58 protein-coding genes, 1 other RNA gene and 1 pseudogene (1 of these 60 running past the window's edge) are annotated in these 54,848 nt (G+C 62.7%); 21 read left to right on the forward strand and 39 right to left on the reverse strand.

Features of this window, described 5'->3' with window-relative positions:
- The first annotated feature begins 264 nt into the window (after positions 1-264).
- Both NKH17_RS17230 and NKH17_RS17235 read left to right on the forward strand, forming a co-directional pair.
- Positions 265-1,749, forward strand: coding sequence for a carboxypeptidase M32 (locus tag NKH17_RS17230; RefSeq protein WP_352900677.1), 1,485 nt, complete (start codon positions 265-267; stop codon positions 1,747-1,749).
- 206 nt (positions 1,750-1,955) lie between these two features.
- Positions 1,956-3,983, forward strand: a complete 2,028-nt coding sequence (locus tag NKH17_RS17235) for a DUF3857 domain-containing protein (protein ID WP_352900680.1) — start codon at positions 1,956-1,958, stop codon at positions 3,981-3,983.
- Between the two features lie 25 nt (positions 3,984-4,008).
- Here NKH17_RS17235 and NKH17_RS17240 read toward each other — a convergent pair whose 3' ends face one another.
- Positions 4,009-5,811, reverse strand: a complete 1,803-nt coding sequence (locus tag NKH17_RS17240; protein ID WP_352900682.1) for an ABC transporter transmembrane domain-containing protein — start codon at positions 5,809-5,811, stop codon at positions 4,009-4,011.
- A gap of 204 nt (positions 5,812-6,015) precedes the next feature.
- Here NKH17_RS17240 and rpmE point away from each other — a divergent pair, with 204 nt between their 5' ends.
- Positions 6,016-6,237, forward strand: a complete 222-nt coding sequence (rpmE, locus tag NKH17_RS17245) for a 50S ribosomal protein L31 (RefSeq protein ID WP_006327661.1) — start codon at positions 6,016-6,018, stop codon at positions 6,235-6,237.
- Positions 6,238-6,502: 265 nt separating this feature from the next.
- On the opposite strand, the gene NKH17_RS17250 is transcribed toward rpmE, so the two are convergent.
- Positions 6,503-7,144 (reverse strand): TetR/AcrR family transcriptional regulator, encoded by a 642-nt coding sequence (locus NKH17_RS17250; RefSeq protein WP_352479630.1) that lies wholly within the window; start codon positions 7,142-7,144, stop codon positions 6,503-6,505.
- Between the two features lie 111 nt (positions 7,145-7,255).
- On the opposite strand from NKH17_RS17250, the pseudogene NKH17_RS17255 reads away from it, so the two are divergent.
- Together NKH17_RS17255 and NKH17_RS17260 are read left to right on the forward strand one after the other, a co-directional pair.
- A pseudogene (locus NKH17_RS17255) lies at positions 7,256-8,090 on the forward strand (NAD(P)H-binding protein).
- Between the two features lies 1 nt (position 8,091).
- A complete protein-coding gene (locus NKH17_RS17260) occupies positions 8,092-8,571 on the forward strand; it encodes an anthrone oxygenase family protein (protein WP_254816440.1) in 480 nt (159 codons plus the stop codon).
- A gap of 25 nt (positions 8,572-8,596) precedes the next feature.
- Here the strand turns inward: NKH17_RS17260 and NKH17_RS17265 are convergent, their stop codons facing one another.
- The 4 genes from NKH17_RS17265 to NKH17_RS17280 form a co-directional block, all read right to left on the reverse strand.
- A complete protein-coding gene (locus NKH17_RS17265) occupies positions 8,597-8,908 on the reverse strand; it encodes an Rdx family protein (protein ID WP_352479629.1) in 312 nt (103 codons plus the stop codon).
- Positions 8,905-9,699, reverse strand: a complete 795-nt coding sequence (locus tag NKH17_RS17270; protein WP_352900687.1) for an RDD family protein — start codon at positions 9,697-9,699, stop codon at positions 8,905-8,907. The genes NKH17_RS17265 and NKH17_RS17270 overlap by 4 nt, the downstream gene beginning before the upstream one ends.
- 66 nt (positions 9,700-9,765) lie before the next feature.
- Entirely contained in the window at positions 9,766-10,515 is a 750-nt protein-coding gene (locus NKH17_RS17275) for a YebC/PmpR family DNA-binding transcriptional regulator (protein WP_254816437.1), read from the reverse strand.
- Positions 10,516-10,749: 234 nt separating this feature from the next.
- Complete coding sequence (locus NKH17_RS17280) at positions 10,750-11,073, reverse strand: ArsR/SmtB family transcription factor (protein ID WP_352479627.1); 324 nt, start codon at positions 11,071-11,073, stop codon at positions 10,750-10,752.
- A 51-nt stretch (positions 11,074-11,124) separates the two neighbouring features.
- Between NKH17_RS17280 and NKH17_RS17285 the strand changes: the two genes are divergently transcribed.
- Genes NKH17_RS17285 through NKH17_RS17295 form a run of 3 tightly spaced genes read left to right on the forward strand, consistent with a single transcriptional unit; the run spans position 11,125 to position 12,484 of the window.
- Positions 11,125-11,607, forward strand: coding sequence for an SRPBCC domain-containing protein (locus NKH17_RS17285; RefSeq protein ID WP_254816435.1), 483 nt, complete (start codon positions 11,125-11,127; stop codon positions 11,605-11,607).
- 17 nt (positions 11,608-11,624) lie between these two features.
- Positions 11,625-11,987, forward strand: coding sequence for a VOC family protein (locus tag NKH17_RS17290; protein ID WP_352479626.1), 363 nt, complete (start codon positions 11,625-11,627; stop codon positions 11,985-11,987).
- Positions 11,988-12,016: 29 nt separating this feature from the next.
- A complete protein-coding gene (locus NKH17_RS17295) occupies positions 12,017-12,484 on the forward strand; it encodes an SRPBCC family protein (protein WP_352479625.1) in 468 nt (155 codons plus the stop codon).
- A 21-nt stretch (positions 12,485-12,505) separates the two neighbouring features.
- Here the strand turns inward: NKH17_RS17295 and NKH17_RS17300 are convergent, their stop codons facing one another.
- From NKH17_RS17300 to ssrS, 4 genes are all read right to left on the reverse strand, one after another.
- Positions 12,506-13,270, reverse strand: coding sequence for a TerC family protein (locus tag NKH17_RS17300; protein ID WP_254816433.1), 765 nt, complete (start codon positions 13,268-13,270; stop codon positions 12,506-12,508).
- A gap of 70 nt (positions 13,271-13,340) precedes the next feature.
- Positions 13,341-14,165, reverse strand: coding sequence for a TIGR00282 family metallophosphoesterase (locus NKH17_RS17305; protein ID WP_023678036.1), 825 nt, complete (start codon positions 14,163-14,165; stop codon positions 13,341-13,343).
- Positions 14,166-14,245: 80 nt separating this feature from the next.
- A complete protein-coding gene (locus NKH17_RS17310) occupies positions 14,246-14,833 on the reverse strand; it encodes a 5-formyltetrahydrofolate cyclo-ligase (protein ID WP_254816432.1) in 588 nt (195 codons plus the stop codon).
- A 137-nt stretch (positions 14,834-14,970) separates the two neighbouring features.
- A non-coding RNA gene (gene ssrS / locus NKH17_RS17315) (6S RNA) lies at positions 14,971-15,126 on the reverse strand.
- A gap of 175 nt (positions 15,127-15,301) precedes the next feature.
- On the opposite strand from ssrS, the gene NKH17_RS17320 reads away from it, so the two are divergent.
- The 7 genes from NKH17_RS17320 (at position 15,302) to msrB (ending at position 19,900) form a co-directional block, all read left to right on the forward strand.
- Positions 15,302-16,141 carry an AAA family ATPase gene (locus NKH17_RS17320; protein ID WP_352900694.1) on the forward strand — a complete coding sequence of 280 codons (840 nt, stop codon included), beginning with the start codon at positions 15,302-15,304 and terminating at the stop codon, positions 16,139-16,141.
- 106 nt (positions 16,142-16,247) lie between these two features.
- Positions 16,248-16,694, forward strand: coding sequence for a GNAT family N-acetyltransferase (locus tag NKH17_RS17325; protein ID WP_352900697.1), 447 nt, complete (start codon positions 16,248-16,250; stop codon positions 16,692-16,694).
- A gap of 61 nt (positions 16,695-16,755) precedes the next feature.
- Positions 16,756-16,950 (forward strand): type II toxin-antitoxin system HicA family toxin, encoded by a 195-nt coding sequence (locus NKH17_RS17330; protein ID WP_126104508.1) that lies wholly within the window; start codon positions 16,756-16,758, stop codon positions 16,948-16,950.
- 9 nt (positions 16,951-16,959) lie between these two features.
- Positions 16,960-17,364: a type II toxin-antitoxin system HicB family antitoxin gene (locus tag NKH17_RS17335; RefSeq protein WP_254816428.1), complete on the forward strand. Its 405-nt coding sequence runs from the start codon at positions 16,960-16,962 to the stop codon at positions 17,362-17,364.
- Positions 17,365-17,373: 9 nt separating this feature from the next.
- Positions 17,374-18,564, forward strand: a complete 1,191-nt coding sequence (locus tag NKH17_RS17340) for a vWA domain-containing protein (protein WP_352900700.1) — start codon at positions 17,374-17,376, stop codon at positions 18,562-18,564.
- The gene (locus NKH17_RS17345) at positions 18,565-19,386 is read left to right on the forward strand and encodes an MBL fold metallo-hydrolase (RefSeq protein WP_352900703.1); all 822 of its coding nucleotides are present in this window, start codon (positions 18,565-18,567) and stop codon (positions 19,384-19,386) included. It abuts the gene before it with no gap.
- Between the two features lie 109 nt (positions 19,387-19,495).
- Positions 19,496-19,900 (forward strand): peptide-methionine (R)-S-oxide reductase MsrB, encoded by a 405-nt coding sequence (gene msrB, locus NKH17_RS17350; protein ID WP_352900706.1) that lies wholly within the window; start codon positions 19,496-19,498, stop codon positions 19,898-19,900.
- Positions 19,901-19,903: 3 nt separating this feature from the next.
- On the opposite strand, the gene NKH17_RS17355 is transcribed toward msrB, so the two are convergent.
- The 13 genes from NKH17_RS17355 to NKH17_RS17415 all read right to left on the reverse strand — a co-directional run bounded on the left by NKH17_RS17355 (position 19,904) and on the right by NKH17_RS17415 (position 34,744).
- Positions 19,904-20,218, reverse strand: a complete 315-nt coding sequence (locus NKH17_RS17355; RefSeq protein WP_254816425.1) for a hypothetical protein — start codon at positions 20,216-20,218, stop codon at positions 19,904-19,906.
- A 66-nt stretch (positions 20,219-20,284) separates the two neighbouring features.
- Complete coding sequence (locus NKH17_RS17360) at positions 20,285-20,725, reverse strand: DUF4268 domain-containing protein (RefSeq protein WP_254816424.1); 441 nt, start codon at positions 20,723-20,725, stop codon at positions 20,285-20,287.
- A gap of 182 nt (positions 20,726-20,907) precedes the next feature.
- Positions 20,908-21,168 carry a DUF2312 domain-containing protein gene (locus NKH17_RS17365; RefSeq protein ID WP_023719653.1) on the reverse strand — a complete coding sequence of 87 codons (261 nt, stop codon included), beginning with the start codon at positions 21,166-21,168 and terminating at the stop codon, positions 20,908-20,910.
- Between the two features lie 273 nt (positions 21,169-21,441).
- Positions 21,442-24,900: a pyruvate carboxylase gene (gene pyc / locus NKH17_RS17370; RefSeq protein WP_352900710.1), complete on the reverse strand. Its 3,459-nt coding sequence runs from the start codon at positions 24,898-24,900 to the stop codon at positions 21,442-21,444.
- A gap of 236 nt (positions 24,901-25,136) precedes the next feature.
- Entirely contained in the window at positions 25,137-26,267 is a 1,131-nt protein-coding gene (locus NKH17_RS17375) for a branched-chain amino acid ABC transporter substrate-binding protein (RefSeq protein ID WP_254816422.1), read from the reverse strand.
- 138 nt (positions 26,268-26,405) lie between these two features.
- Positions 26,406-26,753 (reverse strand): DUF6867 family protein, encoded by a 348-nt coding sequence (locus NKH17_RS17380; protein ID WP_254816421.1) that lies wholly within the window; start codon positions 26,751-26,753, stop codon positions 26,406-26,408.
- Between the two features lie 18 nt (positions 26,754-26,771).
- Positions 26,772-27,500 (reverse strand): ABC transporter ATP-binding protein, encoded by a 729-nt coding sequence (locus NKH17_RS17385; RefSeq protein ID WP_352504920.1) that lies wholly within the window; start codon positions 27,498-27,500, stop codon positions 26,772-26,774.
- Complete coding sequence (locus NKH17_RS17390) at positions 27,500-28,651, reverse strand: ABC transporter ATP-binding protein (protein WP_352751237.1); 1,152 nt, start codon at positions 28,649-28,651, stop codon at positions 27,500-27,502. The genes NKH17_RS17385 and NKH17_RS17390 overlap by 1 nt, the downstream gene beginning before the upstream one ends.
- The gene (gene livM, locus NKH17_RS17395) at positions 28,651-30,279 is read right to left on the reverse strand and encodes a high-affinity branched-chain amino acid ABC transporter permease LivM (protein WP_254816419.1); all 1,629 of its coding nucleotides are present in this window, start codon (positions 30,277-30,279) and stop codon (positions 28,651-28,653) included. Before livM ends, NKH17_RS17390 begins: the two co-directional genes overlap by 1 nt.
- A gap of 4 nt (positions 30,280-30,283) precedes the next feature.
- The gene (locus NKH17_RS17400; RefSeq protein ID WP_254816418.1) at positions 30,284-31,186 is read right to left on the reverse strand and encodes a branched-chain amino acid ABC transporter permease; all 903 of its coding nucleotides are present in this window, start codon (positions 31,184-31,186) and stop codon (positions 30,284-30,286) included.
- 335 nt (positions 31,187-31,521) lie between these two features.
- Positions 31,522-32,523, reverse strand: coding sequence for a 4-hydroxyproline epimerase (locus NKH17_RS17405; protein WP_352900715.1), 1,002 nt, complete (start codon positions 32,521-32,523; stop codon positions 31,522-31,524).
- Positions 32,524-32,551: 28 nt separating this feature from the next.
- Positions 32,552-33,802 (reverse strand): NAD(P)/FAD-dependent oxidoreductase, encoded by a 1,251-nt coding sequence (locus NKH17_RS17410; RefSeq protein WP_352801636.1) that lies wholly within the window; start codon positions 33,800-33,802, stop codon positions 32,552-32,554.
- A 48-nt stretch (positions 33,803-33,850) separates the two neighbouring features.
- Positions 33,851-34,744, reverse strand: a complete 894-nt coding sequence (locus tag NKH17_RS17415; RefSeq protein ID WP_352801634.1) for a dihydrodipicolinate synthase family protein — start codon at positions 34,742-34,744, stop codon at positions 33,851-33,853.
- 166 nt (positions 34,745-34,910) lie between these two features.
- On the opposite strand from NKH17_RS17415, the gene NKH17_RS17420 reads away from it, so the two are divergent.
- Entirely contained in the window at positions 34,911-35,501 is a 591-nt protein-coding gene (locus NKH17_RS17420; RefSeq protein WP_502895519.1) for a GntR family transcriptional regulator, read from the forward strand.
- A gap of 13 nt (positions 35,502-35,514) precedes the next feature.
- Here the strand turns inward: NKH17_RS17420 and NKH17_RS17425 are convergent, their stop codons facing one another.
- On the reverse strand, positions 35,515-35,847 hold the full coding sequence (locus NKH17_RS17425; protein ID WP_352801632.1) for a hypothetical protein: 333 nt from the start codon (positions 35,845-35,847) through the stop codon (positions 35,515-35,517).
- Positions 35,848-36,138: 291 nt separating this feature from the next.
- A complete protein-coding gene (locus tag NKH17_RS17430) occupies positions 36,139-36,435 on the reverse strand; it encodes a hypothetical protein (protein WP_352801630.1) in 297 nt (98 codons plus the stop codon).
- Between the two features lie 137 nt (positions 36,436-36,572).
- On the opposite strand from NKH17_RS17430, the gene NKH17_RS17435 reads away from it, so the two are divergent.
- Positions 36,573-36,761: a hypothetical protein gene (locus NKH17_RS17435; protein WP_352801628.1), complete on the forward strand. Its 189-nt coding sequence runs from the start codon at positions 36,573-36,575 to the stop codon at positions 36,759-36,761.
- Positions 36,762-36,935: 174 nt separating this feature from the next.
- Here the strand turns inward: NKH17_RS17435 and NKH17_RS17440 are convergent, their stop codons facing one another.
- Positions 36,936-38,432, reverse strand: a complete 1,497-nt coding sequence (locus NKH17_RS17440; protein ID WP_352900721.1) for a CoA-acylating methylmalonate-semialdehyde dehydrogenase — start codon at positions 38,430-38,432, stop codon at positions 36,936-36,938.
- Positions 38,433-38,652: 220 nt separating this feature from the next.
- Between NKH17_RS17440 and NKH17_RS17445 the strand changes: the two genes are divergently transcribed.
- Positions 38,653-39,534, forward strand: a complete 882-nt coding sequence (locus tag NKH17_RS17445) for a LysR family transcriptional regulator (RefSeq protein WP_254816411.1) — start codon at positions 38,653-38,655, stop codon at positions 39,532-39,534.
- A 39-nt stretch (positions 39,535-39,573) separates the two neighbouring features.
- On the opposite strand, the gene NKH17_RS17450 is transcribed toward NKH17_RS17445, so the two are convergent.
- The 8 genes from NKH17_RS17450 to rsfS all read right to left on the reverse strand — a co-directional run bounded on the left by NKH17_RS17450 (position 39,574) and on the right by rsfS (position 47,834).
- On the reverse strand, positions 39,574-40,830 hold the full coding sequence (locus NKH17_RS17450) for a D-amino acid dehydrogenase (protein ID WP_502910598.1): 1,257 nt from the start codon (positions 40,828-40,830) through the stop codon (positions 39,574-39,576).
- Positions 40,831-40,968: 138 nt separating this feature from the next.
- Positions 40,969-42,138, reverse strand: coding sequence for an alanine racemase (gene alr, locus NKH17_RS17455; protein ID WP_352900724.1), 1,170 nt, complete (start codon positions 42,136-42,138; stop codon positions 40,969-40,971).
- A gap of 29 nt (positions 42,139-42,167) precedes the next feature.
- Positions 42,168-42,689, reverse strand: coding sequence for an RNA pyrophosphohydrolase (locus NKH17_RS17460; RefSeq protein ID WP_352900725.1), 522 nt, complete (start codon positions 42,687-42,689; stop codon positions 42,168-42,170).
- A 1-nt stretch (position 42,690) separates the two neighbouring features.
- Entirely contained in the window at positions 42,691-43,890 is a 1,200-nt protein-coding gene (locus NKH17_RS17465) for a divergent polysaccharide deacetylase family protein (RefSeq protein ID WP_352900728.1), read from the reverse strand.
- Between the two features lie 202 nt (positions 43,891-44,092).
- On the reverse strand, positions 44,093-45,418 hold the full coding sequence (locus tag NKH17_RS17470) for a S41 family peptidase (protein WP_023719673.1): 1,326 nt from the start codon (positions 45,416-45,418) through the stop codon (positions 44,093-44,095).
- Positions 45,419-46,762: a murein hydrolase activator EnvC family protein gene (locus NKH17_RS17475; RefSeq protein WP_352900730.1), complete on the reverse strand. Its 1,344-nt coding sequence runs from the start codon at positions 46,760-46,762 to the stop codon at positions 45,419-45,421. It abuts the gene before it with no gap.
- Positions 46,763-46,912: 150 nt separating this feature from the next.
- The gene (rlmH, locus tag NKH17_RS17480; RefSeq protein WP_352900732.1) at positions 46,913-47,395 is read right to left on the reverse strand and encodes a 23S rRNA (pseudouridine(1915)-N(3))-methyltransferase RlmH; all 483 of its coding nucleotides are present in this window, start codon (positions 47,393-47,395) and stop codon (positions 46,913-46,915) included.
- Between the two features lie 61 nt (positions 47,396-47,456).
- Positions 47,457-47,834: a ribosome silencing factor gene (rsfS, locus tag NKH17_RS17485; RefSeq protein WP_023678068.1), complete on the reverse strand. Its 378-nt coding sequence runs from the start codon at positions 47,832-47,834 to the stop codon at positions 47,457-47,459.
- Between the two features lie 239 nt (positions 47,835-48,073).
- Here rsfS and NKH17_RS17490 point away from each other — a divergent pair, with 239 nt between their 5' ends.
- Positions 48,074-48,931 carry a mechanosensitive ion channel family protein gene (locus tag NKH17_RS17490; protein WP_352900735.1) on the forward strand — a complete coding sequence of 286 codons (858 nt, stop codon included), beginning with the start codon at positions 48,074-48,076 and terminating at the stop codon, positions 48,929-48,931.
- A gap of 26 nt (positions 48,932-48,957) precedes the next feature.
- Here NKH17_RS17490 and NKH17_RS17495 read toward each other — a convergent pair whose 3' ends face one another.
- From NKH17_RS17495 to NKH17_RS17505, 3 genes are all read right to left on the reverse strand, one after another.
- On the reverse strand, positions 48,958-50,247 hold the full coding sequence (locus NKH17_RS17495) for an MFS transporter (protein WP_352801613.1): 1,290 nt from the start codon (positions 50,245-50,247) through the stop codon (positions 48,958-48,960).
- A gap of 74 nt (positions 50,248-50,321) precedes the next feature.
- A complete protein-coding gene (locus NKH17_RS17500) occupies positions 50,322-50,909 on the reverse strand; it encodes a nicotinate-nucleotide adenylyltransferase (RefSeq protein ID WP_352479636.1) in 588 nt (195 codons plus the stop codon).
- A 135-nt stretch (positions 50,910-51,044) separates the two neighbouring features.
- A complete protein-coding gene (locus NKH17_RS17505; protein ID WP_352479602.1) occupies positions 51,045-52,325 on the reverse strand; it encodes a glutamate-5-semialdehyde dehydrogenase in 1,281 nt (426 codons plus the stop codon).
- Between the two features lie 77 nt (positions 52,326-52,402).
- Between NKH17_RS17505 and NKH17_RS17510 the strand changes: the two genes are divergently transcribed.
- Both NKH17_RS17510 and NKH17_RS17515 read left to right on the forward strand, forming a co-directional pair.
- Complete coding sequence (locus tag NKH17_RS17510; RefSeq protein ID WP_352479601.1) at positions 52,403-52,687, forward strand: hypothetical protein; 285 nt, start codon at positions 52,403-52,405, stop codon at positions 52,685-52,687.
- Positions 52,684-52,878: a hypothetical protein gene (locus NKH17_RS17515; RefSeq protein WP_352479600.1), complete on the forward strand. Its 195-nt coding sequence runs from the start codon at positions 52,684-52,686 to the stop codon at positions 52,876-52,878. The genes NKH17_RS17510 and NKH17_RS17515 overlap by 4 nt, the downstream gene beginning before the upstream one ends.
- Before the next feature lie 7 nt (positions 52,879-52,885).
- Here the strand turns inward: NKH17_RS17515 and proB are convergent, their stop codons facing one another.
- Positions 52,886-54,031, reverse strand: coding sequence for a glutamate 5-kinase (gene proB / locus NKH17_RS17520; protein ID WP_352479599.1), 1,146 nt, complete (start codon positions 54,029-54,031; stop codon positions 52,886-52,888).
- Positions 54,032-54,033: 2 nt separating this feature from the next.
- A protein-coding gene (gene obgE, locus NKH17_RS17525) for a GTPase ObgE (RefSeq protein ID WP_352900742.1) crosses the window boundary here: on the reverse strand, positions 54,034-54,848 show its 3' portion. It continues 217 nt past the right edge of the window; only the last 815 of its 1,032 coding nucleotides appear in the window; its start codon lies beyond the right edge, outside the window; it ends in the stop codon at positions 54,034-54,036.

Below are 54,848 nucleotides of genomic sequence, written 5' to 3' on the forward strand. Positions count from 1 at the left end.
CGGCGCTAGGGGACACCGGCCCCCCCCCCCCCCAGCGCAATCACCCCCCCCCCGCGCGGGGCGGGTGGTAAAAACTGCAATACCCCCCGCCGCGCCCCCCCCTAAAAATCGCGGGGCGCCCGCGACGCAGACCCGGACGAAGGCTTTGAACTGGAAACCGGCCGTTGCGGCCGGCATTCAACGCGTCGGTCGCGGGCGGCTTTCGGGGTTGCCAACAGTTTTGCATTGATATCTTTTCTCGCCGTCAAATCAGCGGAACCCACAATGTCCTTTCAAAAACTCGACGACCTCGGCCACAAGCTCGAAGCACTGGAACACGCCCTCGCCATCCTCGGCGCCGATGAAGCGACCCATATGGCGGTCGGCGGCGGCGAGAAGCGCGCGGAGGCAATGTCGGCGCTTGCCGGCATGCACCATGCCCGGGCGACTGCGCCGGAGATTGCCGATTGGATCGCGGCGGCCGAGCAGGAAGCGCTGAACGAAGAGCAGCAGGCCGCGGTCAGGGAATTCCGCCGGCAATACACCAACCTGACCTGCCTGCCGGTCGAGTTCGTCGAGCGCCAGACGACCGCGCGCATGCGCTCCGAGCAGCTCTGGCGCGACCTGCGCGCCAAGAACGACTGGGCCGGGTTCCTGCCGGCGCTGGAAGGCGTCGTGGCGCTGGTCCGCGAGGAGGCGGCACTTCGCGCCGAGGTACTCGGGCTCGAGCCTTACGACGCGCTGATGGAGCAATATGACCCGGGCAATCGCACCGCCGACATCACGCCTATGTTTGCCGAGTTGAAGGCCTTCCTGAAAGGCTTCGTACCGGAGGCACTGGCCGTGCAGGAAGAGCGGCTGGCGAAACATCCGCTGCAGCCGCTTTCCGGCAGCTACCCCTTGGACAAGCAGCGCGAGCTCGGCCTCGCCATGATGGCGGCAGTCGGCTTCAACCTCACCCACGGCTCGCTGTCGGTTTCGCACCATCCGTTCTGCGGCGGGGTGCCGAGCGACGTGCGCATCACCACCCGCTACAAGACCTCGGATTTCCTGTCGGCGCTGATGGGCGTGCTGCACGAGACCGGCCATGCGCTGTACGAGCAGAACCTGCCGAAGGCCTGGGCGCACTGGCCGCTCGGCAAAGCGCGCGGCATGGCGATGCATGAAAGCCAGAGCCTGTTCGTAGAAAAGCAGATCGGCCGCAATCCAGAATTCTGGCGCTGGGCGCTGCCGGTGGTCGAAAGACACCTTGGTGAGAGGTGGACGATCGACGACATCCTGCCGCATGTGCACCGGGTCGAGCGCGGCCTGATCCGCGTCGATGCCGACGAGGTCACCTATCCGCTGCATGTCATCCTGCGCTACGAACTGGAGCAGGAGCTTGTCTCGGGACGGCTGGAAGCAGCAGACCTGCCCGAGGCCTGGGATGCCAAAATGCGCGATTATCTCGGCCTGTCGACATCAGACAATCCGGCTGATGGTCCGATGCAGGACGTCCACTGGCCGGGTGCCGCCTTCGGCTATTTCCCCTCCTACACGCTCGGCGCCATGATGGCGGCGCAGCAATGGGCGGCGCTGACCAGAGATCATCCTTCAGCCGACGAAGACCTCGCCAAGGGCGATTTCGCCGCGATCAACGACTGGCGCCGCAAAAGGATCTGGTCGCAAGGCTCGCGCTGGTCGACGCCGGAACTGCTCGAACGCGCCACCGGCGAAAAGCTCAATGCCGCGCATTTCACCGATCACCTGAAGAAGCGGTACGGGAACTGAGCCGCTTCATCTATTCCAGGTTCTTGCCGCGGTGACCGCGGAAATCCGCGAAACTGGCCTTTACTTTGGTGGGAAAGCCTCTGAAAAAGGAGTTCTTCCAAGTTGGGCGAGCGTAGATGTCTGCCTGTTACAGTTTTCATAGGGTGAAGTCTTTCTGGCCCCGCTTGGTATTTTTCATCTTATTGATCGGTCTGAGTTCTCCGGCCATGTCCGACGACATGGTTTTCAAGGGTCCGGCAGAAAGCTGGGTAAAGCAGCTTGATATTCCGGCTGCCGATCCCGCCCGATCGGATCAAATCAAGAATGGCGTTTCATGGCTGCTCTCGGACGACCAGATCAAGCATCGCGCCGGCGGCTATGTCGAGTACTCGCGCACCGTCTATAAAATCGTCGACCGTCCCGGCCTGGACCGTGGCGCGAGTATCGATCTGCAGTTCGATCCGTCCCGGCACAAGGTCACGCTCAACCATCTTCACATCATCCGCGATGGCGCCGTTCTGGACCGGCTGGAAGGCGTCGAATTCGACATCTTCCGCAGGGAAAGAGACGCCGAGAAAGGCGTCTTCGACGGCTGGCTGACTGCACATGTCAACATCGATGACGTGCGTGCCGGCGACATCGTCGATTACGGGTCGACCTACGAAGTAACACCGCTGGTCGGCAAGGACCTTTTCTTCAAGAATTTCTCCACCGAATGGGAAGAGCCGGTAGCGCTTCTCCGCACAAGCATCATTTGGCCTTCGGGCCAGCCGCTCCAGATCAAGACAAGGGGAACCCGACTTAAGCCCTCAATCTCCCCGACTGGGCCGGACACCACCTATCTATGGGAGATTCCAAACCCGAAACCGGTCAATGTCGAGGATAACCTGCCCGTGACCTATCCAGGCTGGGGCTCCATCGATGTCGCGTCTACCGCGAATTGGCAAAGCGTGGTCGATGCCGTTGCGCCCTATTACAAGCCAGCGACCACTTTTCCCCCGGCTTTTGCCGCAAAGCTCGACGACATCGCTCTGCGACATCCGGTGCCGGAGGACCGAATGGTCGAGGCAATGCGGTTGGTGCAGGACCAGATCCGCTATGTAAGCCTGTCGATGGGTGCCGGTTCCTACGTTCCGCGTGATCCAGCGACGGTCATCCTGAGCGGGTTCGGTGACTGCAAGGACAAGGCCCTGCTGCTGGTCTCGTCGCTTGTGCGGCTTGGCATTGCTGCCGAGGTCGCCTTGGCCGATCTCGACGAGGGACGGGCCCTGGAGCAGCATCTGCCGGCGCTTCGCGATTTCGACCATGCCATAGTCAAGGCAAGGATCGGAGCAAAGACATATTGGCTGGACGCCACGAACTATCTTCAGGGCGGCAGGGCGCACAATCTCGCACAGCCGGACTACGGCTTCGCGCTGCCGCTTTCCAGCACCGGCGGGTTGGAGAAGATGCCGAGCCCTGTGCTCACCAGCCCATCGATCCAGATCGTCGAGGAATTCGACTTTCCGCGCAAACCGGGCGATCCTCTGGTACTGACGGTCTTCTCGACATATGAGGACGCCGATGCCGATTGGATGCGCGGCAATTTCGCCAGCCGGTCGCTGAGCGAGGTGTCGGACGCCTACCTGAAATACTACAACAAGCAATATCCCGGCATCCAAACCATCGCCAAGCCGGAAATCGTGGATCGCCGCGACGGCAACATAGTGAGTGTGAAGGAAAGTTATCGCTTGCCGGCGGAGGCGCTGGCGGCCAACGATCTGGCAAAGAATTTCCCGATCCGCGCGGCCGATCTCGGCAACAACTCTCTTCCAACCCCGACAATCGTCGACCGAACCGGGCCCGTCTCCCTCGGCTCCCAGTTCTACCGCCGCCACAAGGTGACCGTGCGCAACCTCAAGGCGAGGTTTTCCGGCGAATCGATGAAAAACGTCGTGACTCCCTACCTGTCTCTCAAGGCGTCCTGGTCCAACACGCCCACCGAATTTCAACTTGAATGGAACTTTCAGACGCTGGCAAGTGAAGTGCCGGCCAAGGCGATTGCCGATTATCTGAAAACCGTCGATGAGGTCGCAGACCAAATTCGCTGGCAGTACGATTTTACCTATGAAGAGCCGCCTGCCGATGTGCAGCTCAGCGATCCGGCAAAGGAGCAGCGACAGACCGTCGCCAGCATGCTTTTGTTGTCGTTGCTTGTCGGCGTTCCCCTCTTCATCGTCTATCGACGCGGCAAACGCCGAGCTTTCGGTAGCTGAAGAATCCCGGCCGTCGCGGGCAGACCTACTCGGCCGCGCCCCTGAAAGCATTCGCACCGGTATCGAACTGCAGCTTGGCCAGCCGCGCATAGATGCCGCCCTTGGCGACCAGGCTCTGATGTGTGCCTTCCTCGACGATGCGGCCGCCATCCATGACCAGGATGCGATCGGCCTTCAGCACGGTTGCCAGCCGATGGGCGATGACGATCGTGGTGCGGCCCTGCATCAGCCGGTCCAGCGCCGTCTGCACCAGCGTCTCGCTTTCGGCATCGAGTGCCGAGGTCGCCTCGTCGAGCAGAAGGATCGGCGCATCGCGCAGAATGGCGCGGGCGATCGCCACGCGCTGGCGCTGGCCGCCCGACAGCGTCACGCCGCGCTCGCCGACCTGGCTGTCATAGCCTTTTTCGAGCTTCAGGATGAACTCGTCGGCAAGCGCGTCCTTCGCCGCCGCCTCGATCTCGGCCTGGCTGGCACCGGGCCGGCCAAAGCCGATATTGTCGCGCGCGCTCGCCGCAAAAATGGTGACGTCCTGCGGCACGATGGCGATGCGCGCGCGGATCGCGGCCGGATCGGCCTCGCGCAGATCGATCCCGTCGATGACGATCCTGCCGGCCTCCGGATCGTAGAAGCGCAGAAGCAGCGAAAACACCGTGCTCTTGCCGGCGCCGGATGGCCCGACGATCGCCACCGTCTCACCGGGTTTGACCTGAAAGCTCAGGCCATGGACGGCGGCGCGGTCGGGTCGGGCCGGATAGGAGAAGGAGACATCGTCGAAGCTGACCGCGCCTCTCGCCTTTGCCGGCAGCGGCTTCGGATCGGCGGGCGCCTGGATCCCGGGTTTCTCGGCCAGGATCTCGGTCAGCCGTTCGGCGGCGCCCGCTGCCTGGGACAGTTCGCCCCAGACTTCCGACAGGGCGCCGAGGGCGCCGGCGGCGAACACCGAATAGAGCAGGAATTGGCCAAGCGTGCCCGGCGACAGCGTCCCGTCGAGCACGTCGCGCGAACCGAACCATAGCACCGCCACGACCGACGAAAAGATCATGAAGATGGCGAAGAAGGTGAGAAAGGAGCGGGCAAAGATCGAGGCCCGCGCCGCTTCGAACGCTGCTTCCACGGCGGATGAAAAATACCCGGTTACAAGCTTCTCGTTGGTGAAGGCCTGCAGGGTGCGCACCGCGCCGATCTGCTCGCTGGCGTAGGCGGTGGCATTGGCCAGAGTATCCTGCGCCAGCCGTGACTTGCGCCGCACCGAGCGGCCGAAGGCGACTAGCGGCAGCACGATTAGCGGAATGGCCGCGATGACCAGGCCGGACAGTTTTGGGCTGGTGAAGACCATCATCGCCACGGCGCCGAGGCCAAGAATGACGTTGCGCAAAGCCACCGAGGCGGTAGCACCGACGGCCGATTTGACCTGCGTCGTGTCGGCGGAGAGCCGCGAGACGATCTCGCCCGACTGGGCGGTATCGAAGAAGGATGGAGACAACGTGGTGACATGGGCAAAGACATCGCGGCGGATATCGGCAACGACGCGCTCGCCGAGCGTGATGACGAAATAGTAGCGGCTGGCGGACGCCGCCGCCAGCACGGCGGCCATCACCACCAGCATGGCGAAATATTCGGCAATGAAGCTGGAATCGGAAGCGGAAAAGCCGTGATCTATCATCCGCCGCACGGCCAGCGGCAGCGCCAGCGTCGTCGCCGCCGCCACGGCCAGCGAAACGATCGCGCCGATGACCATTTTGCGGTAATGCATGATATAGGGAAACAGGCGCTGCAGCGGCCTCAGCGAGCGCCTGCGCTCGTCTGCATCGCCGCTGATGTTCGCCATGACCCGTTTCCTTTGGCCCTTTGAGGTTTGCGCCATCAATATGCGCTTGCCGCGGCCTTGTGATTCAATTCCGGCTGATGTATAGGCTCGCCGACCGTTTTAGAAGCCGTGGCTCCTTATTAGCTGCGGCTTCGAGTTTTAAAAAGGGGCGCTTCGACGCAGGCTTCAGCCCGTCGGCAGCATCCGGCAGCCAGGAACAGAACCATGAAGACCGACATCCATCCCGACTATCACACCATCAAGGTCGTCATGACCGACGGCACCGAATACATGACCCGTTCGACCTGGGGCAAGGAAGGCGATACGATGAACCTCGATATCGACCCGACCACTCATCCGGCCTGGACCGGCGGCCAGCAGACCCTGCTCGACCGCGGTGGCCGCCTGTCGAAGTTCAAGAAGCGTTTCGAAGGTTTCGGCCTCTAAGCACTGGCGTTTCGCTGATCGAGAAACCCGCCCTCGTGGCGGGTTTTTTATTGATTGGGCCTCAGCGGCAATCATCTCAGGTTTGGTGTTGCCCCTCACCCTTACCCTCTCCCCGTGAAGAACGGGAAGTGGGGTCGCCGGCGCTGGAGTTCCCCCTCTCCCGTCACTAACGGGGAGAAGGTGCCGGCAGGCAGATGAAGGGGCAGCGCCCCGCTTCCGCAGTTGATCGCCACCACCTAACGGCCTGTCCTACGAGGACGGCGGCCTACCCGTCCACCAGCTCGCGCAGCGCCATTCGCTTGTAAGCGGCAACCAGCCTGTCGCCTTCTTCTCGCCCGACCGAGATCGCCAGCCGCATGGCCGCTTCGCCCATCTGCCAGATGAGAAACGCCGTCGCTTCCAGTGCCGCCGGATCGGCAGACGGCCGCAGTCTTTTCAGCACCGCAGTGAGGAATTCGGCGTTGGCCCGGCTGTCGGCAAGCTCAAGCTCGCGCAATGCTTTGTCGGCCTGTGTCCCCGACCAGATGTCGCGCATCACCGGCTCGGCCAGGAACATTCCGTAGTAGATATCCACCAGTTCCGAAAATGCCCGGCGCAGGCCTTCGGCGTCATTGACCTCCGCCAGTGCCGCGGCAATGCAGGCCTGGCTTTCCGCGGTGTAGCGCTCGGCCAGTGCCCAGATGATCGCCCGCTTGTCCGGGAAGAACTGGTAGAGCGAGCCGATCGACACGCCGGCCCTCTCGGCCACCTCTCCCATGCGCATGGCGTCGCTGCCTTGCTCGGCGATCAGCGCCGAGGCGGCGGCCAGCATCCGCTCGACCCGCTCGCGGCTGCGCTGCTGGCTCGGTGCCCGGCGCGGCGATGCGATCTGGCCGTCCTGTGAATCCGATACGGCAGAGCCTTCCATCACTGTCTCCCGACGAACAATCAACAAATTGGCTTGACTCGCAAAATACGAGGGTTTATCACGTTCTGCAAATGTGAGGATTACTCACATTTCAAACTGAGGAAAATGGGCATGAACCCTACTGTAACGAGACCAACTTTGATCCTCGGCGGCACCGGCAAGACCGGCCGTCGCCTCGCCGAGCGGCTGACGGCGCGGGGCCTGCAGGTACGGATAGGCTCGCGCTCGGGCACGCCACCCTTCGACTGGGAAAATAAAACCACTTGTGAACCCGTGCTTGATGGTGTCGGCGCCGTCTACATCAGCTACTATCCTGATCTTGCGGTGCCCGGCGCGGCCGACACGGTCGGCGCCTTCTCTCGCCTTGCCGTGCAGTGTGGTGTGCACCGGCTGGTGCTGCTGTCGGGGCGCGGCGAACCGGAAGCGCAACGTGCCGAAGAGATGCTGAAAGCCTCAGGCGCCGATTGGGACGATCCTGCGCTGCGCCTGGTTTTCCCAGAACTTCAGTGAGGGGTTTCTCGTGGATGCCCTGCGCGAGGGCGAGGTGGCGTTGCCGGTCGGCAATGTCGGTGAGCCATTCGTCGATGCCGACGATATCGCGGACGCCGCCTTTGCCGTACTAACCCGGCAGGGCCATATCGGCCAGCTCTACGAGTTGGCCGGGCCGCGGCTGCTGAGCTTCGCCGACGCGGTCGCCGAGATCGGCAGGGCCGTCGGCCGCGACATTCGTTTCAAGCGGATTTCACACGCCGAGTTCACCGCCGCCATCGCCGAGCATGAGTTGCCGGCCGAGTTCGCGTGGCTGCTCAACGAGCTGTTCACCGAAGTCCTCGACGGCCGCAACGAGTCGCTGACAGACGGCGTCGAGCGCGTGCTCGGCCGTGCCCCAAAGGACTTTTCCGCCTACGCAACCGAAACCGCCTCAACCGGCATCTGGAGCAACTGACATGATCATGAAACTGCTTCCCACCCTCACTTTCGTCGCTGCCATTGGCTCAGGCGTTGTCGGCGGCGTTTTCTTCGCCTTCTCCAACTTTATCATGCCGGCGCTCGGCCGCTTGCCTGCCGGAGGCGGCATCGCCGCCATGAATTCGATCAACATCACCGTGATTACGCCGGCATTCATGACCGCGCTTTTCGGCACCGGGCTGGTCTGTCTTGTCCTTGCCGCCGGCGCTCTTATCGGCTGGAGCCAACCGGGTGCATTCTGGCTCCTCGCCGGCGCCCTGATCTACCTCGTCGGCAACCCGATCGTGACGATGATGTTCAACGTGCCGCTCAACAACGCCCTGGCCGCCGTCGATCCGACAAGCGCCAACGGCGCTGCAGTATGGGCCACTTATCTCAGGGACTGGGTGATGTGGAACCATGTCCGCACCATCACCGCCATCGTGGCGCTGGGCTGCTTCATCTTCGCCTGGCGGTGAATGCAGGACGGAAGTGTAAAAGGCCTCAGGCAGGGTCTTTTGACTTATCGCCCTTGCGGTCGGCATGGCCCAGATCGCGATCCGGATCGATGACGTCGCGAACCAGTTGCTTGAGCTTTGCGGCGTCGGGGAAACCGCCGTCCCGCTTGCGGTCCCAGACCAGCGTGTCATTGCAGGAAATGGTGAAGATGCCGCCGGTGCCGGGCACCAGCGTCACTTCGCCCAGATCGGTGCCGAAGGTCGACAGCAGCTCCTGCGCCATCCAGCTGGCCCTGAGCAGCCACAGGCACTGGGTGCAATAGGTGATGCGGACGCGGGCTCTGTCTGACACGTTCATGTCTCGGTCTCATCTGCGCGAACTGTGGTTACGGCAAATCGATCGTGTATCGGGTCGTTGCCAAGAGTTATGGATATTGCGATCCAGATCGGCCAGACCATAACCAAGACCAACGCGGCGTATGCACCGACAATCTCCAGCCGGGAGAAGTCCTGCGCGACCCCAGGAGCGCTGCCCCAAGCCTGAACAGTGTACCACCCTCCCATGAACATTATGGGCAAAGCGCCGAGAAATTTCATTCCCTGCCGCCGAACAGCCTTTCGTACGGGTAGTCCGATTCTATTTTTGTCATCCTGGTCATGCACTATGAGCGCCGCGAACCGCTTGCCGATTGGCTGGCCAGAGGTCAACTCCATGACAAAGAGATAAGACGCGAGAACGACCAGTTCGAGGAAACCCAGATCCAATGCTGCCGGTCGGATATTGCCCTGCGAATCCAAATCAAATGAGATGGAGGGATTTCCTTCAGACTGTGAGCCCGAAGCCGTTCCCAGGGCCCATTCGGCGACCGTCATACCGAACAGCGACGTTCTGCATATCTGCCAATCGTAACGGGCAAATGATGGATCACTTGCTCCGTTTAACGTAGCCGCCTGACATAGTCTCCAGTTCAACCAAAAGCTGCCTTTGACTCCGCCGTCAGTTAGCAGAAACAAACCCGCTACAAGTGCGTAAAGAGGTATCAGGACGATAAGATAGTCGATGATCGAAGCGAACAGCCGGCGCCATATGCCACCCCGGCGAGGCCAGGACATCGCGTCAGAAAAACGAGCCTCGTCAGTGTCAGTCATCCGTCCCCCATCAGTAACTGACAGCTCTAGAAGAAAGATACGTGGTCGATGCGCGGCGTTCTCAACTTACGCCGCGCTGAGCTTCGCCAAGGTCTCCTCGTCGACCTCGAAATTGGCGTAGACGCTCTGCACGTCGTCGTCGTCTTCGAGCGTCGCGACCAGCTTCATCAGCGATTGTGCCCGCTCCTCGTCGACCGCGATATTGGTCTGCGGCTTCCAGATCGGCTTCACCGATTCAGCCTCGCCGAGTGCGCCTTCCAGCGCCTTCGACACTTCGCCGAGATTCTCGAAGGCGCAATAGATCGTGTGGCCTTCCTCGTCCGACTGGACATCGTCGGCGCCGGCCTCGATCGCTGCGTCCATCACCTTTTCGGCGCTGCCGGCCGATGCCGGATAGTAGATCTCGCCGACGCGGTCCCACATGAACGAAACCGAGCCGGTCTCGCCCATCGCCCCGCCGGCTTTGGTGAAGGCAGCGCGCACATTCGACGCCGAGCGGTTGCGGTTGTCGGTCAGCACCTCGACGATCAGCGCGACGCCGCCTGGCCCGTAACCCTCGTAGCGAACGGCTTCGTAGGTCTCGGCATCGCCCATCGACGCCTTGTTGATGGCCCGCTGGATGTTGTCCTTCGGCATCGACACCGCCTTGGCGTTCTGCACCGCAAGGCGCAGGCGCGGGTTCATCGATGGATCAGGCGTGCCGCTCTTGGCGGCGACGGTGATTTCGCGCGCCAGCTTGGAAAACATTTTCGATCGCACCGCATCCTGGCGGCCCTTGCGATGCATGATGTTCTTGAACTGTGAATGGCCAGCCATGGCACCCCTGTCGTTTTCTCGGCTAGAGCATCTGCGGCCTGGTGAACCACCCGGCGCCTTGCAAAATGCTCGAATTCAAAATTTCAGAACGTCCTGCTGCGTCCGGACGGACGTACGGCGCTCTCTGTCGGAATGGCCGGCTTATAGATAAATCGGCTCAATTCGTCCAGCCGCGCCATTGCGTCGGACACGCAAGGGGCTCAAGGCCCGAAAGTGGCAGGCTTCGGCAACCTTTCATCCCTCAAGATCGGATTTCAGCCGGTCGAGGATGCTGATCGCCTGCGTGGCATATTGACTGATCCAGCGGTCGTGGATGTGCTTGATCGGCAGCGCGTTGAGATGGTTCCAGCGTTCGCGCCCCTCGCGGCGCACCACGACCAGGTCGGCCTCCTCCAGCACCTTCAGATGCAGCATGACCGTGCAGCGGTCCATGTCTGGGAAGGCATCGCACAGCATGCCGGTGGTCTGCGGCGCATCCTTCAGCCGGTCCAGCAACGCACGCCGGCGCGGATGCGCCAGCGCCTTGAAAACATTGTCGTCCTGCGCCGTGCTTGACATGTTATGTTTTTATAACATAATGCCGTTGCATTCAAGGAAGGAGCTGTGGATATGTCTCTTGGATTCAGGGTTTCTGGCCGCATCGGCAAACCCGTCGCAGAAGTCTTCGATGCGGTCGTCAATCCGAAGAAGCTCAGCGGCTACTTCACCACGATCGGCGGCGCCAGCGCACCGCTGCTGGCGGGCGCCACCGTCATCTGGTGGGGCAAGGTTCCCGTGGAGGTCGACAAGGTGGAGAAAGACAGCCGCATCGTGCTGCGCTGGGATGCGACCGACGCCGACGGCGAGCCCGCCTACAAGACCCGCATCGAGATGAATTTCGAGCCGCTCGACGACGGCGGTACCTTCGTCACCATCGCCGAAACCGGCTGGCACGAGGACGCGGTCGGCCTGAAGAAATCCTACCTCAATTGCGAGGGCTGGTCGCAGATGCTGGCCTGCATGAAGGCCTATGTCGAATACGGCATCAATCTGCGCGACGGCTATTACCGCAGCGAGATGAAGGGCGAGCCGGCCAACGAGAACAACATCTGAGAGCAAATGGAGTAAGAATGACCGCGAAGATCACCGGCGGCATCAACATCGCGATGAAAGTCCCGCCGCATCAATACCAGGCAACGATCGCCTTCTATCGCGACGTCATCGGCCTGAAGCCATTCACGGCCAAACCGCCGGCCGTCGGCTTCGAACTCGGTCCCAATCGACTGTGGATCGACGAGGCGCCGATGATGAGCCAGGCCGAGATCTGGCTGGAACTGTTCACCGATGATTTTCCGGCCGCAGCGGAGCATCTCGCCAAGGCCGGTGTCGTGCGCTGCGACGCCATCGAGGCACTGGGTGAAGGCTTTCGCGGCGGCTGGATCACCAACCCGGCCGACATCATTCACCTGGTGCGCGAACCCGATGCCTGGTGAACAGGCGGCACCGTGGAAAGGAGGACGATATGGAAATCCGCGAAACACCGACCGCCGAAGCCGGCATGCTGATAAGGCGGCCGGTCGCCGACGTATTCGAAGCCTTCGTCGATCCGGCGATCACGACGAAGTTCTGGTTCACCCATGGCAGCGACAGGTTGGACAGCGGCAAGGAAATCCATTGGGAATGGCGCATGTATGGCGTCTCGACGACGGTCAATGTCCGTGAAATCGTCGAAAACAAGAAGATCTTGATGCAATGGAGCGATCCGCCGACCACGGTGGTGTGGACCTTTACCGAGATGCCGGGCGCCACGACCTTTGTCGAGGTCCGCAATTTCGGCTTTGCCGGCAGCCTCGATGAGCAGGTCAAGCAGGCGATCGATTCGACCGGCGGTTTTGCGCTGGTGCTCGCCGGCGCCAAGGCGTGGCTGGAGCAAGGCGTGATGCTAGGCCTGATCGGCGACCGCCATCCGAAAGGCGTGCCGGGGCATTAGGTCAGCCGCGGTGGGTCATCCTCAGTGCCCGCCGCCCTTTGCCTTCTTCCGCCGCCGCGCCAGCATGTTGAGCCCTTCGACCAGGGCCGAAAAACCCATGGCGGCGTAGATATAGCCTTTCGGCACATGATAACCCATGCCGTCGGCGATCAGGGTCATGCCGATCATCAGCAGGAAGCCCAGCGCTAGCATGACGATGCTGGGGTTCTTGGCGATGAAATCGGCCAGCGGCCCGGCCGCCAGCATCATCACGCTCACCGCCACGATCACCGCGATGTACATGATCGCGATTTCGTCGGTCATGCCGACGGCGGTGATGATCGAGTCGATCGAAAAGACGAGGTCGAGCAGCAATATCTGGAAAATCGCGCCGGCCAGCGAAAGCTGCAGCGTCTCGCCCATCATGGTGTCCTGGTGATCATCGAGATCGACCGTGTGGTGGATCTCCTTGGTCGCCTTCCAGACGAGAAACAGGCCGCCGGCGATCAGGATCAGGTCGCGCCATGAAAACCCGTGGCCGAAGGCGGTGAATATAGGCGTCGTCAGTTGGACGATGATCGAGATGGTGGCCAGCAGGATCAGCCGCATCACCAGCGCGGCGGAGATGCCGAGCCGCCGGGCGCGGGCTCGCTGCGCTACCGGCAATTTGTTGGTCAGGATCGAGATGAAGATCAGATTGTCGATGCCGAGCACGACCTCCAGCACGATCAGCGTCAGCAGCGCGACCCACGCAGTCGGGTCGGAGACAAAGGCGAAATGCGGCGCCAGGAATTCGACTAGCTGCATGGAGGTCGTCCCCTCTACGATCTAGAGCAGTTTCGCCGGCAATTGGGTATTGCAAGCGTCTATATCAATGTCACGACCAGAAGGATGGAGCCGTTTCCTCGAGCCGCGGGCCGCGGCGAAACGGCGCGATCCGTTCGGTCAGGCCGCTACGGTCGGAAATGTCGACGCCGACACCGCACAATGTCGCAGGTCCCGTCGACGCCTCGAAGCGTCCCTTCGGCACTTTGGACAAGAACCGGTTGAGCGGCTCCTCCTTGTCCATGCCGAGCGAGGAATCGTAATCGCCGCACATGCCGGCATCGGAAATATAACCGGTGCCGCCATTGAGAATCTGGTGATCGCCGGTCGGCTGATGGGTGTGGGTGCCGACAACAAGACTGGCACGGCCGTCGACGAAATGAGCGAAGCACATTTTTTCCGAGGTCGCCTCGGCATGGAAATCGATGACGATTGCATCGGCCTGCTCGCCAAGCGGACAAGCGGCAAGTTCGCGCTCGCCGGCCTGGAACGGATCGTCTAGCTCGGGATGCATGAACACCCGACCCATGATGTTGGCGACCAGCACGCGCGCGCCGTTCCTGGCGATATAGACGCCTGAGCCGCGCCCCGGCGTACCCTTGGGGAAATTGGACGGACGCAGGAAGCGTTCTTCGCGCGGCGCGAAAATCAGCGCATCGCGCTGGTCCCAGACATGGTTGCCGGTGGTGACGACATCGGCGCCGGCCGAGATCGTCTCGCGAAAAATCTCCTCGGTGATGCCGAAGCCTCCGGCGGCGTTCTCGCCATTGACGATGACGAAGTCGAGTTTGAAATCCGAGATCAGGCCGGGCAGTTGTTCCCACACCGCCGTACGTCCTGTCTTGCCGACCATGTCGCCGAGGAAGAGAAGTCTCATATAAGCGCGATCCCGAACCGAAGGTCAGCGAAGCAAAAGCTGCATGACTTTCGGAAAAGACCATGCGTCCAGGAACTTATCTACAATTTCGGCGCGAACCGGCGCAACCCGCTCTCGGTGAGTATTTCGGGAATGATCACGTCATGCGGCTCGTCCGGCACCAGGGCCACCTCCTGGCAGTCGAAGGCAATGCCGATCAGCCGCGGCTGCTGGCCCTTGTCGGCCAGCCGCCCGATCGCCCGATCGTAATAGCCTGCGCCGTACCCGATTCGGTGCCCGCGCGCATCGAAGGCGGCAAGCGGCACCAGCATAAGCTGCGGATCGAGCACCTCGGCTTCCTCATGCGGCCCGACTGTGCCGAAACCCATGTCGATCATCGGCGCGCCGCGCACCAGTTCGCGAAAAACGATGGTGGTCTTGTCGAGGATGGCCGGTAGGCAGAGCCTTGCGCCCTTCTCGCGCAGGGCAAACATCAGCGGCCGGACGTCGACTTCCGAGCGCATCGGCCAGAAACCGGAGACGATCTGGCCCGGCTCGACCGTGATCCGGTCGCGCGCCGTCTCGGCCATTTCGAGTGCTGCCTCCACACGCCAGAAAGGATCGAGCGCATCGCGGCGCCCGAGGGCTTGGTTGCGGAGATTTTTTTTCAGGTCTTTTGGGGATGCCATGCGCCGACGGTAGAAAAGGTCAGATTTGGATGGAGTGTTACGAGCGACGTTTTGGAGGAGCGGGGCGAACTTGTCGTTCGTGAGCACCGCACAAAGCGGCGCGACGACAAGATCCGCCAGATGGCCTTTTCGATAGGTGACGATCCACACAACCGGTGGAGAGAGCGATCCCGGGAACCTACAAAGTAGGTGGGCGCCGTATGAGAAAACCCACGGGTCTTCCCAGGGACAGCTCCCTAGGGATCATTAAGGCCCCGGGGAAAATGTTCTCCTGCCGGGAAGCGCAGACCGTCATCCCCAATATAGGCTGACGCCAGACCAAGCGCCAGAGAGGCGACATGTTTCGAGGCGTAATTCGACGCAGAACCCCTCGGCGAGGGCCGCGCCGGTAGATCCCCGCTTCGCCAGCGACGCCTTGCACAGCGAAGGCCGCGTCCTTAGGGTCGCGCGATGAACTCGGGAGCAAAAATGCGTTTCGAAGGCACGGCGGCCTATGTTGCCGACAAGGATCTGATGGTGGCGGTCAACGCGGCGATCGCGCTTGAGCGGCCATTGCTGGTCAAGGGCGAGCCCGGCACCGGCAAGACCGAACTTGCCCGTCAGGTGGCGGCAGCGCTCGGCCTGGATTTGATCGAATGGCACGTCAAATCGACCACCCGGGCGCAGCAGGGCCTCTATGAATATGATGCCGTCTCGCGGCTGCGCGACAGTCAGCTCGGCGACGAGCGCTTCAACGACATCCGCAATTACATCAAGCGCGGCAAGCTGTGGGACGCCTTCGCCGCCGGCAAGAAGGTGGTGCTTCTGATCGACGAGATCGACAAGGCCGATATCGAATTCCCCAACGATCTGTTGCAGGAACTGGATAGGATGGAGTTCTTTGTCTACGAGACCGGCCAGACCATCCGCGCCACCGTCCGGCCGATCGTCATCATCACCTCCAACAACGAAAAAGAGCTGCCGGACGCCTTCCTGCGCCGCTGCTTCTTCCACTACATCCGCTTTCCCGACGTCGAGACGCTGCACAAAATTGTCGACGTGCACTATCCCGGCATCAAGCAGAACCTGGTGCGCGCCGCACTCACGCAATTCTATGAAATCCGCGATGTGCCGGGCCTCAAGAAGAAGCCGTCGACCTCCGAGGCACTCGACTGGATCCGCCTGCTGGTCGCCGACGACATCGCGCCCGAGGACCTGCGCGCCGACCCGAAGAACGCGTTGCCCAAGCTGCACGGCGCGTTGCTGAAGAATGAACAGGACGTACATCTGTTCGAGCGCCTGGCCTTCATGGCGAGACGGCAGGGGTGAGGGGAGGTCGACGAAAGCCGCCGGACAACGCTTTCCCGTCGCTGGACCGTTGCCGCCGGCGAGGCGTGAAGGCAGCTTCGGGCTGCCGAGTTCAGAGGGAAATGAAATGACCGAGATCACCGTCCGCCCGCTTGCGCAATCCGACCATGCCGACTGGCGGCGCCTGTGGACCGCCTATCTCACCTTCTACGAAACCAAGCTGCCGGAAGCGGTTTACGCCGTCACCTGGAAACGGCTGTTCACGGCGGGCGAGTTCGAGCCGAAAGGCTTCATCGCTACCCTCGAAGGCAAGGCCGTCGGCCTGACGCACTATCTCTACCATCGCTCCTGCTGGTCGCAGATAAATAACTGTTACCTGCAGGACCTGTTCGCCGACCCCGATGTGCGCGGCAAGGGCGTCGGCGCCGCCCTGATCGAAGCGGTCAAGCAGGAAGCCGGCAAGATCGGCGTCAAGAACGTCTACTGGATGACGCACGAAACCAACACCACCGCACGCAAGCTCTACGACCACGTGGCGCGCAGGACCGGCTTTATCGAATATGATCTGCTATGATGAAGCCAACGATTGAAATAATCACCTGTGCGCAATATATTGCGCATGATCAGGGGCGACAGTGCCGCTGATCGAGACCAACACGCGCAAGATTGTCACGAGGCTTTTACGTGACGGCTGGGTGAACGTAGGCGGCGGCAAACACGAGAAGTACGAGCATCCGGAAAGGCCGGAGATCATGATCATTGTGCCGCGGCATCGCGAACAATCTCTGGGTGTTGCGCGGTCGATCGCCCGGCTTGCTGGATGGATTTAAGGACGAATCATGACGCACTATGTCGGAATTCTTGACGGCGCAGATGAAGTCTGGGGAGTGCGGGTGCCTGATCTTCCCGGATGTCACGGCGGTGGCGCAAGTCCCGAAGAGGCGATAGCCGATGCGACTTCTGCCGTTCGCGAATGGGCAGAGACACGAATGGCGAAGAACTTGCCCTTGCCCGCCGCGCGCACTGTGGCAGATCTGCTCCGACTGGGCGAAGTCGATAGCGCTGCCGGTGAATCCGCCGTGATGATCCCTGTGCTGATCGATTCCGGACGGCCTGTCCGGGCCAATCTGTCGCTCGACGCAGGTCTTTTGGCGGCAATCGACGAAGAAGCGGGTCGGCGTGGTCTGACGCGTTCCGCCTTTATCGCCAGCGCCGCACGGGAGAAGATCGAGGGACACAGATAAAGTTGGACCATGTTCCTCCCCTTCTTCCTTGAACTGAAAGCCGCGCGCGTTCCGGTCTCCCTCCGGGAATATCTGTCGCTGCTGGAAGGGCTGGAGGCCGGGCTGGTCGACTATGATGTCGAGGGCTTTTACTATCTCGCCCGCGCCGCGCTGGTGAAGGACGAGCGACACATCGACCGCTTCGACCAGGTCTTTTCGCACGTCTTCAGAGGTGTCGAGGCGCTGGCTGGCGAAAAGCCGGTCGATGTCGCAAACATCCCGGAGGAATGGCTGCGGAGGCTCGCCGAAAAGCACCTGACCGATGAGGAGAAGAAGCTGGTCGTGGCGCTGGGTGGCTTTGAAAAGCTGATGGAAACGCTGAAAAAGCGGCTGGAGGAACAGAAGGGCCGCCACCAGGGTGGTTCGAAATGGATCGGCACCGCCGGCACCTCGCCCTTCGGCGCCTATGGCTACAATCCCGAAGGCGTGCGCATCGGCCAGCATGAAAGTCGCAACCGCCGCGCGGCAAAAGTCTGGGACAAACGCGAGTTCAGGAATTTCGATGACGCCGTCGAACTCGGCACCCGCAACATCAAGGTCGCGCTGAAGCGCTTGCGCCGCTGGGTGCGCGAAGGCGCCGAAGAGGAATTCGACCTGCCTGGCACCATCCACGCCACCGCCGAGCACGGTTATCTTGACGTTAAGACACAACCCGAACGTCGCAATACCGTGAAGCTGCTGATGTTCTTCGATGTCGGCGGCTCAATGGACGACCATATTAGGAGTGTCGAGGAGCTGTTTTCGGCCGCCCGCGCCGAGTTCCGCCAGCTCGAATATTTCTACTTCCACAACTGCCTCTACGAAGGCGTGTGGAAGGATAATCGCCGCCGCCACACCGAGGTGATTCCGACCTTCGACCTCATCCATAAATATGGCCCCGACTACAAGGTGATCGTCGTCGGCGACGCCTCGATGAGCCCCTATGAGATCGCCCATCCCGGCGGCTCGGTCGAGCATTGGAACAAGGAGGCCGGCGCCGTCTGGCTCGGCAGGCTGCTGCAGCAATGGCCGAACGCCATTTGGCTCAATCCGGAAGACGCGAAGAACTGGGGGTATACCCATTCCATTGCCATGATCCGCGATATCTTTGGCGGCCGCATGTTTCCGCTGACGCTCGCCGGCCTCGAAGCCGCGACGAAGCAACTTTCAAGGAAGCACTGAATGGGCCCACGCAAAACAGGACGGTCGACCTGTTTCCTTTGCCTGCAATGCGGTGTCCAGTTCGCGGCGACAGCGACGCCGCCGCAACATTGCCCGATCTGCGAAGACGAGCGGCAATATGTGCGCTGGGAGGGCCAGGCCTGGATCACGCCGGAAGAGCTCGCGGCCGGCCATCGGATCGTGATGAGGGACGACGCCGGCGTGCTCGCCTTCGGCATAGAGCCGCGCTTCGCCATTGGCCAGCGGGCGTTGCTGGCGCAAACGCCGCACGGCAATGTGCTGTGGGACTGCATCTCGATGGTCAGCGACGAGGCGGTGGCCGAGATCAACCGCCGGGGCGGCCTGGCCGCCATCGCCATCTCGCATTGCCATTATTATTCGGCAATGGTCGAGTGGAGCGAGGCGTTTGGCGGCGTGCCGATTTATCTGCATGCCGATGATCGTCAGTGGATCATGCGGCCGCATCCGGCGATCATCAGCTGGGAAGGCGAAACGCGCGCCATCAACCCGTCGCTGACGCTCATCCGCTGCGGCGGCCACTTTGCCGGTGGCCAGGTGCTGCACTGGAAGCGCGACGGCGGCAATGCCATGCTGGCCGGCGACATCCTGCAGGTGACGCCTACGCGCCGTCATGTCAGCTTTATGTACAGCTATCCGAACTATATCCCGCTCAACGCGACGAAAGTGCTCGGCATCAAGGCCGCGCTGGAGCCTTTCACGTTCGACCATATCTACGGCGCATGGTGGAACCAGAATGTCATCGGAGACGCAAAGGCGGCATTTTCAGCATCGGTTGCACGCTATCTCGCGGCCATCGCCTGAGGAATTTGTCGCAGGAGGATAGGAAATACGAGCAAACGCCGTAACAAATGCCTATTTCAGGCGAAGTTGGGAAGGCAACCCAAATAGCGACATAAGCTAAGAGGAAAAAATGGACAGCCACACCTACCCCGTTACCCGCACCGATGCCGAATGGCGCGCCCGGCTGACGCCCGAGCAATATGCGGTGATGCGCAACCATGGCACCGAGCGGCCGGGAAGCTGCGCCCTGCTGCACGAGAAGCGCGCCGGCACCTTCTCCTGCGTCGGCTGCGACCAGCCCTTGTTTGAATCCAACCTGAAATTCGAGAGCGGCACCGGCTGGCCGAGCTTCAACGATCCCGTGCCGGGCTCGGCCGAGACCACCGTCGACCGCAGCTACGGCATGGTCCGTACCGAGTGCCATTGCGCCCGCTGCGGCAGCCACCTCGGCCATGTCTTCGAGGACGGCCCGCCGCCGACCGGCCTGCGCTATTGCATCAACGGCGTGGCGCTCAAATTTGAGCCGGCCGCCTGACCGTCAGGCCACAACCACCAGGATCAGCCACAACGTGGCGCCAAGCGTCATCAGCGAGGCCTTGGCGCCACTCGATTTTCCGGCAGTTCGCCAAACGGCAAAGGTCAGGAAGATATTATAGGGCACCGGCGCGAAATGCACCGCCAGGACTAGCGCAAGCGGCAGCTTCAGCCCAAGCAGAATGAGCGCCGCCACCGACAACGCGACGTTGATCGCTGTGCCGACAACGACCATGTCGCGCCAGAACAGCCGATCGAGCGGCACGCCGCCCAGCCAGCGTGAGCGGAAGAAGGCGGCAACGCGCGACATGATCGTCATCGATCGACCGGCTCCCTCGCTCTGCTCACCAGAGCGGTTCTAAGGATTGCGTCTGGAAATCCTGCTTTATTCCTGACCCAGAACTTCGGCAATCGCGCGCTCGAAACGTGAGGCTTCCGTCACCAGCCAGTCGGTCATCGCCGGCCAATTGTCTTCGGCAAAACAATTCACCCGCCACATCGAATTGATGCCGAGGCCGTCGCAACTTTGTTCTGGCCTGAGCTTCAGCCTGTCTTCGATGGCCGGCTGGAACGGCTTCAACCGTGACCAGGCTTGCGTGGCACCGAGCTTCTCGTTGCGGCCGAAGAAGACGCCGACATGATTGTGCGCAGGCGCGACATACATGGAAATGACCAATGCGAAGTCGGGCAGCCCACGCTGCCAGAACCACGGTCCGCGCCTCGCCAGCAGAGCCCTTTCATCCGGATGCCGTTCCGCGAACAACGTCCAGAAGCTGCGTTGGCGGAATTCAGAGGCGCGGCGGGCGCCAAAATCGAATTCGCTCATGGTTCGATGCTCGCTCCAGCATCAGGCCGAGACTGTTGCCGAGACTGTTTCGAAATTCGCTCTGGCGAGTCGTATGGTGGTGGTTTCGAGAACCGGAGCGCAGCGGACTTTTAGGTCCGTGAGCATCGGAAGCGCCGAAAACACCATTCGATTGCCGCCGGAGTAGAATTTCCAGACAGTCTCTACACCATTCCAAGCGCGGCCTTGTAGAGGTCGAGAATGGATTCCTCTTCTTGCCGCTCGGCCTGGTCTTTCTTGCGCAGCCGGATGATCGACCGCATCGCCTTGGTGTCGAAGCCGGTGCCCTTGGCCTCTGCAAACACTTCCTTGATGTCGTCGGCAATCGTCTTCTTCTCTTCCTCGAGCCGCTCGATGCGTTCGATGAAGGCGCGCAGCTGGCCGGCGGCAACAGTCTGGCTGGTCTCGGTGATGTCGTCGGCCATATTCTTCTCTCCGCGTCGTTTCTCGCCGCGACTCGGGGTAACCCGAGCGGCGAATTGCAGCGGTTCGATGCCCGACCGGGCGCGGCGGGTCAAGGTGCTATCGATGCGGCATGAAGGGGTTGGGCACGCCTTAAGGTGTGTTGAGATTCAGGTCAGGCCGAGCCGAAAACGATGGCTGCCGAGAACCGGAGCGGAGCGTACCTGAGTACGTGAGCACCGGTAGCGCAGGAAGCCGGCGTTTGCAGGCCGGCATCACCTGAATATCAGCACACCTTACCCGAATGCGATCAGCAGATCCTTTGCATCGATCTGGTCGCCGGCCTTGACCAGCACCTCGGCTATGGTGCCGTCGCGTTCGGCATGCAACGCCGTTTCCATTTTCATCGCTTCGATCGACAGCAGCACGTCACCGGCCTTTACCGCCTGGCCGGCAGCGACCGCAAGCGCCGAGACGACGCCAGGCATCGGCGCGCCGACATGCGCCTCATTGCCCGGCTCCGCCTTGCGTCGTACCTTGGCAGCGGAGGCGCCATGCGCCCGGTCCGGCACCTTCACCCGGCGCGGCTGCCCGTTGAGCTCGAAGAACACGGTGACCATGCCCTTTTCGTCGACATCGCCCATGGCAAGGCAGCGCACCACCAGCGTCTTGCCTTTTTCGATATCGACGAAAATCTCGTCTTCCGGCTTCATTCCGTAGAAATAGGTCGGGGTCGGCAGCACGCTGACCGGCCCGTAGGTCTCCTGCGCGGCGGCAAAATCGGAAAACACCTTCGGATACATCAGCCACGACGCGAACTCGAATTCACTAAGCTTCCGCTCGAGTTTTTGCTCGACCTCCGTGCGACTGGCCTTGAGGTCCGCCGGTTTGAGCAGCGAACCCGGCCGCACCGTGATCGGCTTTTCGCCCTTCAGCACCTTCTTCTGCAATGGCTTTGGCCAGCCGCCCGGCGACTGGCCGAGATCGCCGCGCAACATCGACACCACCGAATCCGGGAAGGCGATGTCCCTCGCCGGATTCTCGACGTCGGCGACGGTCAGGTCCTGGCTGACCATCATCAGCGCCATGTCGCCGACGACCTTGGACGACGGCGTCACCTTGACGATGTCGCCGAACATCAGATTGACGTCGTGATAGGTCTGCGCCACTTCGTGCCAGCGTGTCTCCAGCCCGAGCGAGCGCGCCTGTTCCTTGAGGTTGGTGAACTGCCCGCCCGGCATTTCATGCAGATAGACCTCCGATGCCGGCCCCTTCAGGTCGCTTTCAAAGGCGGCGTACTGGTTGCGCACCGCCTCCCAGTAGAACGAGATGTTCCTGATCCATTGCGGGTCGAGGCCCGGGTCGCGCTCGGTGCCTTTCAGCGCCTCGACGATCGAACCCAGGCACGGCTGCGAGGTGTTGCCCGATAGCGAATCCATCGCCGCGTCGATGGCGTCGACGCCGCTCTCCACCGCCGCCAGCACGGTTGCCGCCGACAGGCCGGATGTGTCGTGGGTGTGGAAGTGGATCGGCAGGTCCGTCGCCTCGCGCAGCGCCTTGAACAGCACGCGGGCCGCCGCCGGTTTCAAAAGCCCGGCCATATCCTTGACGGCGATGATATGGGCGCCTGCCGACTGCAATTCCCTGGCCAGGCCGACATAATATTTCAGATCGTATTTGGCCCGCGCCGGATCGAGTATGTCGCCGGTATAACAGATCGCCGCTTCGATCAGCTTGCCCTCGGCGCCGACCGCATCCATGGCGACGCGCATGTTCTCGACCCAGTTCAGGCAGTCGAAGACGCGAAACAGGTCGATGCCGCCGGCAGCGGCCTGGCGGACGAAATGCTGGACGACGTTATCGGGATAGTTGGTATAACCCACGCCATTGGCGCCGCGCAGAAGCATCTGCAGAAGAAGGTTGGGTGCCGCCTCGCGCACTTTGCTCAGCCGCTCCCATGGGTCCTCGGTGAGAAAGCGCATGGCGACGTCGAATGTGGCGCCGCCCCAGCATTCGAGCGACAAAAGCTGCGGCAGAGCACGCGCATAGGTGCCGGCAATTCCGGCAATGTCATAGGTGCGCACACGCGTCGCGAGCAAGGATTGGTGCCCGTCGCGCATTGTCGTGTCGGTGACCAGCACCTCTTTTTGCTCGCGCATCCACGCGGCGAATTTCTCCGGCCCGAGCACGTCGAACTTCTGCTTGCTGCCTTGAGGCACATTGCCGTTGAGATATGGCACCACCGGCGGCGCCGCATCGGCCTTTGGCTGCGGCCGGCCGCGTGTCTCGGGATGACCATTGACCGAAACGTCGGCAAGATAGTTGAGCAGCTTGGTCGCGCGGTCCTGCCGCTTCACACTGGCGAACAGTTCCGGCGTCGTGTCGATGAACTTGGTGGTGTAGGAGTTGTCGGCGAAGCTCGGGTGATTGATGATCGCCTCGAGGAAGGTAAGATTGGTCGCCACGCCGCGGATGCGAAATTCGCGCAGCGCCCGGTTCATGCGGGCAATGGTCTCGGCCGGCGTCGGCGCCCACGCCGTCACCTTTTCCAGCAGCGGATCGTAGAAGCGGGTGATCACCGCGCCCGAATACGCGGTGCCCCCATCAAGGCGGATGCCGAAGCCGGTGGCACCGCGATAGGCGGTGATGCGGCCATAATCGGGGATGAAATTATGTTCGGGATCTTCCGTCGTGATGCGGCACTGCAGGGCGTGACCGTTGAGCCTGATGTCCTTTTGCGCCGGCACGCCCGATTCCGCCGTGCCGATGGCAAAGCCGTCGAGGATATGGATCTGCGCCTTGACGATGTCGATGCCGGTCACCTGTTCGGTGACGGTGTGCTCGACCTGGATTCGCGGATTGACCTCGATGAAATAGAATTTTCCGGTGTCGGCATCCTGCAGGAACTCGACCGTGCCGGCGCCGATATAGCTGGTTTGGCGCGCAATTCTCAGCGCGTAGCCGCAAAGCTCTTCGCGTTGTGACATTTCGAGATACGGCGCCGGCGCCCGCTCGACGACCTTCTGGTTGCGGCGCTGGATCGAACAGTCGCGCTCGAACAGGTGCACGGCGTTGCCTTGGCGGTCGCCCAGCACCTGCACCTCGACATGGCGGGCGCGCTCGATCAGCTTTTCGAGATAGACCTCGTCCTTGCCGAAAGCCGCCTTCGCCTCACGCTTGCCCTCCATGACCTCGCGGGCGAGATCGGCCTCGGAGCGGATGGCGCGCATGCCGCGGCCGCCGCCGCCCCAGGATGCCTTGAGCATCACCGGATAGCCGATCGTCCTGGCGAGTTCCCTTACCGCCGCCATGTCGTCCGGCAAGGGATCGGTAGCAGGAATTACCGGCACGCCGACTTCGATCGCGAGATTGCGCGCGGCGACCTTGTTGCCCAGCCTGCGCATCGTATCGGGGTTTGGCCCGATGAAGATGATGCCGGCCTTGGCGCAGGCCTCGGCGAATTCCGGGCTCTCCGACAGCAGCCCGTAACCCGGATGGATGGCGTCGGCGCCCGAAAGCCTAGCGACGCGGATAACCTCCTCGATCGACAGATAGCTTTCGATCGGCCCCATATCCCTGGCCAGATGCGGCCCGCGCCCGACCTGGTAGCTTTCGTCGGCCTTGAAGCGATGCAGAGAGTATTTGTCCTCCTCTGCCCAGATCGCCACGGTTTTAAGGCCGAGCTCATTGGCCGCGCGGAAGACGCGGATGGCTATTTCGGAGCGGTTGGCGACAAGGATCTTTGAGATTGCCAAGGACAGGGCTCCGGACGCGGGGAAGGGAACTGCCGGACATGATTAGCGCGAAAATGCTGCAGTGCAAACAAAATCGAAAAGAGGGATTAAACCGATTTAGTATGATCTATGGCGTTGACGCATCGCGTGTCGACCCGGACAGCGCCTGGGGCAGTCCGGATCCAGGCATTTGGGAAACCCCCCATGAAAAATGCCCGGCGCGAGGCGCCGGGCATTCTTCATACAGCAACGTCCGGTTATTTGCCGGGTTCGTTCTCGACATAGGTGTACTTGCCGTCGTCACCCTTCTTCCAGGTGTACATGACGTAGTCCGGACGGGTGATATCGCCCTTTGCGTCGTAGCCGATCTCGCCGATCGCAGTCTTCCAGGGGCCGGCCGACTTGATGGTCTCGGCTACCTTCTGAGCATCATCGGCTGAGCCGGTCTTGGTGATGGCGGCCGCGATGATTTCCATCGCTGCGTAGGAGTAGAGCGTATAAGCCTCCGGCTCGAAGCCGGCCGCACGGAACTTCTCGACGAGTTCCTTGGCGTTCGGATTCTTGCGCGGATCCGGAGCGAACGTCATCAGCGTGCCCTCGACGGCGTCGCCGGCGATGGAGGCCAATTCGTTCGACACGATGCCGTCGCCGGACATGAAGGTTGCCTTGAGGCCCTGGTCGGCGAGCTGGCGTATGATCAGGCCGGCTTCGGTGTGCAGGCCGCCATAGTAGACGACCGAGACGCCCGCATCCTTCATCTTGGCGATGAGGGCCGAGAAATCCTTGTCGCCGACATTGATGCCTTCATACATGGCCTCAGTCACGCCGTTGGCTGCGAGCGCCTTCTTGGTTTCGTCGGCGAGGCCCTGGCCATAAGGCGTCTTGTCATGGATGACAGCGATCTTGGCATCCTTGAAATTCGCGGCGAGATAGTCGCCAGCGACCTTGCCCTGCTGATCGTCGCGTCCGCAGGTGCGGAAGGTGTTCCACATGCCACGTTCGGTGAACTTCGGATTGGTCGCGGCCGGCGTGATCTCAAGGATGCCGTTCTCGGCGTAGACTTCCGATGCCGGGATCGAGACGCCGGAGTTGAAGTGGCCATCGACGTACTTGACGCCGTCGGCGACGAACTTGTTGGCGACCGAGATGCCTTGCTTGGGATCGGAGACGTCGTCGCCGACTTCAAGCTTGAGCTGCTGGCCAAGAACGCCGCCCGCCGCATTGATATCGGCGACCGCCTGTTCGGCACCCTTCTGAAGCTGGGCACCGAACGCTGCGTTCGGACCGGTGATCGGACCGGCAACGCCGATCAGGATGTCAGCCCACGCGTTGCCGCTGAACGCGACAAGCGCGGTCAGTGCGACGGCGGACAAAAGTGACTTTTTCATTGAAACGCTCCCATTTACCGAGTGGGCGTGGATGTTGCTTTCATGCGATGCCCACCCTTGCTCGCAGAAAGAGTACTTTGCCGATTTTCAGGCACTTGTCACGCCGATTCATCCCTGAAACGCCGTTAATGATAAATGTCAACCTTTTGGTTTCCAGCTCAAAAGAGAGGCTCTTTCGTAAAGCCAATTATACTGCGTTACCATCTGGTTGGTGCGCGTGTATTGGTAGCCAATGAAGCCCAATATCATCAGCACGATGGTATCGACCACGTAGTAATGCAGCGAAAACATCGTTCCGCCGAACAGCGCATGATGGATGAATCTTACGCCGATGCCGAGCCCCAGCATATAGGCGAATAGCTGGGCGAAGCTGCGCCATGTCTGGGCACACGCCTTGCCCGTCATCCAGGCCGCCCAGCCACCGAGCAGGCAGGTGACGAAAAAGAACTGCCAAATCGAGGGTTCCTCATAAAGAATGCCCTGCATGATGAAGACTCCTGAAACTCAGTGATGGCCGCCCTCGAGATAGGCGGCGCGCACTTCCGGATTGGCGAGCAGTTCCTTGCCGGTGCCGCTCATCGTCACATTGCCGTTGACCATGACATAGCCGCGCGTGGCGAGCTTCAGTGCGCCGAAGGCGTTCTGCTCGACCAGGAACACGGTCAGTCCCTGCGTGCGGTTCAGCTCGCGAATGGCGTCGAATATCTGCTTGACGATCAGCGGCGCCAGGCCTAGCGACGGCTCATCCAGCAAGAGCAGCTTCGGCCTTGCCATCAGCGCGCGGCCGATCGATAGCATCTGCTGCTCGCCGCCCGAAAGCGTGCCGCCACGTTGGCTGACGCGTTCCTTGAGCCGCGGGAACAGCGTAAAGACCCTTTCGACATCCTCGTCGTAATGCTTGAGACCGTCGAGGCTGGCGCCCATCTGCAGGTTTTCCATCACCGTCATGCGCGGAAAGATGCGCCGGCCCTCCGGCGACTGCGCGATACGCATGCGTGCGATCTCGTGGGTTGGCATCTGAGTGATATCGGTGCCGGCGAAGGTGATGGTGCCGGCACGAGCGCGCGGAGCACCGAAGATAGTCATCATCAGTGTCGATTTGCCGGCGCCGTTGGCGCCGATCAGCGCCACGATCTCGCCCTGTTTGACGGTGACGTCGACGCCGTTCAGCGCCCTGATGTTGCCGTAGTAGGTCTGGACGCCCTTGATATCGAGCAGCGTTGTGCCGGCCATTATTTCCGCCCCCCACGCCGATTAGAGGTGCCGGGAGTTTTCGACTTCGCCGGAGCCTTGCCCGGCTTTGCCGTGGAAGATTTCGCGGCCGATTTGGCTTTGGCCGGCGATCCGGACTTTGCAGCAGCAGCGCTCGACCTTGCATCGATCTGCCCGGCCTTCGAAGCGCCCTTTGACACTGTGACGCGTTCGCCCTCGCTATGGCCGACCGTGTCGGCCACCGGTCCGGCAAGATAGGAAGACGATGTGCCCGGTCCATGCGCGGCATCCGGACCCGTATCCAGCTGCTCGATGACGTCCTCGTCGCCGACTTCGGTCAGTACCGTCTCGACGTCCTCGTCTTCGACGCCGAGATAGGCGGCAATGACGCGCGGGTCGGTTCGTACCGATTGCGGGTTGCCGTCGGAGATCTTGCGCCCGTATTCGAGGACGACGACATGGTCTGAAATCTGCATGACCACCGCCATGTCGTGCTCGATCAGAAGGATCGAGGTGCCGGTGTTGTCCTTGATGTCCATCAGCAGCGCATTGAGCGCCGCCGATTCCTTCGGATTAAGGCCGGCGGCCGGCTCGTCGAGGCACAGAAGCTCAGGGCCGGTGCACATGGCGCGAGCAATTTCGAGCCGTCGCTGCGCGCCATATGGCAGATCGCCGGCAGGATCGTCGGCGCGGTCGACGAGATCGGCCTTCTCCAGCCAGTGCTCGGCCAGTTCGACCGATTCCGCCGAAGCCTGTCTGTATCCGCTATAACCGAACAGGCCGAGAATGGTATAGCCGGACGCCTTCATCAGCTTGTTGTGCTGGGCCACCAGAAGGTTCTCCAGCAGCGTCATGCCCGAGAACAGGCGGATGTTCTGGAAGGTGCGCGCCACCTTGGCCCGCGCCGGGATCTCATGGTTCGGCAGGCGTTCGAGCAGGAAGGTCGAGCCGTCGCGCCGGTTGAGCGTGATCATGCCTTCCGACGGCTTGTAGAAACCGGTGATGCAATTGAACACGGTGGTCTTGCCGGCGCCGTTGGGACCGATCAGCGCGGTGATCTCGCCACGTTTGGCCTGGAATGACAAATCGCCGATGGCGATGAGACCGCCGAACTTCATCGACAGATGCTCGACCTGCAGGATGGCATCGTTCACGGAGGGGCTCGCGTTCATCAGCCGTGTCCCTCCTTGGTGAAGGACCCGGACACCGCCCTGCGCACCTTGAGGAAGGCTGTCGGCTCGCGGCTGCCGACGAAGCCACGCGGCTTCCACAGCATGACGATGACCATGGCCATGCCGAACAACAGCATGCGATAAAGCTCCGGCGTGAAGTCGGGGCCGAACCCGGGTATGACCTTGATGTTGCCCCAACTCAGGCCGGTCTTGAGGAAATCCAGTTCGCGCAGGATTTCGGTGCCGCCGATCATCACCATGGCGGCGACGGCAATACCGACCAGCGAGCCCATGCCGCCAAGCACGACGATGGCAAGGATGATCGCCGATTCCAGGAAGACGAAGGATTCCGGGCTGACGAAGCCTTGCCGCGCGGCGAAGAACGAGCCGGCAAAGCCGCCGAACATCGCGCCCGTGGCAAAGGCCGTGAGCTTGGTGGTGGTGGTGTTGATGCCGAGCGAGCGGCAGGCGATCTCGTCCTCGCGCAGCGCTTCCCAGGCGCGGCCGACCGGCAGGCGCCTGAGCCTCACCGTGACGAACGCGGTCAGCAGGCAGAGTCCAAGGATCAGGTAGTAGAGGAAGATCTTGTAGTAGGCACCGGACTGCGCGATGCCAAGCACCTTGGAGATGTAGTTCGGGTCGGAGACGTTGAACGACATGAGGCCGAAGAACGAGACCTTCGGGATGCCGGAAATCCCGGCCGAGCCGTTGGTCACTTCGCGCCAGTTGATGATCACCAGCCTTATGATCTCGCCGAAAGCGAGCGTCACGATCGCCAGATAGTCACCGCGCAGGCGCAACACAGGGAAGCCCAGCATCACGCCCCAGAATGCAGCCATCAGGCCGGCGGCGGGCAGCAGGATCCAGAAGGAAAGGCCGTAATGCGTGCCGAGCAGCGCATAGGCATAGGCACCGACGGCGTAGAAGGCGACATAGCCTAGGTCCAGCAGGCCAGCCAAGCCAATAACGATATTCAACCCCCAGGCCAGCATCACGTAGATCAGGATCTGGATGCCGAAATTGTCGACATACTTCAGCGAACCCTGGAAACCGGCCGCCATGGACCCGGCATATAGCGCCAGCACCAACACCACGATAATCGGGTAGAGCGCCAGTGCGGTTATGCCCAATGCCGAGAAATGAGAATGAATGAAGGCCCGGAACCGATATATCAGCCAGGCTAGCGCATAGATGATTGCAAGTGCCCGCAGGAACCGCACAAAATCGGAAAGTTCCGGCCCTAAAGCCTCGGTCAGGAAGCCGCTGAGCGCGAGCAGAATAACGGCGACGGCGAGCGCCACGATGAACGCGGGAAGGCGGAAGAATCGCGAAGCCAGGCTGACCGGCAGCAGGCCGGTAGCGACGTCGACGATCTTCTGGTTCGCCAGGAATGGCTGGCCATAGGCGACATAAAGGAAGCGTCCGGCCATCGTGGCGATCACGACGCCGGCGAGCAAGCCCCAGCGCTGCACCAGGATCAGTTCGTTGGAGATGTTCTGGTCGGTCTTCAGGCCGATGAACAGCACGAACAGGCCAAGCGAGATGGCGCCGGCATAGAGCGCTTCGCGAAAAGCGCGCTGGACCGGGGTGGCGACGACGGTGCTTTCCGGAGACACGGTAACCGCCATGATCTCAGACCTTTTCGACTTCTGGCCGGCCGAGAATGCCGGAAGGCAGGAAGATCAGCACGATCGCCAGGATGGAGAAGGCGGCGACGTCCTTGTAGTCGATCGAGAAGTAAGCCGACCACATGCTTTCGATGAAGCCAATCATCAGGCCGCCGAGCACGGCGCCGGGCAGTGAGCCGATGCCGCCGAGCACCGCGGCAGTAAACGCCTTCACACCGGGCGTAAAACCGTCGGAAAACACCACCACGCCGTAATACATCAGGAACAACGTGCCGGCGACGGCGGCGAGGGCGGCGCCCATGATGAAGGTGATCGAGATGGTGCGATCGACGTCGACGCCGAGCAGTGCGGCCATCTTGCGATCCTGCTCGCAGGCGCGCTGCGCCCGGCCGAGCGAGGTCTTGTTGACCAGGTACCAGAACACCGCGAGCAGGACTATGGTGACCAGGACGATGATGATCTGCTTCAGCGAGACGCTGATGCCTTCGATGTTGTAGACCGTGGACACCATTGGCGGGACCGGCTTGTTGCGCGGCCCTTGCGTCACCTGGACGAAATTGGACAGCGCAATCGACATGCCGATCGCAGTGATCAGCGGCGCCAGCCGGAATGAACCACGCAAAGGCCGGTAGGCCACCTTCTCGATCGTCCAATTATACAGGCTGGTCAGCAGCATCGCGACGATCATCATGATCAGCAGCGCAACGACGATCGGCAGCGAATAGAACAACGCACCGAGGATAAGGAAAACGATGAGCGCGGTGAAAGCGCCGATCATGAAAATGTCGCCATGGGCGAAATTGATCATGCCGATGATGCCGTAGACCATCGTATAGCCGATCGCTATCAGCCCATAGATCGATCCCAGCGTCAGCCCGTTGATAAGCTGCTGGACAAAATACTGCATGCTGTCGTGGCTCCCCTGGAATGTCGCCCATGCAGACGCATTCCTTTTCGTATTTTTCCTAGTCGTAAAGTGTCGAGCCCGGATTGCAACGTGATTTTTCGATCATTACGCGTGTTTTCGCCGCACGTCGTCCGATTGCCCGTTTTGTTCCCGTCCGCCCCCTGGACCATCGCGGACCCTACCATTGGCCTAACGCAATGTCTTTGACGATTCAATCGCAGCATGCGCCCCATGTCGAAGAAATCGCCGTCAAAATAAGTTGATGAGCGGGATCGTTGCGCCATCGAAGGCAATCCGTTTGCGCTCTCTTTCTTTCCCTAACGTCAGCGTTTTCTCTATTTGACGACGAAGCCGTGTGCAAACGGGTCGCGGTCGTCGATGAAGATCGTGTTCAATCCAGTCATCCGCGCCCACCCGCCGATCGACGGAATGATTGCCGGCTTGCCGGCGACGGTGACCTCTTTCTCCACCCTGCCCTTGAACAGCGACCCGATGATCGATTCATGGACGAAGTCGTCGCCGACCCCAAGCTTGCCCTTGGCGTGAAGCTGCGCCATCCGCGCCGAGGTGCCGGTGCCGCAGGGCGAGCGGTCGATTGCCTTGTCGCCGTAGAAGACGGCGTTGCGGGCATCGGCTTGCGGGTTGGTCGGCGCGCCGGTCCACAATATGTGCGACAGCTTGTCGATGCCGGGATTCTCCGGGTGGACGAAGGAATATTTCTCGTTGAGCCGCTGCCGCACCACCGGGCTCCAGGCGATCAGCTCGCCGGCCGAATGGTCGGCCATGTCGCCATAGTTCTTTTGCGGTTCGACGATGGCGTAGAAATTGCCGCCGTAGGCGACATCGACGCTGATCTCGCCGAGCCCGGGGCATTCGACCGTCAGTCCCTCGGCATAGAGGAAGGACGGCACATTGGTGATGCGCACCTCCTCGACATAATCGCCGACTTGGCTGTACTCGGCGACGACCACGCCCGCCGGCGTATCCAACCTGAGCACGCCCGGCGTCTTCGGTTTGATCAATCCATTTTCGACGGCAAAGGTCACCGTGCCGATGGTGCCATGGCCGCACATCGGCAGGCAGCCCGAGGTTTCGATGAACAGGATGGCGATGTCGCAATCCTCGCGCGTCGGCGGATAGAGGATCGAGCCGGACATCATGTCATGGCCGCGTGGCTCGAACATCAGGCCGGTGCGGATCCAGTCGTATTCGGCCAGGAAATGCGCTCGCCGCTCCATCATCGTCGAGCCGTTGAGCAGCGGTCCGCCGCCGGCAACCAGCCGCACCGGATTGCCGCAGGTGTGGCCGTCTATGCAGAAGAAGGAATGCTTGGCCATGCCGGCTCCCAACTGAATGTCTTCGATCTCAAAATCGTTGCGGGCTGAACGGACCGAGATCGAGCGATGGACTCTGCCCGAGAACGAGCTCGCGGATCAAGCGTCCGGTCGCCGCGGCCTGGGTCAGGCCGAGGTGACCATGGCCGAAACCGTACACCACCGACGGCGTTTTTTGCGACTGCCCGATCACCGGCAGCGAATCCGGCAGCGACGGCCGGAACCCCATCCATTCGCGCCCATTGGCCGGATCCAGTCCCGGCAGGAATTTCTGCGCCTTTTCGAGCAGCGCTTTCGAGCGCGCATAATTGGGCGGCCTTTCAAGCCCGCCAAGTTCGACCGCACCACCGACGCGCAGGCCCGTCTCGAGCGGCGTGATGACGAAGCCATGCCCGGAAAAGATCAATTGCCGCCTTACGTCGAAGGCAGTCTTCGGCAGCGTCGTGTTGTAGCCACGCTCGGTCTCCAGCGGGATTCCGTCGCCGAGATGTCTCGCCAACAGATGCGACCAGGCTCCGGCAGCGATGACGAGATGCTTCGCCCGTCGCCTCGTGCCGTCGGCCATGGTCAGGATCGCGCCGTCCTGTCCCGCCTCGACACGCTCGATCCGGGCCCTTTCGAACCCGGCGCCCAACCTCTCGGCATAGGCCCATAACGCCTTTCCAAGCCGCTTGGGGTCGGCGACGGTTTTCCACCCCGGCACGAACGTTCCCTTGACGAAGCGCGGCGACAGACCGGGCTGCAAGGCGGCGAGAGCGCTCCCCTCGACATGGCTGAAGCCGATGCCGAAGCGGTGCCTTGCCGCCCAGCCGGGCAGTGAGGCCTTGAACTCGGCTTCGCTTTCGTAGAGTTCGAGCGAGCCGTCCTCGTGCAGCATCGGCCGTGTGCCGGAACGGTCGAGCAAACCCATCCATTCCGCCTCGGCGAGCTTCATCATCCCGGCCTGTGCGGCAAGGCCGGCTTCATAGCGGTCGCTTCGGCCGGCGCGCCAGAAGCGGACCAGCCAGGGCAGCAGCTTCAGCAGATAGGCGGGTGGGATGCTGAGCGGGCCGAGCGGGTCGGCGAGCCATTTCGGCAGTTGCCTGATCATGCCCTTGTGGGCGAGCGGCAGCACGTCGGAGAAGGCAAAGGCGGCGGCATTGCCGGAACTGGTCTCCTCGCAGATCCCCGTCCGATCGAAGATCGTGACGTTTCGCCCCGCCTCGGCCAGAAATGCGGCAGCGCAAATGCCGATAATGCCGCCACCAATGATGGCGACATCGAGCGTAGCATTATCATTCATTGCCATGCGCCGCGCTGCACATCTGTAAATACCCTCGAAGGCACTGGATCAGAATGCCGGCAGTTGCGGCCGCTTGGCCAGCGCATCCCTGACGACCTTTTCGACTGCCTTGCGCCGCTCGCCCGACAATGGCTGGCGCGGCATGCGCACGCGGTCGTTGGTGTTGATCGCCAAAACTTCGGCGAGCTTGATGTTCTGCACCAGATAGGTCGAGACGTCGAGGTCGAGCAGCGGCCGGAACCAGCGGTAGATCTTCAACGCCTCCTCGCGGCGGCCCTGTCTCATCAACTGATAGATGGCGACGGTCTCGCGCGGGAACGCGGTGACCAAGCCCGCCACCCAGCCGATGGCGCCGACCGACAGCGCCTCAAAGGCGAGATTGTCGACGCCGGTGAACAGGTCGTAGCGGTCGCCGAGGCGGTTGATGATCTCGGTCGAGCGGCGGATGTCGTCCGAGGACTCTTTTATGGCGACGAAGCGCTGGTCCTTGGCCAACTCCTCCATCTGGTCGACGGTGACGTCGACGCGATAGGCAAGCCGGTTGGAGTAGATCATCACCGGCAGGTCGCCGGCCGCGGCGACGGCGCTGAGTGCCGCGACCGTCTCCTCGGCATTGGTATGGTAGATCGGGCTCGGCACCACCATCAAACCGTTGGCGCCTTCCTTGGCGGCGCGGCGTGCGATCGCCGCCGCCTCGCGTGTACCGGCCTCGTTGACCGTCAACAGCACCGGTTTTTTGCCGGCGATCTTCTGGGCGGTCTTCAGCACCGCGATCTTCTCGTCATGCGACAGCATCGGGCCTTCGCCGAGCGACCCGCAGACGATGATGCCGTCACAGCCGGCCTCCATCTGCAGCGCAAAGCAGCGCTCCATCTCGGCATGGTCGAGGCCGTCGTCCTCGGTGAACTTGGTCGTAACGGCGGGGAAGACTCCGGCCCACATATCGATCGCTCCATCTGATATATCAGTCGTATATTTCTTAAGAAGCCGCCTGTCAACGTTGAATCTGATATGATATATCAACAATATATCAGGAGAAACCGCATTGGTATATGACAGCCCGGGCTCCGAGCCGGCAACTGCGAAGGCCTACCGCAGGCTCGAGCACATGATCGTAACTCTCGAGCTGGCGCCGGCGAGCTTCATCACCGAGGGGGCGCTGATCGACAGGCTCGGCCTCGGCCGCACCCCGGTTCGCGAAGCGATCCAGCGGCTGGCTTGGGAGGGGCTGCTCGAGGTCCGGCCGCGCGCCGGCATTGCCATTGCCCCGCTGCACCCCGGCGACTGGCTGCGTGTCCTCGACGCCCGCCGTGGCGTCGAGGTGGTGCTTGCCCGCTCGGCCGCTCGCTTCGTCACCCGCGAGGCCGCCGACCTGTTCCACGACGCTGCCCTTGCCATGCAAAAGGCGGTGATTTCGGAAAATGTGTTTTACTTCATCCAGGCCGACAAGGCGCTTGACGAGGCGCTGGCGCTGGCTGCCGACAACCCGTTCGCCGCGCGCCTGGCGGCGCCCTTGCAAACCCACAGCCGCCGTTTCTGGTTCCGCTACAAGGCCGATACCGGCTTGGCCGAATCCGCCGAGCATCATGTCGCGCTGATCCGCTCGATCCTAGCAGGCGACGAGGAGGCCGCGGCCAAGGACGCCAAGCGCCTGATGGCACTATTGCGCGGCCATGCCGAGGCAGCTGCCACACGCTGAGCCTGTCATTTCGTCATGCGCCCTGGCCGGGCAGGGCCATCACGTTTTCCCAATTGTCGCCGGCCGCGACGATGCAGCTTCTGCCGGCGACATCGGTGACGACGATACTCCAGGTTCCGGTCTCGGCGACAAAGACTTCCATGACCGCCTCATGACCGATCAGCCCCAAAGCAAACTGCCTTTCCTGGAACTTCTCGCTCAAATGGGCGACGAGCTCGCCATGTTCAACGCAGTATTGATATTGCGCGCTTGCGGTGTTCGTACCCACCGCCAATGCGCCCGCAAGAACCAGGGTTTTCACCCATCCCAACAGCGATTTGTGTGCCATAGGCACCTCCTTTGCCATCACGTTCCGGCAAAGGAGGGGTTTGACAGCCTCACTTTGCCGGAGCGATCCAGGCCGGTTCCGACGTCATCATCATCGCGTCGTTCCTTTCTGTGTTCCGGTCTGCCATCGGTGGGAACGATTCTAGATGTTCCCATTATGTTCTCGATATATGGTATCGGCAATGGAAAAGCGCAAGCAGGCGCCCAAGCGGGCGCCTGCAGATCCGTTTTACGGTTGTCGCCGAAAGAATGGGCCACTAGGCTGCGCGCCCATGCCGAGGCCGCTGCTACGCGCGAGCGTGGAACCTCATCAGGTGCCTGGCAGCGCCGCTGTCGTCATCGCGCTCTCCCAGCCTTCGCCGACTGAAATCACGCAGCTTTGGCCTTTTGTGTCGCTGGCGAGGATGGTCCATGTGCCCTTGTCGGAAACGAAGACTTCAAGCACCACATTCGGATTGACGACGCCGACCGCGCTCGGGTTTTCATGAAACTTCTCGCCGAGCGCCTTGACCATATCGGCGCGTGCCGCACATTGCTCGGCAGCCATTGCCGGGACGGCGGAAAGGGCCATCGCAGCGCAAGCTACAGTCGCCATAAGACGTGTCATCTGACACCTCCTTTGCGCCGGACGATATCCCCCGGAGCCGCCACCAGCGCCGTTGGTTAATCTGCCAGCGTCTGCTTCGCGGCAGGACTGCAACCTAAGAAGATTGCTGCCTTCTTGGTTCCATCACATTAGTGTTCATGCCGATGAAGACCGCGACAAAAAAGGCCCGGGTCGAGCCCAGGCCTTCTTTTGCTTTCCGCGATCTGGATCAGTTCATCGTCTGGATGATGAACTCGGCGCCATCCTTCACGCCGGCCGGCGCGCCCGAAGCCGAAGGCGAGGACGCGCAGACAGAAAACCGTCCGGCTAATTCATCGTCGGAATGAGGAATTCGGCGCCGTCCTTCACGCCGGCCCGCGCGCCCGAAGCCGAAGGCGAGGACGCGCAGACAGAAACCGTCCGGCTAATTCATCGTCGGAATGACGAACTCGGCGCCATCCTTCACGCCGGCCCGCGCGCCCGAAGCCGAAGGCGAGGACGCGCAGACAGAAACCGTTCGGCTAATTCATCGTCGGAATGACGAATTCGGCGCCATCCTTCACGCCGGACGGCCAGCGCGACGTCACCGTCTTGGTCTTGGTGTAGAAGCGGAACGCGTCCGGCCCGTGCTGGTTGAGGTCGCCGAAGGAGGACGCCTTCCAGCCGCCAAACGTATAGTAGGCGATCGGCACCGGGATCGGCACGTTGATGCCGACCATGCCGACCTGGACTCGCGAGGCGAAGTCGCGCGCCGCATCGCCGTCGCGGGTGAAGATAGCGACGCCATTGCCCATCTCGTGCTCGTTGGCGAGCTTGATCGCGTTCTCGTAGGTCGGTGCGCGCACCACCGACAGCACCGGCCCGAAGATCTCTTCCTTGTAGATGCGCATGTCGGCGGTAACATTGTCGAACAGGCAGCCGCCCATATAGTAGCCGTTCTCGTAACCCTGCATGGAAAAGCCGCGTCCGTCGACGACCAGCTTGGCGCCTTCCTTGACGCCGGTGTCGACATAGGACTTGACCCGCTCCAGCGCCTGCGCCGTGACCAGCGGGCCGAAATCGGCGGAAGAATCCGTCGACGGACCGACCTTCAGGCTCTCGACCCGCGGCACCAGTCTTTCCATCAGCCGGTTGGCGGTGTCGTTGCCGACCGGAACGGCCACCGAGATCGCCATGCAGCGCTCGCCGGCCGAGCCGTAGCCGGCGCCGATCAGCGCGTCGACGGTCTGGTCCATGTCGGCATCCGGCATGATGATCATGTGATTCTTGGCACCGCCGAAGCACTGCACGCGCTTGCCGGCCGCGCAGCCGCGCGAGTAGATGTACTGGGCGATCGGCGTCGAGCCGACGAAACCGATGGCCTTGATGTCGGGATCGTCGAGGATGGCGTCGACCACTTCCTTGTCGCCATTGACGACATTGAGGATGCCGGCCGGCAGGCCGGCCTCGATGAACAGTTCGGCAATGCGTATCGGCACGCCCGGGTCGCGTTCGGACGGCTTGAGAATGAAGGCATTGCCGCAGGCGATGGCCGGCGCGATCTTCCACAGCGGGATCATCGCCGGAAAATTGAACGGCGTGATGCCGGCGACGACGCCGAGCGGCTGGCGCATCGAATAGACGTCGATGCCGGGGCCGGCGCCATCGGTGAACTCGCCCTTCATCATATGCGGCGCACCGATGCAGACCTCGACCACTTCGAGGCCGCGCTGGATGTCGCCCTTGGCGTCGGCGATGGTCTTGCCGTGTTCGCGCGCCAATATCTCGGCGAGCGCGTCATACTCCTTGGCGACCAGCTCGAGGAACCGCATCAGGACGCGCACGCGCCGCTGCGGGTTGGTCGCCGCCCAGCCGGGCTGTGCCGCCTTGGCGTTTTCGACCGCCGCGCGCAATTCCGCCTGCGAAGCCAGCGCCACCGTGCCGCGCACCGTGCCGTCCATCGGCTGCATGACGTCCTGCTTGCGGCCGCTGGTTCCGGCGACGCGCTTGCCGCCGATGAAATGACCGTATTCGATCATGGTCTCTCTCCCTGGTTCGTGATGAGGCATTGTCCGCCTTTGCGCGAGCGATGGCAACGCGAGCGAAAACGCAACCGTTGTGCGGAAAATAGATAGCAGTGGGTGTCTGTGCATCAAATCGCGCAAATGATAGAGATGTGTGGTGTACGCCATGGGATAGAGAAATTGAGTTTCTTCGCCGTCGAGCGCTGCCGTAATCGTCATCATCCGGACCATCCCGATGAACTGGGATGATGCCCGCATCTTCCTTGCCGTGGCGCGGGCCGGTCAGATCCTCGGCGCCGCCAGGCGGCTGGAGCTTAATCACGCGACCGTCTCGCGCCGCATCGCCGCCCTCGAGGATGCGCTCAGGACAAAACTGTTTCGCCGGCTTACCACCGGCAGTGAGCTGACGCCGGCGGGCGAGCGTTTCCTCGAGATCGCCGAACGCATGGAGGGCGACATGATCGCCGCGCGCTCGACTGTTTCAGGCGAAGGCGACGACGTGTCGGGCACCGTGCGGATCGGCGCGCCAGACGGTTTTGGCGTCGCCTTCCTGGCCAGGCGCCTCGGCGCGCTGACCGCTCTGCACCGTGAACTCACCATCCAGCTGGTGCCGGTGCCACGCTCCTTCTCTTTGTCACGGCGCGAGGCCGACATTGCCATCACCGTCGAGCGGCCGACGGAAGGCCGCCTGGTGGCGGGAAAGCTGGTCGACTACACGCTCGGCCTGTTCGCGTCGCGTGCCTACGCCGACACGCATGGCCTGCCCGGAACCGCCGCCGAGCTAGGGCAGCATACGCTGATCGGCTACGTGCCGGATCTGATCGTCAGTCCCTCGCTCGACTACGCGGCCGAATTCAGCGCCGACTGGCGCACCAGCTTCGCCATTTCCTCCGCGCTCGGCCAGGCCGAAGCGGTGCGTTCCGGCGCCGGGATCGGCATACTGCACACCTTCGTTGCCCGCTCGATGCCGGAGTTGGTGCCCCTCGATATCGTCGCACCCATTCGCCGCGCCTACTGGCTGGTCTATCACGAATCGGTCAGGCCGCTGCGCCGCGTCCAGGTCGTTTCGAGCTTCATCACCAAGGCCGTCGAACGGGACAGGGGTTTGTTCGCGTGAAGCCTATCGGCCGGCGGCTGTCTTAAGTTGCCGGGGGTCTTACTTGGCATATCGTCCCGGCCCGAGATCGCCGACGTCGATGTCGGGCACCCGGCTGGAGATGATGTCGGCTAGAACCTTAGCCGAGCCGCAGGCCATGGTCCAACCGAGTGTGCCATGGCCGGTATTGAGATAGAGATTGGAGAAATCGGTGCGGCCGATCAGCGGCGGCCCGTCCGGTGTCATCGGCCGCAGCCCGCACCAGAAGGTCGCCGATCGCATGTCGCCGCTGCCCGGAAACAGGTCGCCGACCGAATGTTCGAGCGTGCGGCGCCGTGATTCGTGCAGCCGCAGGTCGAAGCCGGAAATCTCCGCGGTACCGCCGACCCGGATACGGTCGCCGAGTCGGGTGATCGCTACTTTGTAGCTCTCGTCCATCACGGTCGAGACCGGTGCGGCGGCGGCGTCCTTGATCGGCAGGGTGATCGAATAGCCCTTGACCGGGTAGACCGGGATGGGCCGCTTCAGCATGCGCATGAACCGCGCCGAATAGCTGCCCATCGCCATCACATAGGCATCAGCGACCATCCAGCCCTTGCTAGTGCTGATGTTGGTGATGCGATCGCGCTTCTTGACGACGCGCCGTATCTCCGTGTGGTACTCGAAAGTGACGCCGCGTGCCGCGCAAAGCTCGGCAAGCCTGTCGGTAAACATCTTGCAGTCGCCGGTTTCGTCGCCGGGCAACCGCAGGCCACCGACGAATTTTTCGCGCACGCCAGCCAGCGCGGGTTCTGCCGCAATGCACCCGTCGGGATCGAGGACCTCGTAAGGGACGCCATAGGTCTTCAGCACCTCGACATCGCCGCCGACGCCGTCGAGCTGCTTTTGCGTTCGGAAAAGCTGCAGCGTGCCCTTGGCGCGTTCGTCATAGGCGATGCCGGTCGCCTCGCGCAGCGCCTTCAGCGTGTCGCGGCTGTACTCGGCCAGCGGCACCATGCGCGCCTTGTTCAGCGCGTAGCGTTCAGCCGTGCAATTGCGCAGCATCTTCACCAGCCATATGCACATATGCGGATCGAGGGCCGGTCGCACCACCAGTGGACCGTGCTTCATCAAAAGCCATTTGATGGCCTTCAGCGGAACGCCGGGCCCGGCCCAGGGCGAGGCATAGCCGGGCGAGATCTCGCCGGCATTGGCAAAGCTGGTTTCCAGCGCCGGGCCTTTCTGGCGATCGATCACGGTCACCTGATGGCCGGCCTCGGCAAGAAAATAGGCGGTCGTGACCCCGATCACGCCGCCGCCCAGCACGAAGATCTTCATCGTTTGGTTCTCCGCGGCGGCATCTCGTCGGGATTCGAGACCGGGATCATCGCCGCCTTCTGTCTGCCGGATTCTGTGGCGTCAGCCAAGTGCCGATGCTCAGGGAAAAGACATGCGTGAGGACAACAAGCTTGCGTCCTAGCGATTCACATAGCGCCGGTGGAAACGGTGGCCGAGGCTGGTCAAGACCTCATAGCCGATAGTGCCGGCCTGGCCGGCTACCTGGTCCACCGTCTGCGACGACGGCCCGATCAGTTCAACGAGGTCGCCGGCCTTCAGCTTGCCAGGCGGCAGTGCGGAAATGTCAAGGATGATCGTATCCATCGAAATCCGGCCGACGAAGGGCAGCCGCACATTTTCGAACCAGGCAGCGGAAGCGGCGCGACGATGCCAGCCATCGCCGTAGCCGAGCGAAATCGTCGCCGCGGCAAGCGGGGCCTTGGTATGGAAAGTGTGGCCGTAGCCGACACCAGCGCCGGCCTCCAGCACCCGCATCTGGATGACCTTGGCCTGCAATCGCACCACCGGCAGCATCGGATTGTCCTTCGCCGGCGTCGGATTGACGCCATACAGAGCGGCACCCGGACGAACGAGGTCGTAATGATAGCGCTGCCCGAGAAAAATGCCTGATGAATTGGCAAGGGAAGCCGGCGCTTCCGGCAGCATTTGGCGCAGCCGTTCGAATTCCAGCCGCTGCCGCTCGTTGGCCGGTTGCTCGGGTTCGTCGGCGCAGGCGAGATGGCTCATCACGAACGTCAGTTCGATACCGTCGAAGGCCTGCGGATCCCGCGCCACCGCTTTCACCTCCGCCGGCGTCATGCCGAGCCGCGACATGCCGCTGTCGACCTGGAGGGCGGCTGGCAACTTACGGCCCACCCGCCCGGCCATCTCGCGCCATGCCGCGAGTTGGCTGGCGCTGTTGAGTACGCTGCAAAGCCCTGCCGCAACCGCTTCCCTTTCCGCACCCGGCGGAATGCCGTTCAGCACATAAATGGCCGGGCCTGAGCCGAGCGCCTTGCGCAGCAAGATGCCGCCGGCCAAATGCGCAACAAAGAAGGTATTACAACCCTCAGCCATCAGTGCCGCGGCTACCGGCACCGCGCCAATCCCGTAACCGTCGGCCTTGACCACTCCAGCACAACTGACTCCGCCCAGCCGCGCCTTCAGCCGCCGGTAATTCTCACGCACGGCGCCGAGATCGATGGTCAGGATCGCCCCCGCCGCGGCTTCGCTGACCGGTTCGCTCGGGGCGCCAGCCTGCGGTAGAGAGACGGTCTGCGGAAGAGATCTGCTGGAGATGTCGTTCATGCCGACCTGTTTTAGCGGAAGGCTGGCGGCTACGCCACCAGGTGCCGGAACGCCGCCACCACGTCTTCGTAGACCTTGCGCTTGAACGGCACGATCAGGCCCGGCAATTCCAGCATCGGTCGCCACGCCCACCGGTCGAATTCGGCCTTGTGGCCACCCGGCGGCGGATTGATCGCGATCTCGCTTTCGTCGCCGTGGAAGCGGAAGGCAAACCATTTCTGCGTCTGGCCGCGATATCGTCCCTTGAAGGCGACGCCGACCAGATCGGCCGGCAGATCGTATTTGATCCAGTGCGGCGTCTCGGCCAGCAACGACACCGAGCGCATGCCGGTCTCTTCGTAGAGTTCGCGCTTGGCCGCGAGCAGCGGCTCCTCGCCATCGTCGATGCCGCCCTGCGGCATCTGCCAGAGCTGTGTCGTTCCGGCGAACTCGCTGTCCGGCTCGGCAATGCGATGGCCGAGCCAGACCAGGCCGTCGCCATTGAGGACCATCACCCCTACGCAGGGCCGGTAGGGCAGAATTTCGGGGTCGACGAGCCTGTTCTTTGCCATCTCAGCCTTTTTCCGGATCTATTGCCACCGCCGAAATCGGCACGATCTCGATGCCGCGCTTCTTGGCCTCGGTCACCCAGGAAGACACGGTATCCACCGTCAGGTCGAAGGCCGAGCCGATGCCGACGGCAAACCCTTTCGCCCGCGCCGTCGCTTCCAGCCCATCCAGTTTCTTCAATATGGCGCCGCGGTCCTGCACCGTGTCGATTGCCGTATCGCCGCCGACGAACGGCACGCCGTGCTTCAGCGCCAATTCGGGTGCCAGGCTGCGCGCTGAGGAACCGTCATCGACATAGGCGAGGCCACGCTTGCCAAGCTCGGCCATCAATGGCCCCATTGCCGTAGCGTCGGCCGAAAAGCGGGCGCCCATATAGTTCATGACGCCGGTGTAGTTGGTCGTTCGCGACAGCGCCCAGCGTAAATTCTTCAAATTCTCGTCCGGTGTCGCAGCCACTGTCAGCGTGTTGCGGCCAGGATTGACGTTCGGATAGTCGAACGGCTCGAGCGGCACCTGCATGATGACCTCATGGCCGCCCTGCCGCGCCACCTGCATCCAGCGGCCGATGCTGTTGCCTTGCGGCGCGAAGGCCAGCGTCACCTCCGCCGGCAGCTTGGCGATGGCTGCCTGCGTGCCGGTCTGCGACACGGCAAGACCGCCGATGACGAGCGCCACGCGTGCACCGCGTGCGCCGGACCACGGCCGCGCATAGACATCGAACGGGCGCCGGCCGTCGGCGGCGCGGATCGGCAGCGGACCGGTCTCGCTGGCCTCGATCAGTGCCTTGTCGGGAATGTGCGCGATCCTGAGGTTCTGGCCGATCGTCGAAGGGTCGCGGATGACGATGGCCGCCTCGGGTGGATCGTCGCCCTCCTCGGTCTGGACATGGATGATCCGCGGACCGCCCGTCTTCGGCCCACTTATGTTGGCCCCGCTTGCGTTGCTTGGCGCTGCCGTTTCGGGCGTCGCCTTGGCGGGCGCCGCGGCGGTATCCGCCGCCGCCGGCGTTTTCGGCGTCGAGACCGCTACTTCCTGCAGCTTCCGGAATGGCTTGTCGCGCAAGGCGATCGCGCTGGAGACGCCGACCACCGACAGCACGACAAGCGCGGCGGCGACCGCACCGGCGCTGATCCCGCTGCCCGAGCGCGACGGCCGGATCGCCTGTCCGAGAGGTCGTTCTATGTCCTTGCCGATATCAGCCAAGCCCGCACCCCCGGCGTGCATCCCCGAAGTAAACCTTCTCCGGAGGCGCAAAATTCAAAATGTCGGCGCGTCCCCTTGCTTCACTGGACGCGCAGCATGCCGGCCGCAGCCCCGAATCAAACTGCCGGAGCCTCGCGGCCCCGGCAGCATCGCATCGCTTCGCTCAGGCAGCCAGACCCGTTTGGCCCGACCTTGCCCGCCCTTACTGGTTCAATACGGCCTTTTGCGGATTCGGCGGGAACGCCGGATCGGTCTTCTGGCCGCGCAGCAGCTGCTCGGCATAGATGAGCTGCAAATCGTCCTTCGGCTCCGGCGGCACATAGGCTGCCGAACCCGAACCGGTCGTGCCTTCGTCGGCGCCCTTGATATGGCCCTTGAGGTCGGATTCGCCGCGCGTCAGGTCCCTGCCCTGCAGTTCCGCCGGCAGCGGCTGGTCGACCTTGATATCGGGCGTGATGCCCTTGCCCTGGATCGACTTGCCGGACGGCGTGTAATAGAGCGCCGTCGTCAGCCGCAGCGCCCCGTTCTCGCCAAGCGGGATGATGGTCTGCACCGAACCCTTGCCGAAGGACTGCGTGCCGACCACCGTGGCGCGGCGCAGATCCTGCAGTGCGCCGGCGACGATTTCCGAGGCACTGGCCGAGCCGCCATTGACGAGCACGATCAGCGGCTTGCCGCCGATGTCGTCGCCGGCCCGCGCGTCGAAGCGGGTGACGTCCTTCGGATCGCGGCCGCGCGTCGAGACGATCTCGCCACGGTCGAGGAAGGCATCCGACACGCTCACCGCCTGGTCGAGCAAACCGCCCGGATTGAGGCGCAGGTCGAGCACGTAGCCCTTGAGCTTGTCGTTCGGCACCTGCTTCTTGATGGTGTCGATGGCATTCTCGAGGTCGTCATAGGTCTTTTCGGTAAAGGAGGTGATCTTCATGTAGCCGATGTCGTTTTCGACCCGGAACTTGACCGCCTTGACCTTGATGATGTCGCGCACGACGGTCAGTTCGATCGGCTTGTCGGCGCCCTGGCGCAGGATGGTGAGCTTGATCGGCGTGTTGACCAGCCCGCGCATCTTCTCGACAGCGTCGTTGAGCGTCAGGCCGCGAACCTCCTCGCCGTCGATCTTGGCGATATAGTCGCCGGCGAGCACACCAGCCTTGGCGGCCGGAGTATCGTCGATCGGCGTGATCACCTTGACCAGGTCGTTCTCCATGGTGACCTCGATGCCGAGGCCGCCGAACTCGCCCTTGGTTTGAACGCGCATGTCCTGCGCTTCTTCGGCGTTCATGTAGGAGGAGTGCGGGTCGAGCGAGGACAGCATGCCATTGATGGCATTTTCAACCAGCGACTTGTCGTCGGGCGGCGTCACATAATTCGCCCGCACCCGTTCGAAGATATCGCCGAAGATCGCCAGTTGCTTATAGGTCTCGGAGCCCGCAGCCTTCGCCGTCGAGCCGGGCGCGCCATAGACCAGGCTCATCGCCGATGCACCCATCAGCGCACCGGCAAACAGAAGCGACAGTTTCCGCATCATTCACGTCCTTCCAGAAAAACGGTCCGCCCACCATGGGGCCGGATCGACGGGTTTTCCATCCTTGCGGAACTCGACATAGAGCTCCGGCGTGGCATTTCCATTCTTCGATGCCGAGGTGCTCGCCACCCGGGCCTCTCCCATCGCGCCGACCGGCTCACCTGCGAGCACCGACTGGCCAGACGCGACGCTGATTCTGCTCATCCCCGCCAGGACGACATGATAGCCGTCACCCGCATTCAGGATCAAGAGTTGACCGTACGAGCGGAAAGGCCCCGCATAAAGCACATTTCCATCCGCCGGCGCTGTGACGATGGCTCCCGATTGTGTCGCAACCATGTCACCAAGCATCACCGCGCCGTTACCGTCCTCGGCGCCAAAGCGCCGCTTGATCCTGCCGGTGACCGGCAGCGCGATCTGCCCTTGCAGCGCGGAAAACGGCGCGGCAGCGGTGAGCCTGTTGCTCTCCGGCACCGGCAGCGAGGCCAATTCCGTCGACGCCGCAGCCGATGCCGGGCCCTTGTCGGCGTCGGCCGTCTTTTGCTCGGCTGCCTTGGCCGCATCCGCCGCCTTGCGGGCTCTGTCGGCCTCGAGCGAGGCGATCAGTTCTTTCAGGCTGCCGGCCTTGGCCGCCAACGTCGCGGACCGCTGCTTTTCGGCGGCCAGCGCGGTTTGCGTATCGGCGGCGAGCTTCTGCTTGGCTTCGAGCAGCATGCCGAGCCGCTTTTTTTCCGCCGCCTGCTCGCCGATCGCTGCCGTCAGCCGCGCCCGCTCGGCCTCGATCGAGGCCGTCACCCGCGACTGCTCTTTGAGGTCGGCCAGCAACATGTCGGTCTGCTGGCGCAGTTCCGGCACCACGGCACCGAGCAGGATGGCGCTGCGCACCGACGACAATGCGTCCTCCGGCTTGACCAGGATCGCCGGCGGCGGGTTGAGCCCCATGCGCTGCAGCGCGCCGAGCACTTCGGCCAGAACGTCGCGTCTGGCGGCCAGTGAGGCGCGGATCTTCTGCTCCTGCGCCTTAAGCCCTTCCAGCTTGCCGCCAATGTCCTCGATGTCCTGGCCGAGCTTCTGCTCGGTCATCGCCGACTGGATCAGCGCTGCGGTGATCGAGGCGTGGTCCTTCTTGACCGCCGCGATGTCGGCGGCGAGCTTGGCCAGCCGCTCGGACGACAGCGTGATCTCTTTCGATACTTTCTCGTATTCGGCGCGGCTCTGGTCCGGGTCGGGCGCCAGGTCGAGCGTGTTCTCGGCCCGGGCGACGCCGAGCGAAAGCGCGATCGTCGCCACGGCGATGGCGTAGCGCACGCGCCAGGAGCCCGTTCGTGATTTCCAGTCTTCAGACATTGAAGCCTAACTCTATGCGCGGCTTCGTTAACGAACCATCAACCATGTTCGAGCCCGGCCGCGATCCGCAAACCCCATGAGCCCAAACTCTTGATGAGCATTGGGGCAAAAATCCGGGCGGCTGGCATCAATTCGCCGACCGAGCCGACTTCATGGACGATGGTAGGGGTGGCCGGAAAGGATCGTGGCCGCCCGGTAAAGCTGCTCGCCCAGCATTACGCGGACCAGCTGATGCGGCCAGGTCAGCGCGCCGAGCGACACCGTCAGATCAGCCAGGTCGCGCAGCGACTGGTCATGGCCGTCGGCGCCGCCAATGGCGATCACCAGCGCCTTGCGCCCGCCATCGCGCAGCGAGCCTATGCGGCCGGCGAAATCCTCGGAGGAAAGGTTCTTGCCGCGCTCATCCAGCAGCACCAGCGCCGTGCCCGGTTGCAAGTGCGTCTGCAGCTTCTGGCCTTCCTCGCGCCGGCGCTCATTGGCCGTCTGCGCGCGGCCTTCGGCAATCTCGACGATCCCGGCGAATTCGAGGCCTACGGCAGGACCGCTCTTGGCAAAACGCTCGAAATAGCGATCGGCCAACTGCTTCTCGGGGCCGGCTTTCATTCGGCCCACGGCATGAACGGTAATCTTCATCCTTGCCTCGACGAGCCGCTGATGCATGTCGGACAACGACATACATCACGACGAGTACGGCTCAGTGGAGGGTCTCCTCCTCGAGATCGGGCGCCTGCCACATCTTTTCGAGATTGTAGAAGTCGCGGACCTCGGGACGGAAGACATGGACGATGATGTCGCCCGAATCGATCAGGACCCAGTCGGCGCCAGCCAGCCCCTCGACGCGCGCCGTGCCGAGCCCGGCATCCTTGAGCGCCTTGAGGAGGTGATCGGCGACAGCCGAGACATGACGGTGCGATCGGCCCGATGCGACGACCATGTAGTCGCCGAGGCTCGATTTCCCCTGAATGTCGATTGAGACGATGTTTTCGGCCTTGGAGTCTTCCAGACTGGCAAGGACTGTCTTGATGGCGCGGGACACGGCGTCGTTTACGCTGATTCCGGCCGGCGAAGGCACGATGTCGGCCTTCTTCCGAAGTGCTGTTCTCAGTGTATTTCCTTTCGCAGCAAGAACAACCAAATCACCTTCAAAATCAGGTGACACTGCTTAGATAGGCAGAGTTAGGTTGCAGTTTCAAGACACCGCTCGCAAGCAGGCGCCCGGCAGCGGCCGAATATGAGGCTTTCCGAGCGAGAAAATCGGAACCGCCTCGCCCCGCAGCGGTTATCGGCTCATCCACAAACCGGAATCCCGACATGCCGATCGATCCCCAGAACGCCCTCGTCACCGTGCAATCCGGCCTGGCGCAACTCAGCACGCTGATCGTCTCCTACTCGCTTTCTGCGGTCGGCGCCGTCATCCTGCTGGTCATCGGCTACATCGTCGCTGGCCTCGCCGAGCGTTCGATCTATGCCGGCCTCGGCCATATCCATGGCTTCGACGAAACGCTCCGCCATTTCTTCTCGCAGGTCGTCCGCTACGCCATCCTCGGCCTGGTCGTGATCATGGTTCTCGGCCAGTTCGGCGTGCAGACCGCTTCGATCATTGCCGCCATCGGTGCCGCCGGCCTGGCCATCGGCCTGGCGCTGCAAGGCACGCTGCAGAACATTGCCGCCGGCATCATGCTGCTGGCGCTGCGGCCGTTCCGCATCGGCGAATATGTCGAGGTCGGCGCCATATCCGGCACCGTCGAGGAGATCGGGCTGTTCGCTACAACGCTGAGGACGGTCGAAGGCGTCTACGTGCTTGCACCCAACTCGACCCTATGGAACCAGCCGGTCCGCAACTTCACCCGCAACGGTGTGCGTCGCGGCGACGTCACGCTCGGCATCGGCTCGTGGAACGACATCGACTTCGCGCAAAAGACCATGCGTGGCGTTGCCGCCGCCGACCGGCGTGTCAGGCGGCAGCCTGCGCCGATCGCCTTTGTCGCGACCGTCGGCGACAGCACCGTCGCCATCACCTTGCGCTACTGGACGGCGGCTGCCGACTTCTTCGCCACCCAGATCGACCTCACCAAGAGTGTCAAGCAGGCGTTCGATGCCGAGGGCCTTTCGGTCCCGGCGCCGGCACCGAAAGCGCCGCAGGCGGATGCCTCAGCCACACGGCAATAGAGCATTTGAAGCCAGCTGGAGAGTGTTCAAATTTCTTCGCGCCCGCGTTGACCTTCGGGCGCGAAGGCGAGATCGACGGGCAACGGCGCCTGCGCCGTCATCGGCGCGAAACTGCCGGTCTCGGTGGCGGGCACGGGCCGCACCATGACGACTCGCCAAAGAACGAACAGGCAGTAAGCGGCGGCAATGACGATTGCCACATAGATGAAGGCCTGCGTGCCGTATACGGCGGAAAGCCCGGTCACGATGCCGGGCACGACGAAGCCGGAGAGCGACCAGGCGAACAAAAGCGAGCTCGACAGCGCCACCATGTCGTCCTTGCCGGCGCGATCGCCGGCATGGGCGCTGGCCAGAGAGTAGATCGATTCCGAGGCGCCGTCCCAGACCACGTAGATGACGAGCAGCGCCACCAGCGCGCCGCCGTCGAAACCGAGGGCAAACAGGCCCGCCGCGGCGGCAAGCGCCGACGCCGCGATCAGCACGAAGCGCCGGTCGGTGCGGTCGGAAATCCAGCCGAGCGGGATCTGCAGGATCAGCGTGCCGACCGGCATTGCCGAAAGCAGCAAGGCGACGTCGGCCTGGCTGTAGCCCTTGGCCGTGGCATGGATCGGCGCAAAGCCCGAGATCGTCATCGACAGGCCGCCGACGGCAAGCATGCCGGCAACGCCCACCGGCGAGATCCGCCAGGCGCGGCCGAGCGCCACGGACGCCGCTTGCGGCGCCGGTGGCTGCGCGAGCCGGGTCAGCCCGACGGGAAGGATCGACAGCGCGGTGAAGGCAATGCCGATCAGCGGCGCGTCGGCCGCGCGGATATCGATCAACGCCAGCGTCGAATAGCCGACGCCGAGTCCGGCAACATAGGCAACGTAGAAGATGGCCATGACCCGGCCACGGATGGCGTTGGCAACGACATCGTTCAGCCAGCTCTGCGCGACGATGAACAGGCCGCAAATGGCAAAGCCGTAGAGCGCCCGTGCAGCGATCCACGGCAAGGGATGCGGCCCGGCGCCGACCGCGGCGTTGGACAGCACGATGAGTGCCGACAGCACCATGAACACGCGGGCATGGCCGACACGCCGCACCAGCGGCCCGGTCAGGATGCAGCCGGCGAGGCCGCCAGCCGAAAGGCCGGTGACGATCAGCCCCGCCCAAGTCGGATCGAAGCCCGCGGCGCCGAGCCGGACTGGGATATAGGCGAACATGAGGCCATTGCCGACGGCGATCAGCGCCATCGACAAGAGGATACTGGCAATGGCGATCGACGGGGCCGGCTGCCCTAGACCGTTCTTGTCCTGGTCGCGCTCGAGAATCGTCATGACCGAGGATCGCCCATCAAGCTGGTCAAGGCAGCGGCAAAAGCGACATCAGCGGTCTTGCCTTCCGTGTCGGCTCAGCCCCTTGCTACCTTGCGGATCGCGCTCGACGACAGCGACGAACGAGGGCCGTGGATGAAGGTCCAGGCCGGCGCGTCCATGCGGGCGAGCCGCGGCGCGTCGCCCTCGTCTACGCGGGCATAGTCGAACGTCTTGGCGACCACAGACGACAGGAACGACAGTGTCGCGCCCGGCCGGTCGACCACCGCGATCGGGAACGTCATGACGATGCGGCGCCAGCGCTGCCAGCGGTGGAAGTCGCGAAGCGAGTCGGCCCCCATGATCCAGACGAAATCGACGCCGGGGTTACGCGCCTTGACCAGCGCCAGCGTATCGGCGGTGAAGCGGACGCGGTGGGCCGCCTCGAAGGCGGTGACCTTGATCTTCGGGTTCTTGGCGATCTTTTCGGATAGCTCCAGCCGCTTGGCCAGCGGTGCCAGGTCACCGGCATTCTTGAGCGGGTTGCCGGGCGTCACCATCCACCACAGCTGATCGAGCGCAAGGCGTCTGAGCGCGATCTCGGCGACCAGCGCATGGCCGGCGTGCGGCGGGTTGAACGAACCGCCGAACAGCCCGACCGCCACGCCTTTCCCGGCATGCGGCATCTTGAGGTAGCGCGGAGGGACGGGATGCTCGGAAGGGGATAGCATCGTGCTAAGCACCCCCCTTGCGGAGGAGATGTCCGGCAGGACAGAGGGGGGTGGCTGGGCGCAAACTTCAAGCCCTAGCGGCGAAAAAGGTCAAGGCCTCACCTGTCCCGACCCGCGTACGCGGTATTTGAACGACGTCAGTTGCTCGACGCCGACCGGCCCGCGCGCATGCATCTTGCCGGTGGCAATGCCGATTTCGGCGCCCATACCGAACTCACCGCCATCGGCAAACTGGGTCGAGGCGTTGTGCAGAAGGATCGCCGAATCGATCTCGCTGAAGAACCGTTCGACGGCCTTTGCATCCTCGGCGATGATCGCCTCGGTGTGATGCGATGAAAAATTCTCGATATGCTCGATCGCGCCGGCAACGCCGTCGACCAGCTTCACCGCAATGATGGCATCGAGATATTCGGTCACCCAGTCTGCATCGGTCGCGGGTTGGGCATCGGCATAAAGCTTCAGCACCTCGGCATCGGCATGGATCTCGCAGCCTGCCGCCTGTAGGGCCCCGAGGATCGGCACCAGGTGCGTGCCGGCGACGGCACGGTCGACCAGCAGCGTCTCGGCAGCACCGCACACCCCGGTGCGCCGCATCTTGGCATTGACCGCGATCTTGACCGCCATGTCGAGATCGGCCGATCCGTCGATATAGAGATGACAGATGCCCTCGAGATGCGCGAAGACCGGCACCCGTGCCTCGTTCTGCACACGCTCGACCAGCCTGCGGCCGCCGCGCGGGATGATGACCTCGAGATTGCCGGAAAGCCCTTTCAGCATTTCGCCGACGGCGGCGCGATCGGTGGTCGGCACCAACTGTATGGCATCCTCCGGCAGCCCGGCTGTCTTCAGCCCCTCGACCAGGCAGGCATGGATCGCGGCGGAAGAATTCGCCGAATCCGAGCCGCCGCGCAGGATCACCGGATTGCCCGCCTTGAGGCAGAGCGCGCCTGCATCGGCGGTCACGTTCGGCCGGCTCTCATAGATGACGCCGACGACGCCAAGCGGCGTGCGCACCCGTTCGATATGCAACCCGTTCGGCCGCTCCCAGGCGGCAATGACATCGCCGACCGGATCGCGCAACCCGGCGATTTCATTGATCCCGTCTGCCATGGCGCGGATGCGGGCGGGATCGAGCTTCAGCCGATCTATGAAGGAGGCGGAAAGCCCGGATTCGTGACCATTCGAAACATCGATGGCGTTAGCATCGAGAATGTCCTGCTCACGGGCGATGATGGCGTCGGCCATGGCGAGGAGCGCGGCATTCTTGGCAGCAGTGTTCGCAATGGCCAGCGGTCGGGCGGCAGCGCGCGCCTTGCGGCCTATCCGTGTCATCAAACTGGCTACATCATCGCCTTGGTGTTTGTTCAGCATTTGACCGATCCAGTGAAGCTGGTGGATTTACACGCGGGCAGCCTTCGCGGCAATGGCCGCAAATTTGAGGAAGCAGAATGAAGACAGTTATCCTCGTTGCTCTCGGCGCGATGCTCATACCGACAAGCCTCCGTGCCGCGGACTACTGCGACGACAAATTTGAACCTGGAGAGAGCCCCGACGGCAAGGCCATGCTTATGGTAAGCTCGATGATGTCCCTCGCACTCGCTGAGCGCTATTGCGGCGCGCCACCGACACCGCTTTCCCAGATCAACGTCGTTGTTGAAGAGTTGCATGGATGTGGGCCGCGCGCTCGGCTTGAGGCGGAATTCAAAAAAGGATGGAAGGGGCAGAAGCAATGACGACTGACGCGCTCATCCGCGATCTCGTCGTCGAAGACGACAAGGATGTTCCCCAAGCCGAAGTGGATCGACGTGCCAAGGCTGGCATCGAAGCGGAGTTGGGAGGTTGCAGCGAACTTCTGAAGATATACCAGGACTTTCAGGATCGATATCGCAACCCACCCAAATGGCCGCATGAGCCTGACCAGTAGCGCGCCGTCAATGGCGGGCTGCATCTCCGTCGGCCGCGCCGCTCACCACGAGGTCGTCGCGGTGGATCATCGCCGAACGCGCCTCGTAGCCGAGCACGGTTTCGATCTCGGTCGTCTTCAGGCCAGCGATCCTTACGGCATCGGCGGCATCATAGGCAACCAGCCCGCGCGCTATCTCGCGGCCCTCGGGCGACAGGATGGCCACCGTATCGCCGCGCGCAAAATTGCCGCTGACCAATTTGACGCCGGCCGGCAGCAGCGACTTGCCGGAGAGCAGCGCGCTGATCGCGCCGGCATCGACGGTCAGCCGTCCTGCAGGTTCGAGCTGCCCGGCGATCCAGGTCTTGTAACCCTTGACCGGATTGGCGCTCGGCCGGAAGAAGGTGGCGCGCTCGCCGCGCTCGATTGCCAGCAGCGGCGACAGCCGCGTGCCCGATGTGATGATCATGGCGGTGCCGGCGGCGGTGGCGATCTTGCCGGCGTCGAGCTTGGTGCGCATGCCGCCGCGCGACAATTCCGAAGCGGCAGCACCCGCCATTGCCTCGATGTCGGGAGTGATGCGGTCGACGACGGGAATGAACCGAGCTTGCGGGTCACGCGCAGGCGGTGCCGTGTAGAGCCCGTCAATGTCGGAAAGCAGCACCAAAAGGTCGGCGCCCATCATAGTGGCGACGCGCGCCGCCAGCCGGTCGTTGTCGCCATAGCGGATTTCCGATGTCGCCACCGTGTCGTTCTCGTTGATGACCGGCACTGCCGTCATCTTGAGCAGCGTCGAGATCGTCGCCCGCGCGTTGAGGTAGCGGCGGCGCTCTTCGGTGTCGCCGAGCGTCAGCAGGATCTGGCCCGATTTCAAGCCATTCTTGCCGAGCGCATCCGACCAGGCGCCGGCCAAGGCGATCTGCCCGACGGCAGCAGCGGCCTGGCTCTCCTCGAGCTTCAGCGCTCGCTTGCCGAGGCCGAGGATGGTGCGGCCGAGCGCAATCGCCCCGGAAGACACGACGAGAATTTCGGCGCCGCCATTGGCCAGCACGGTGATGTCGTCGGCAAGCGAGGCCAGCCAGTCGCGCTTCAGGCCCGTCGTGCGGTCGACAAGCAGCGCCGAGCCGATCTTGACGGCAATGCGCCGATAATTTTTCAGCGATTGCGCGGCCATGGCTATGTGTTCCAGCGCGTCTCGACCGGCGCAGCGACAGCTTCGCGGGCCTCCGCCACCACAGCCATCAGCGCGCGCAACACCGCCTCGACGCCTTCGCCGGTGACAGCAGAAAGCAGCATCGGCGCGCGGCCGGCGGCGCGTTTCAGCGAGGCGGTCTTTTTCTTGCGTGCGTCGGCATCGAGTATGTCGACCTGGGAAAGCGCGACGATTTCGACCTTGTCGGTTAGGCCGTTGCCGTAGGCTTCGAGCTCGGCACGCACGGTCTTGTAGGCCTTGGCCGGATTTTCTTCCTGCGCCGAGACAAGATGCAGAAGGACGCGCGTGCGCTCGACATGGCCAAGGAAGCGGTCGCCGATGCCGACCCCTTCATGCGCGCCTTCGATCAGGCCGGGAATGTCGGCGATGACGAATTCGCGCCCGTCGATGCGGGCCACGCCAAGGCCCGGATGCAGGGTGGTGAAGGGATAGTCGGCGATCTTCGGCTTGGCCGCGGTGACCGCCGCCAGGAAGGTCGACTTGCCGGCGTTGGGCAGCCCGACAAGGCCGGCATCGGCGATCAGCTTCAGCCTGAGCCAGACGTTGAGCTCTTCGCCTGGCAGTCCGGGATTGGCGCGGCGCGGCGCCTGGTTGGTCGAGGTCTTGAAGTGCTGGTTGCCGAAACCGCCATTGCCGCCCTTGGCCAACAGAAAGCGCTGGCCGACGACCGTCAGATCGCAGATCAGCGTCTCATTGTCCTCGGCAAAGACCTGTGTTCCGGCCGGCACTTTCAGCGTTACGTCGGCACCCTTGGCGCCGGTCATGTTGCGGCCCATAC

It is taken from the genome of Mesorhizobium sp. M1334 (genome assembly GCF_040317995.1).
Lineage (GTDB): Bacteria > Pseudomonadota > Alphaproteobacteria > Rhizobiales > Rhizobiaceae > Mesorhizobium.

What these genes read in the sequence shown, in the direction of transcription:
- NKH17_RS17360 (WP_254816424.1), bottom strand. Translation starts at nt 20,725, where the DNA reads ATGAGCGAATTCGATTTTGGCGCCCGCCGCGCCTCTGAATTCCGCCAA.
- NKH17_RS17390 (WP_352751237.1), bottom strand. Translation starts at nt 28,651, where the DNA reads ATGAACGCGAGCCCCTCCGTGAACGATGCCATCCTGCAGGTCGAGCAT.
- NKH17_RS17405 (WP_352900715.1), bottom strand. Translation starts at nt 32,523, where the DNA reads ATGGCCAAGCATTCCTTCTTCTGCATAGACGGCCACACCTGCGGCAAT.
- NKH17_RS17495 (WP_352801613.1), bottom strand. Translation starts at nt 50,247, where the DNA reads ATGACGATTCTCGAGCGCGACCAGGACAAGAACGGTCTAGGGCAGCCG.
- NKH17_RS17440 (WP_352900721.1), bottom strand. Translation starts at nt 38,432, where the DNA reads ATGATCGAATACGGTCATTTCATCGGCGGCAAGCGCGTCGCCGGAACC.
- msrB (WP_352900706.1), top strand. Translation starts at nt 19,496, where the DNA reads ATGGACAGCCACACCTACCCCGTTACCCGCACCGATGCCGAATGGCGC.
- NKH17_RS17365 (WP_023719653.1), bottom strand. Translation starts at nt 21,168, where the DNA reads ATGGCCGACGACATCACCGAGACCAGCCAGACTGTTGCCGCCGGCCAG.
- NKH17_RS17335 (WP_254816428.1), top strand. Translation starts at nt 16,960, where the DNA reads ATGACGCACTATGTCGGAATTCTTGACGGCGCAGATGAAGTCTGGGGA.
- NKH17_RS17375 (WP_254816422.1), bottom strand. Translation starts at nt 26,267, where the DNA reads ATGAAAAAGTCACTTTTGTCCGCCGTCGCACTGACCGCGCTTGTCGCG.
- NKH17_RS17515 (WP_352479600.1), top strand. Translation starts at nt 52,684, where the DNA reads ATGACGACTGACGCGCTCATCCGCGATCTCGTCGTCGAAGACGACAAG.
- NKH17_RS17400 (WP_254816418.1), bottom strand. Translation starts at nt 31,186, where the DNA reads ATGCAGTATTTTGTCCAGCAGCTTATCAACGGGCTGACGCTGGGATCG.
- rpmE (WP_006327661.1), top strand. Translation starts at nt 6,016, where the DNA reads ATGAAGACCGACATCCATCCCGACTATCACACCATCAAGGTCGTCATG.
- NKH17_RS17320 (WP_352900694.1), top strand. Translation starts at nt 15,302, where the DNA reads ATGCGTTTCGAAGGCACGGCGGCCTATGTTGCCGACAAGGATCTGATG.
- NKH17_RS17310 (WP_254816432.1), bottom strand. Translation starts at nt 14,833, where the DNA reads ATGGCATCCCCAAAAGACCTGAAAAAAAATCTCCGCAACCAAGCCCTC.
- NKH17_RS17475 (WP_352900730.1), bottom strand. Translation starts at nt 46,762, where the DNA reads ATGTCTGAAGACTGGAAATCACGAACGGGCTCCTGGCGCGTGCGCTAC.
- NKH17_RS17325 (WP_352900697.1), top strand. Translation starts at nt 16,248, where the DNA reads ATGACCGAGATCACCGTCCGCCCGCTTGCGCAATCCGACCATGCCGAC.
- NKH17_RS17445 (WP_254816411.1), top strand. Translation starts at nt 38,653, where the DNA reads ATGAACTGGGATGATGCCCGCATCTTCCTTGCCGTGGCGCGGGCCGGT.
- NKH17_RS17290 (WP_352479626.1), top strand. Translation starts at nt 11,625, where the DNA reads ATGACCGCGAAGATCACCGGCGGCATCAACATCGCGATGAAAGTCCCG.
- proB (WP_352479599.1), bottom strand. Translation starts at nt 54,031, where the DNA reads ATGGCCGCGCAATCGCTGAAAAATTATCGGCGCATTGCCGTCAAGATC.
- NKH17_RS17500 (WP_352479636.1), bottom strand. Translation starts at nt 50,909, where the DNA reads ATGCCGCATGCCGGGAAAGGCGTGGCGGTCGGGCTGTTCGGCGGTTCG.
- NKH17_RS17285 (WP_254816435.1), top strand. Translation starts at nt 11,125, where the DNA reads ATGTCTCTTGGATTCAGGGTTTCTGGCCGCATCGGCAAACCCGTCGCA.
- NKH17_RS17435 (WP_352801628.1), top strand. Translation starts at nt 36,573, where the DNA reads ATGCCGATGAAGACCGCGACAAAAAAGGCCCGGGTCGAGCCCAGGCCT.
- NKH17_RS17265 (WP_352479629.1), bottom strand. Translation starts at nt 8,908, where the DNA reads ATGAACGTGTCAGACAGAGCCCGCGTCCGCATCACCTATTGCACCCAG.
- NKH17_RS17270 (WP_352900687.1), bottom strand. Translation starts at nt 9,699, where the DNA reads ATGACTGACACTGACGAGGCTCGTTTTTCTGACGCGATGTCCTGGCCT.
- NKH17_RS17340 (WP_352900700.1), top strand. Translation starts at nt 17,374, where the DNA reads ATGTTCCTCCCCTTCTTCCTTGAACTGAAAGCCGCGCGCGTTCCGGTC.
- NKH17_RS17230 (WP_352900677.1), top strand. Translation starts at nt 265, where the DNA reads ATGTCCTTTCAAAAACTCGACGACCTCGGCCACAAGCTCGAAGCACTG.
- NKH17_RS17420 (WP_502895519.1), top strand. Translation starts at nt 34,911, where the DNA reads ATGATCGTAACTCTCGAGCTGGCGCCGGCGAGCTTCATCACCGAGGGG.
- alr (WP_352900724.1), bottom strand. Translation starts at nt 42,138, where the DNA reads ATGAACGACATCTCCAGCAGATCTCTTCCGCAGACCGTCTCTCTACCG.
- NKH17_RS17345 (WP_352900703.1), top strand. Translation starts at nt 18,565, where the DNA reads ATGGGCCCACGCAAAACAGGACGGTCGACCTGTTTCCTTTGCCTGCAA.
- NKH17_RS17470 (WP_023719673.1), bottom strand. Translation starts at nt 45,418, where the DNA reads ATGATGCGGAAACTGTCGCTTCTGTTTGCCGGTGCGCTGATGGGTGCA.
- NKH17_RS17425 (WP_352801632.1), bottom strand. Translation starts at nt 35,847, where the DNA reads ATGGCAAAGGAGGTGCCTATGGCACACAAATCGCTGTTGGGATGGGTG.
- rlmH (WP_352900732.1), bottom strand. Translation starts at nt 47,395, where the DNA reads ATGAAGATTACCGTTCATGCCGTGGGCCGAATGAAAGCCGGCCCCGAG.
- NKH17_RS17280 (WP_352479627.1), bottom strand. Translation starts at nt 11,073, where the DNA reads ATGTCAAGCACGGCGCAGGACGACAATGTTTTCAAGGCGCTGGCGCAT.
- NKH17_RS17505 (WP_352479602.1), bottom strand. Translation starts at nt 52,325, where the DNA reads ATGCTGAACAAACACCAAGGCGATGATGTAGCCAGTTTGATGACACGG.
- NKH17_RS17450 (WP_502910598.1), bottom strand. Translation starts at nt 40,830, where the DNA reads ATGAAGATCTTCGTGCTGGGCGGCGGCGTGATCGGGGTCACGACCGCC.
- NKH17_RS17385 (WP_352504920.1), bottom strand. Translation starts at nt 27,500, where the DNA reads ATGGCCGGCACAACGCTGCTCGATATCAAGGGCGTCCAGACCTACTAC.
- NKH17_RS17300 (WP_254816433.1), bottom strand. Translation starts at nt 13,270, where the DNA reads ATGCAGCTAGTCGAATTCCTGGCGCCGCATTTCGCCTTTGTCTCCGAC.
- NKH17_RS17510 (WP_352479601.1), top strand. Translation starts at nt 52,403, where the DNA reads ATGAAGACAGTTATCCTCGTTGCTCTCGGCGCGATGCTCATACCGACA.
- NKH17_RS17380 (WP_254816421.1), bottom strand. Translation starts at nt 26,753, where the DNA reads ATGCAGGGCATTCTTTATGAGGAACCCTCGATTTGGCAGTTCTTTTTC.
- NKH17_RS17295 (WP_352479625.1), top strand. Translation starts at nt 12,017, where the DNA reads ATGGAAATCCGCGAAACACCGACCGCCGAAGCCGGCATGCTGATAAGG.
- NKH17_RS17355 (WP_254816425.1), bottom strand. Translation starts at nt 20,218, where the DNA reads ATGACGATCATGTCGCGCGTTGCCGCCTTCTTCCGCTCACGCTGGCTG.
- NKH17_RS17235 (WP_352900680.1), top strand. Translation starts at nt 1,956, where the DNA reads ATGTCCGACGACATGGTTTTCAAGGGTCCGGCAGAAAGCTGGGTAAAG.
- livM (WP_254816419.1), bottom strand. Translation starts at nt 30,279, where the DNA reads ATGGCGGTTACCGTGTCTCCGGAAAGCACCGTCGTCGCCACCCCGGTC.
- NKH17_RS17260 (WP_254816440.1), top strand. Translation starts at nt 8,092, where the DNA reads ATGATCATGAAACTGCTTCCCACCCTCACTTTCGTCGCTGCCATTGGC.
- NKH17_RS17490 (WP_352900735.1), top strand. Translation starts at nt 48,074, where the DNA reads ATGCCGATCGATCCCCAGAACGCCCTCGTCACCGTGCAATCCGGCCTG.
- NKH17_RS17415 (WP_352801634.1), bottom strand. Translation starts at nt 34,744, where the DNA reads ATGTGGGCCGGAGTCTTCCCCGCCGTTACGACCAAGTTCACCGAGGAC.
- NKH17_RS17250 (WP_352479630.1), bottom strand. Translation starts at nt 7,144, where the DNA reads ATGGAAGGCTCTGCCGTATCGGATTCACAGGACGGCCAGATCGCATCG.
- NKH17_RS17460 (WP_352900725.1), bottom strand. Translation starts at nt 42,689, where the DNA reads ATGGCAAAGAACAGGCTCGTCGACCCCGAAATTCTGCCCTACCGGCCC.
- NKH17_RS17275 (WP_254816437.1), bottom strand. Translation starts at nt 10,515, where the DNA reads ATGGCTGGCCATTCACAGTTCAAGAACATCATGCATCGCAAGGGCCGC.
- NKH17_RS17410 (WP_352801636.1), bottom strand. Translation starts at nt 33,802, where the DNA reads ATGAATGATAATGCTACGCTCGATGTCGCCATCATTGGTGGCGGCATT.
- NKH17_RS17240 (WP_352900682.1), bottom strand. Translation starts at nt 5,811, where the DNA reads ATGGCGAACATCAGCGGCGATGCAGACGAGCGCAGGCGCTCGCTGAGG.
- NKH17_RS17430 (WP_352801630.1), bottom strand. Translation starts at nt 36,435, where the DNA reads ATGACACGTCTTATGGCGACTGTAGCTTGCGCTGCGATGGCCCTTTCC.
- NKH17_RS17305 (WP_023678036.1), bottom strand. Translation starts at nt 14,165, where the DNA reads ATGAGACTTCTCTTCCTCGGCGACATGGTCGGCAAGACAGGACGTACG.